Origin of the sequence: Brevundimonas sp. Leaf363 (assembly GCF_001424025.1) — a bacterium.
In the GTDB taxonomy this organism is placed as follows: Bacteria; Pseudomonadota; Alphaproteobacteria; order Caulobacterales; family Caulobacteraceae; genus Brevundimonas.
Genome location: NZ_LMPZ01000002.1, coordinates 668,424 through 723,154 on the forward strand (window position 1 = coordinate 668,424; position 54,731 = coordinate 723,154).

Annotated in this window: 58 protein-coding genes (2 of these 58 cut by a window edge); 31 read left to right on the forward strand and 27 right to left on the reverse strand. The window is 68.8% G+C overall.

The genetic code is table 11. The annotated features are described in order from the left end of the window. Together ASG17_RS06235 and ASG17_RS06240 are read right to left on the reverse strand one after the other, a co-directional pair. Positions 1-240, reverse strand: partial view of a hypothetical protein gene (locus ASG17_RS06235; RefSeq protein WP_056100639.1) — the 5' portion only. Its footprint begins 30 nt before the window's first position; 240 of the gene's 270 nt are visible here — the first part of the coding sequence; the start codon lies at positions 238-240; its stop codon lies off the left edge, out of view. Positions 241-363: 123 nt separating this feature from the next. Further along, positions 364-1,776 (reverse strand): short-chain fatty acyl-CoA regulator family protein, encoded by a 1,413-nt coding sequence (locus tag ASG17_RS06240; protein ID WP_056100642.1) that lies wholly within the window; start codon positions 1,774-1,776, stop codon positions 364-366. Positions 1,777-1,917: 141 nt separating this feature from the next. On the opposite strand from ASG17_RS06240, the gene aceA reads away from it, so the two are divergent. Beyond that, entirely contained in the window at positions 1,918-3,198 is a 1,281-nt protein-coding gene (gene aceA / locus ASG17_RS06245; protein ID WP_056100645.1) for an isocitrate lyase, read from the forward strand. An 11-nt stretch (positions 3,199-3,209) separates the two neighbouring features. Next, positions 3,210-3,419, forward strand: a complete 210-nt coding sequence (locus ASG17_RS06250) for a hypothetical protein (RefSeq protein WP_056100647.1) — start codon at positions 3,210-3,212, stop codon at positions 3,417-3,419. A 298-nt stretch (positions 3,420-3,717) separates the two neighbouring features. Here the strand turns inward: ASG17_RS06250 and rpsU are convergent, their stop codons facing one another. Continuing rightward, positions 3,718-3,975, reverse strand: a complete 258-nt coding sequence (gene rpsU, locus ASG17_RS06255; protein ID WP_156367823.1) for a 30S ribosomal protein S21 — start codon at positions 3,973-3,975, stop codon at positions 3,718-3,720. A gap of 188 nt (positions 3,976-4,163) precedes the next feature. Between rpsU and ASG17_RS06260 the strand changes: the two genes are divergently transcribed. Then, positions 4,164-4,832, forward strand: a complete 669-nt coding sequence (locus tag ASG17_RS06260; protein WP_056100653.1) for a COQ9 family protein — start codon at positions 4,164-4,166, stop codon at positions 4,830-4,832. Between the two features lie 204 nt (positions 4,833-5,036). On the opposite strand, the gene ASG17_RS06265 is transcribed toward ASG17_RS06260, so the two are convergent. The 5 genes from ASG17_RS06265 to ASG17_RS06285 all read right to left on the reverse strand — a co-directional run bounded on the left by ASG17_RS06265 (position 5,037) and on the right by ASG17_RS06285 (position 9,301). Further along, positions 5,037-6,224, reverse strand: a complete 1,188-nt coding sequence (locus ASG17_RS06265; protein WP_056100655.1) for an acetyl-CoA C-acyltransferase — start codon at positions 6,222-6,224, stop codon at positions 5,037-5,039. An 87-nt stretch (positions 6,225-6,311) separates the two neighbouring features. After that, positions 6,312-7,007, reverse strand: a complete 696-nt coding sequence (locus ASG17_RS06270; RefSeq protein WP_056100658.1) for a pirin family protein — start codon at positions 7,005-7,007, stop codon at positions 6,312-6,314. A gap of 81 nt (positions 7,008-7,088) precedes the next feature. After that, complete coding sequence (locus tag ASG17_RS06275) at positions 7,089-7,460, reverse strand: hypothetical protein (RefSeq protein ID WP_056100661.1); 372 nt, start codon at positions 7,458-7,460, stop codon at positions 7,089-7,091. Next, on the reverse strand, positions 7,460-8,545 hold the full coding sequence (gene aroC / locus ASG17_RS06280) for a chorismate synthase (protein WP_056100662.1): 1,086 nt from the start codon (positions 8,543-8,545) through the stop codon (positions 7,460-7,462). Before aroC ends, ASG17_RS06275 begins: the two co-directional genes overlap by 1 nt. A 9-nt stretch (positions 8,546-8,554) precedes the next feature. Continuing rightward, positions 8,555-9,301 (reverse strand): DnaJ C-terminal domain-containing protein, encoded by a 747-nt coding sequence (locus tag ASG17_RS06285; protein WP_235560373.1) that lies wholly within the window; start codon positions 9,299-9,301, stop codon positions 8,555-8,557. A 61-nt stretch (positions 9,302-9,362) separates the two neighbouring features. Between ASG17_RS06285 and pdxH the strand changes: the two genes are divergently transcribed. Beyond that, positions 9,363-10,025 (forward strand): pyridoxamine 5'-phosphate oxidase, encoded by a 663-nt coding sequence (pdxH, locus tag ASG17_RS06290; RefSeq protein WP_056100667.1) that lies wholly within the window; start codon positions 9,363-9,365, stop codon positions 10,023-10,025. Here pdxH and ASG17_RS06295 read toward each other — a convergent pair. After that, positions 10,022-10,645, reverse strand: a complete 624-nt coding sequence (locus ASG17_RS06295; RefSeq protein ID WP_056100669.1) for a TetR/AcrR family transcriptional regulator — start codon at positions 10,643-10,645, stop codon at positions 10,022-10,024. The two genes, pdxH and ASG17_RS06295, sit on opposite strands and share 4 nt — an antisense overlap. Positions 10,646-10,702: 57 nt before the next feature. Further along, a complete protein-coding gene (gene udk, locus ASG17_RS06300; RefSeq protein WP_056100670.1) occupies positions 10,703-11,347 on the reverse strand; it encodes a uridine kinase in 645 nt (214 codons plus the stop codon). A gap of 152 nt (positions 11,348-11,499) precedes the next feature. Between udk and ASG17_RS06305 the strand changes: the two genes are divergently transcribed. Further along, the gene (locus ASG17_RS06305) at positions 11,500-13,146 is read left to right on the forward strand and encodes a long-chain-fatty-acid--CoA ligase (protein WP_056100672.1); all 1,647 of its coding nucleotides are present in this window, start codon (positions 11,500-11,502) and stop codon (positions 13,144-13,146) included. A 50-nt stretch (positions 13,147-13,196) separates the two neighbouring features. Continuing rightward, positions 13,197-13,874 carry a DUF1499 domain-containing protein gene (locus tag ASG17_RS06310; protein ID WP_056100673.1) on the forward strand — a complete coding sequence of 226 codons (678 nt, stop codon included), beginning with the start codon at positions 13,197-13,199 and terminating at the stop codon, positions 13,872-13,874. Here the strand turns inward: ASG17_RS06310 and ASG17_RS06315 are convergent. The 3 genes from ASG17_RS06315 to ASG17_RS06325 all read right to left on the reverse strand — a co-directional run bounded on the left by ASG17_RS06315 (position 13,859) and on the right by ASG17_RS06325 (position 15,894). Beyond that, complete coding sequence (locus ASG17_RS06315) at positions 13,859-14,761, reverse strand: MBL fold metallo-hydrolase (RefSeq protein ID WP_056100676.1); 903 nt, start codon at positions 14,759-14,761, stop codon at positions 13,859-13,861. The two genes, ASG17_RS06310 and ASG17_RS06315, sit on opposite strands and share 16 nt — an antisense overlap. Before the next feature lie 219 nt (positions 14,762-14,980). Further along, entirely contained in the window at positions 14,981-15,388 is a 408-nt protein-coding gene (locus ASG17_RS06320) for a TIGR01244 family sulfur transferase (protein ID WP_056100679.1), read from the reverse strand. Then, positions 15,385-15,894 (reverse strand): hypothetical protein, encoded by a 510-nt coding sequence (locus ASG17_RS06325; protein ID WP_056100682.1) that lies wholly within the window; start codon positions 15,892-15,894, stop codon positions 15,385-15,387. Before ASG17_RS06325 ends, ASG17_RS06320 begins: the two co-directional genes overlap by 4 nt. A 306-nt stretch (positions 15,895-16,200) precedes the next feature. On the opposite strand from ASG17_RS06325, the gene ASG17_RS06330 reads away from it, so the two are divergent. Further along, positions 16,201-19,197: a TonB-dependent siderophore receptor gene (locus ASG17_RS06330; RefSeq protein WP_156367751.1), complete on the forward strand. Its 2,997-nt coding sequence runs from the start codon at positions 16,201-16,203 to the stop codon at positions 19,195-19,197. Between the two features lie 183 nt (positions 19,198-19,380). Then, positions 19,381-19,935, forward strand: a complete 555-nt coding sequence (locus ASG17_RS06335; RefSeq protein ID WP_056100688.1) for a hypothetical protein — start codon at positions 19,381-19,383, stop codon at positions 19,933-19,935. 359 nt (positions 19,936-20,294) lie between these two features. Here the strand turns inward: ASG17_RS06335 and metH are convergent, their stop codons facing one another. The 4 genes from metH to ASG17_RS06355 are packed head-to-tail and all read right to left on the reverse strand — an operon-like array spanning position 20,295 to position 25,951. Next, entirely contained in the window at positions 20,295-22,961 is a 2,667-nt protein-coding gene (gene metH, locus ASG17_RS06340) for a methionine synthase (RefSeq protein WP_056100693.1), read from the reverse strand. Further along, entirely contained in the window at positions 22,961-24,043 is a 1,083-nt protein-coding gene (locus tag ASG17_RS06345) for a homocysteine S-methyltransferase family protein (RefSeq protein ID WP_056100695.1), read from the reverse strand. Before ASG17_RS06345 ends, metH begins: the two co-directional genes overlap by 1 nt. Beyond that, the gene (metF, locus tag ASG17_RS06350) at positions 24,040-24,978 is read right to left on the reverse strand and encodes a methylenetetrahydrofolate reductase [NAD(P)H] (RefSeq protein WP_056100697.1); all 939 of its coding nucleotides are present in this window, start codon (positions 24,976-24,978) and stop codon (positions 24,040-24,042) included. The genes ASG17_RS06345 and metF overlap by 4 nt, the downstream gene beginning before the upstream one ends. A gap of 1 nt (position 24,979) precedes the next feature. After that, on the reverse strand, positions 24,980-25,951 hold the full coding sequence (locus ASG17_RS06355; RefSeq protein ID WP_056100701.1) for a metalloregulator ArsR/SmtB family transcription factor: 972 nt from the start codon (positions 25,949-25,951) through the stop codon (positions 24,980-24,982). Between the two features lie 109 nt (positions 25,952-26,060). On the opposite strand from ASG17_RS06355, the gene ASG17_RS06360 reads away from it, so the two are divergent. After that, entirely contained in the window at positions 26,061-26,519 is a 459-nt protein-coding gene (locus ASG17_RS06360) for a hypothetical protein (protein ID WP_056100703.1), read from the forward strand. On the opposite strand, the gene ASG17_RS06365 is transcribed toward ASG17_RS06360, so the two are convergent. From ASG17_RS06365 to ettA, 3 genes are all read right to left on the reverse strand, one after another. Beyond that, complete coding sequence (locus ASG17_RS06365) at positions 26,516-27,442, reverse strand: 2-hydroxyacid dehydrogenase (protein ID WP_056100706.1); 927 nt, start codon at positions 27,440-27,442, stop codon at positions 26,516-26,518. The genes ASG17_RS06360 and ASG17_RS06365 overlap by 4 nt on opposite strands. A 43-nt stretch (positions 27,443-27,485) precedes the next feature. Then, the gene (locus tag ASG17_RS06370) at positions 27,486-28,970 is read right to left on the reverse strand and encodes a calcium-binding protein (protein WP_056100709.1); all 1,485 of its coding nucleotides are present in this window, start codon (positions 28,968-28,970) and stop codon (positions 27,486-27,488) included. A 121-nt stretch (positions 28,971-29,091) separates the two neighbouring features. Further along, positions 29,092-30,759 carry an energy-dependent translational throttle protein EttA gene (gene ettA / locus ASG17_RS06375; protein WP_056100713.1) on the reverse strand — a complete coding sequence of 556 codons (1,668 nt, stop codon included), beginning with the start codon at positions 30,757-30,759 and terminating at the stop codon, positions 29,092-29,094. A 162-nt stretch (positions 30,760-30,921) separates the two neighbouring features. Between ettA and ASG17_RS06380 the strand changes: the two genes are divergently transcribed. Beyond that, positions 30,922-32,829: a glycoside hydrolase gene (locus ASG17_RS06380; protein ID WP_056100714.1), complete on the forward strand. Its 1,908-nt coding sequence runs from the start codon at positions 30,922-30,924 to the stop codon at positions 32,827-32,829. On the opposite strand, the gene ASG17_RS06385 is transcribed toward ASG17_RS06380, so the two are convergent. From ASG17_RS06385 to ASG17_RS06410, 6 genes are all read right to left on the reverse strand, one after another. Further along, complete coding sequence (locus tag ASG17_RS06385) at positions 32,826-34,007, reverse strand: CCA tRNA nucleotidyltransferase (protein ID WP_056100717.1); 1,182 nt, start codon at positions 34,005-34,007, stop codon at positions 32,826-32,828. The genes ASG17_RS06380 and ASG17_RS06385 overlap by 4 nt on opposite strands. Then, a complete protein-coding gene (locus tag ASG17_RS06390; RefSeq protein ID WP_056100719.1) occupies positions 34,007-34,645 on the reverse strand; it encodes a CoA pyrophosphatase in 639 nt (212 codons plus the stop codon). Before ASG17_RS06390 ends, ASG17_RS06385 begins: the two co-directional genes overlap by 1 nt. Further along, the gene (locus ASG17_RS06395; protein ID WP_056100722.1) at positions 34,642-35,187 is read right to left on the reverse strand and encodes a DUF1285 domain-containing protein; all 546 of its coding nucleotides are present in this window, start codon (positions 35,185-35,187) and stop codon (positions 34,642-34,644) included. The genes ASG17_RS06390 and ASG17_RS06395 overlap by 4 nt, the downstream gene beginning before the upstream one ends. Before the next feature lie 221 nt (positions 35,188-35,408). Beyond that, entirely contained in the window at positions 35,409-35,885 is a 477-nt protein-coding gene (locus ASG17_RS06400) for a GNAT family N-acetyltransferase (protein WP_056100725.1), read from the reverse strand. A gap of 35 nt (positions 35,886-35,920) precedes the next feature. After that, on the reverse strand, positions 35,921-36,694 hold the full coding sequence (locus tag ASG17_RS06405; protein ID WP_056100727.1) for an enoyl-CoA hydratase-related protein: 774 nt from the start codon (positions 36,692-36,694) through the stop codon (positions 35,921-35,923). Then, positions 36,691-37,773 carry an MBL fold metallo-hydrolase gene (locus ASG17_RS06410; RefSeq protein WP_056100730.1) on the reverse strand — a complete coding sequence of 361 codons (1,083 nt, stop codon included), beginning with the start codon at positions 37,771-37,773 and terminating at the stop codon, positions 36,691-36,693. The genes ASG17_RS06405 and ASG17_RS06410 overlap by 4 nt, the downstream gene beginning before the upstream one ends. Positions 37,774-37,911: 138 nt before the next feature. Here ASG17_RS06410 and ASG17_RS06415 point away from each other — a divergent pair, with 138 nt between their 5' ends. The 5 genes from ASG17_RS06415 (at position 37,912) to ASG17_RS06435 (ending at position 41,856) form a co-directional block, all read left to right on the forward strand. Beyond that, complete coding sequence (locus ASG17_RS06415) at positions 37,912-38,853, forward strand: hypothetical protein (RefSeq protein ID WP_056100733.1); 942 nt, start codon at positions 37,912-37,914, stop codon at positions 38,851-38,853. An 86-nt stretch (positions 38,854-38,939) separates the two neighbouring features. Then, on the forward strand, positions 38,940-39,725 hold the full coding sequence (gene xth, locus ASG17_RS06420) for an exodeoxyribonuclease III (protein WP_056100738.1): 786 nt from the start codon (positions 38,940-38,942) through the stop codon (positions 39,723-39,725). A gap of 5 nt (positions 39,726-39,730) precedes the next feature. Beyond that, positions 39,731-40,246, forward strand: a complete 516-nt coding sequence (locus tag ASG17_RS06425) for a hypothetical protein (RefSeq protein WP_056100741.1) — start codon at positions 39,731-39,733, stop codon at positions 40,244-40,246. Positions 40,247-40,339: 93 nt separating this feature from the next. Then, positions 40,340-41,248: a hypothetical protein gene (locus ASG17_RS06430; protein WP_056100744.1), complete on the forward strand. Its 909-nt coding sequence runs from the start codon at positions 40,340-40,342 to the stop codon at positions 41,246-41,248. Continuing rightward, on the forward strand, positions 41,245-41,856 hold the full coding sequence (locus ASG17_RS06435) for a TIGR02466 family protein (RefSeq protein WP_056103189.1): 612 nt from the start codon (positions 41,245-41,247) through the stop codon (positions 41,854-41,856). The genes ASG17_RS06430 and ASG17_RS06435 overlap by 4 nt, the downstream gene beginning before the upstream one ends. A 4-nt stretch (positions 41,857-41,860) precedes the next feature. On the opposite strand, the gene ASG17_RS06440 is transcribed toward ASG17_RS06435, so the two are convergent. After that, positions 41,861-42,808, reverse strand: coding sequence for an endonuclease/exonuclease/phosphatase family protein (locus ASG17_RS06440; protein ID WP_056103192.1), 948 nt, complete (start codon positions 42,806-42,808; stop codon positions 41,861-41,863). A 64-nt stretch (positions 42,809-42,872) separates the two neighbouring features. Here ASG17_RS06440 and ASG17_RS06445 point away from each other — a divergent pair, with 64 nt between their 5' ends. The 16 genes from ASG17_RS06445 to ssb all read left to right on the forward strand — a co-directional run. Further along, entirely contained in the window at positions 42,873-43,331 is a 459-nt protein-coding gene (locus ASG17_RS06445) for a DUF4112 domain-containing protein (protein WP_056100746.1), read from the forward strand. Between the two features lie 41 nt (positions 43,332-43,372). Next, complete coding sequence (locus ASG17_RS06450; RefSeq protein WP_056100749.1) at positions 43,373-43,930, forward strand: sigma-70 family RNA polymerase sigma factor; 558 nt, start codon at positions 43,373-43,375, stop codon at positions 43,928-43,930. Continuing rightward, positions 43,927-44,628: an anti-sigma factor domain-containing protein gene (locus tag ASG17_RS06455; RefSeq protein ID WP_056100751.1), complete on the forward strand. Its 702-nt coding sequence runs from the start codon at positions 43,927-43,929 to the stop codon at positions 44,626-44,628. Before ASG17_RS06450 ends, ASG17_RS06455 begins: the two co-directional genes overlap by 4 nt. A 251-nt stretch (positions 44,629-44,879) precedes the next feature. Beyond that, positions 44,880-46,334, forward strand: coding sequence for a DUF2793 domain-containing protein (locus ASG17_RS15925; RefSeq protein WP_056103195.1), 1,455 nt, complete (start codon positions 44,880-44,882; stop codon positions 46,332-46,334). A 3-nt stretch (positions 46,335-46,337) separates the two neighbouring features. Next, the gene (locus ASG17_RS15425; protein ID WP_156367752.1) at positions 46,338-46,484 is read left to right on the forward strand and encodes a hypothetical protein; all 147 of its coding nucleotides are present in this window, start codon (positions 46,338-46,340) and stop codon (positions 46,482-46,484) included. Next, positions 46,477-46,737, forward strand: coding sequence for a hypothetical protein (locus ASG17_RS06465; RefSeq protein WP_056100756.1), 261 nt, complete (start codon positions 46,477-46,479; stop codon positions 46,735-46,737). The genes ASG17_RS15425 and ASG17_RS06465 overlap by 8 nt, the downstream gene beginning before the upstream one ends. Then, positions 46,734-47,117, forward strand: coding sequence for a M15 family metallopeptidase (locus tag ASG17_RS06470; RefSeq protein WP_056100760.1), 384 nt, complete (start codon positions 46,734-46,736; stop codon positions 47,115-47,117). Before ASG17_RS06465 ends, ASG17_RS06470 begins: the two co-directional genes overlap by 4 nt. Continuing rightward, on the forward strand, positions 47,114-47,539 hold the full coding sequence (locus tag ASG17_RS06475) for a hypothetical protein (protein WP_056100762.1): 426 nt from the start codon (positions 47,114-47,116) through the stop codon (positions 47,537-47,539). The genes ASG17_RS06470 and ASG17_RS06475 overlap by 4 nt, the downstream gene beginning before the upstream one ends. After that, complete coding sequence (locus ASG17_RS06480) at positions 47,475-47,726, forward strand: hypothetical protein (protein WP_082496141.1); 252 nt, start codon at positions 47,475-47,477, stop codon at positions 47,724-47,726. The genes ASG17_RS06475 and ASG17_RS06480 overlap by 65 nt, the downstream gene beginning before the upstream one ends. Before the next feature lie 241 nt (positions 47,727-47,967). Beyond that, positions 47,968-48,798, forward strand: a complete 831-nt coding sequence (locus ASG17_RS06485; protein ID WP_156367753.1) for a flagellin — start codon at positions 47,968-47,970, stop codon at positions 48,796-48,798. A gap of 81 nt (positions 48,799-48,879) precedes the next feature. Further along, positions 48,880-49,158 carry a hypothetical protein gene (locus ASG17_RS06490; protein ID WP_082496142.1) on the forward strand — a complete coding sequence of 93 codons (279 nt, stop codon included), beginning with the start codon at positions 48,880-48,882 and terminating at the stop codon, positions 49,156-49,158. Between the two features lie 148 nt (positions 49,159-49,306). After that, the gene (locus ASG17_RS06495; protein WP_056100764.1) at positions 49,307-50,137 is read left to right on the forward strand and encodes a flagellin; all 831 of its coding nucleotides are present in this window, start codon (positions 49,307-49,309) and stop codon (positions 50,135-50,137) included. 257 nt (positions 50,138-50,394) lie between these two features. Then, positions 50,395-53,103, forward strand: coding sequence for a hypothetical protein (locus ASG17_RS06500; protein ID WP_056100768.1), 2,709 nt, complete (start codon positions 50,395-50,397; stop codon positions 53,101-53,103). Between the two features lie 69 nt (positions 53,104-53,172). Further along, the gene (locus ASG17_RS06505) at positions 53,173-53,856 is read left to right on the forward strand and encodes a hypothetical protein (RefSeq protein ID WP_056100771.1); all 684 of its coding nucleotides are present in this window, start codon (positions 53,173-53,175) and stop codon (positions 53,854-53,856) included. Further along, entirely contained in the window at positions 53,856-54,260 is a 405-nt protein-coding gene (locus ASG17_RS06510; protein WP_056100774.1) for a hypothetical protein, read from the forward strand. The genes ASG17_RS06505 and ASG17_RS06510 overlap by 1 nt, the downstream gene beginning before the upstream one ends. A 73-nt stretch (positions 54,261-54,333) precedes the next feature. Continuing rightward, a protein-coding gene (gene ssb / locus ASG17_RS06515) for a single-stranded DNA-binding protein (RefSeq protein ID WP_056100777.1) crosses the window boundary here: on the forward strand, positions 54,334-54,731 show its 5' portion. The gene runs 79 nt beyond the window's last position; only the first 398 of its 477 coding nucleotides appear in the window; the start codon lies at positions 54,334-54,336; its stop codon lies beyond the right edge, outside the window.

Consider the following 54,731-nt stretch of genomic DNA (forward strand, 5'->3'; position numbering starts at 1 on the left):
GCCGCCGATCAGCGTGTCCTGCGCCAGCAGATGGTTCACGCCCAGCGCGTCGCCGGCGAACAGCTCGTCGACCACGCCGCCCGACCCCACCAGGGCCTCGCCGACCTGGTCCAGGTTCAGGCTGGTCGCACCGCCCAGCGCGCCGCCATCACCCAGCACATCTCTGTAGATGGTGTGCGGATCGGCGTAGGCGTTGCCCAGGCCCGTCTGGGCGAACAGCAGATTGTTCAGCAGTCCCATTTTCAGCTCCTGTATTAACTGCCTGAGGTCGTATCTCCTCGAGCAATCAACCGAAAAAACACGCCAAGGTTGCTGGTTAATCTAAGTTAAGGACGATTCTGCTGGTGGCGCTCAACTTCGCCGTTAGTTTCCGGCGAAGGGGAAGGGGCTGATCGACTTGGCCCAGTCATCGACCGACAGCGGCCGGTCGAACGGCGCGGCGGCGCGCTCGGCGCACGGATGGCGGTGGCACAGCGCGCAGGCCGGACCGATCGGCGTCACCTCTGGATCGTTCAGATCCAGCCCCCGCGCATAGACCAGCTTGCGCGCGTGCTTCAGCTCGCAGCCCAGGCCGATGGCCAGGTCGTCCGGCTCGCCGTAGCCGTCGCGGCCCTGACGCTCGATCGTTCGGGCCAGGGTGAACCAGCGCCCGCCGTCCGGCGTCTCGATGATCTGCGTCAGCACACGGCCGGGCGTGCGGAACGCACTGTGCAGCCGCCACCGCCCGCAGGCGCCGCCGAACCGGGCGAAGGGGAAGCGGGCGGAGGCGAAGCGCTTGGACACATTGCCCGCCTGATCCACCCGCATCAGGAAGAAGGGCACGCCCCGCGCGGTCGGGCGTGAGAGCGTGGTCAGGCGGTGCGCGGCCTGTTCGAAGCTGACGCCGAAGCGAGCCTGGAGCCGCGACAGGTCATAGCCGGACGCCTCGGCCGCAGCCTGGAACGCGCCGTACGGCATCAGGATGGCCGCCGCCAAGGTGTTGCACAGCGCCACCTTCAGCAACCGGCCGGTCGCTCCATCCGGTGGCGCGGCCGCGTCGCGCAGGGCGTTCAGCTCGGCCTCGTGCTCGGCCATGGCCAACTGATAGGCGACGGCGAACGCGCGCGACGCAGGTCCCAGCGTGTCCGACAGCAGCAGCCGGCGACGGTGCGGATCGAACCGCCGCGTCCATTCCACCATGACTTCGGCGGGCAGCGTGCGCACGCTCAAACCGTGTCGCTCCGACAACCGGGCGCGAGCGCGGGTCTCGAACGGTTCGCCGGGCGTGGCGGCCGCCAGCGCCTCGGCCAGGGTTTCACCCAGTGCGTCGAGTTCGGGGAAGTGGTTGGCGCGGGCCTGGATGTAGTCGCGCACCCAGTCGGCCGGGCTGTCGTCCGGCGCCGCGCCCGCCTCGACATTGGCCCGCGCCCGCCGTTCGGCGAAGGCGCGGTACAGTTTCAGCACCGCATCAGCCACCGCCGGTTGGTCCTCGGCCAGCTGCATCACCTCGTGGCGCGGCGGGGCAACGCCCGCGAACAGCGGATCGGCGAACACCTCGGCTAGCGCCGCCTCCGACGCCACGCCGCCCGCCTGGCCGAACGCGCGCAGGTCTACGTCGTAGGTCTCGGCCAGGCGCAGCAGCAGTTGCGCCGACACCGGCCGCTGGTTGCGCTCGATGTGATTCAGATAGCTGGGCGAGACCGTCAGGTCGGCGGCCATCGCCGTCTGGCTCAGCCCCAGCTCGCGCCGGAGCCGCTTCAGCCGCCCGCCCAGAAACAGTTTGCGATCCGCATCCATGGGCAGACAGTGTCACATCATGACGCTTAAGCAAGTGTCACGATGTGACTGTTTTGCTCGATCCTCACCAGCTTGTCCGTATCAATTGTGACGGGCCCGTGTTTCCTGTCCGGATCGAAGATCCTTTCAGGACCCACCGCCATGACGACCTTCGCCGATCTGGTCCCCGCCCCCACCGGCCGCTTTGACGGCATTGAGCGCCCTTACACGCCGGACGACGTCCTGCGCCTGCGCGGCTCGGTCCCGATCACGCATACGCTGGCCGAGCGCGGCGCCAACCGCCTGTGGGCGCTGCTGCACGGCGAGCCGTTCGTGAACGCCCTGGGCGCCGTCACCGGCAACCAGGCGATGCAGATGGTCCGGGCGGGACTGAAGGCCATCTATCTGTCGGGCTGGCAGGTGGCGGCGGACGCCAATACGGCCGGGGCCATGTACCCGGACCAGTCGCTGTACCCGGCCAACGCCGCGCCCGAGCTGTGCCGCCGCATCAACCGCACCCTGCAGCGCGCCGACCAGATCGAGCACGCCGAGGGCGGCGCCAAGCGTGACTGGTTCGTCCCCATCGTCGCCGACGCCGAGGCCGGGTTCGGCGGGCCTCTGAACAGCTTCGAGATCATGAAGGCCTTCATCGAAGCGGGCGCTGCGGGCGTCCACTTCGAGGACCAGCTGGCCAGTGAGAAAAAGTGCGGCCACTTGGGCGGCAAGGTTCTGATCCCGACCCAGGCGCACGAACGCAACCTGATCGCCGCGCGCCTGGCCGCCGACGTCATGGGCGCGCCGACGCTGACGGTGGCCCGGACGGACGCCGAATCGGCCCAGCTGATCACCAGCGACATCGACGAACGGGACCAGCCCTTCATCGAGCGCGAGAACCGCACGCCCGAGGGCTTCTTCCGCCTGAAGGCCGGCACGGGGCTGGATCACTGCATCGCGCGGGGCCTGTCCTACGCCAGCATCGCCGACGTCCTGTGGTGGGAGACCAGCCACCCGGATCTGGACGATGCGCGCCGCTTCGCCGAGGCGATCCAGAAGGAGCACCCCGGCAAGCTGATGGCCTACAACTGCTCGCCCTCCTTCAACTGGAAGGCCAAGCTGGACGACGCGACCATCGCCAAGTTCCAGCGCGAGCTGGGCGCCATGGGCTACAAGTTCCAGTTCGTGACCCTGGCCGGCTTCCACAGCCTGAACAACGCGATGTTCGAGCTGGCGGACGGTTACCGCGACGGGGGCATGGCGGCTTACTCCGAGCTTCAGCAGCGCGAGTTCGCCAATGAGGCCGCCGGCTACACCGCCACGCGCCACCAGCGCGAGGTTGGCACCGGCTACTTCGACCAGGTCGCCACCGTCATCTCGAACGGCCAGTCCTCGACCACCGCCATGGGCGCCTCGACCGAGACCGCCCAGTTCATCGCCGCCGAATAGGGAGACTGACCATGCAACCGATCACATCCACCGACGCCATCATCGACTTCTGCCTGTCGCCCTTGAACTTCGACCGGCAGACGGAGGCCGAACGCGAAGTCCGCCGCCGCATGACCCACGTTATCCGCACCTTCCAGATGAAGGCGGCCCAGCCCGTCGCCATCGACTTCTCCAACATGCCCAGCCAGGTCATCAACGAAGCCGCCCACGGGTATGAATGAACTTTCCCTCTCCCGGACGGAGAGGGCTTGAGCACCTGAGAGCCGGAGGCGATCAGTTTTGTGCGAAAGGGTGAGGGGTGGGCGGCTAACAGGACAGGGCTGTCCCCTCACCCTTTCGGCTTAGCCAATCGCTCCGCTCTTGGAGCCTCAAGCCCTCTCCCTCTGGGAGAGGGTTTTGCGTCGTGGGTGAGAGCAGGGATCCGACCGAGCCGCCTGGCCCCCGCCGCCGCAGCCCAAAGCAAAAGGGCCGCCCCTTTCGGAGCGGCCCTTTCAAATTCTTCAGTCGTACGACCCGGTGTTACCGGTTGCCGCCGCCCCCACCGCCCGGAACCCGGGGCTTCGGAGCCGGCAGCAGGCCTTCGCGCTGGGCGCGCTTGCGGGCCAGCTTGCGGGCGCGGCGCACGGCCTCGGCCTTCTGGCGGGCGCGCTTCTCCGAGGGCTTCTCGTAGTGCACGTGGCGCTTCATTTCACGGAAGCTGCCTTCGCGTTGCATCTTCTTCTTGAGGGCTTTGAGCGCTTGATCGACGTTATTATCGCGAACGAAAATCTGTACCAGGTTCAACTCTCCTTTGGCCGCCCGCCGCGTCCCTCTCAGGGAAGACGGGCAGACAAAACGAATCCGCAGCCCACGAGAAGGCCCGCGAGCGAAGGCGCGCTATTATACGAACGACCCCAGCCTGTCCATACGGCGGCGTGACGGAAAGCCTGCTCGCATGGGCGCCTTGACGGGACTATGTTGCGCCCATGCCGACGACCCAGTCCATTCCCAACGCTGAGCCCGACTGGGCCGACGATATGGAACAGCGCGTGCTGGATCGCGCGCTCGAGCGGGTTGCGGTCCTCGGCTGGAACCGCCGTCTGGTTCGCGCCGCCTGCGCCGCCGAAGGCCTGAGCCTCGGTGACGAGGAGCTGCTGCTGCCCAACGGCGCCCGCGACCTGATCGCCCTCTTGTGGCGGCGTCACGACGCCCGCGCCATGGCCACCCTGGCCGAAATCGATCCCGCGACCCTGAAAATCCGCGAGCGCATCGCCCGCGCCGTCGACGCTCGCCTGGAGGCGACCGACGCGGACCGTGAGGCGACCCGGCGCCTGTCCGGCTTCCTGCACCTGCCGACCAACGCCGATCTGGGCGCGACCCTAACCTGGGCCACCGCCGACCAGCTGTGGCGCTGGGCTGGCGATACGGCCAGCGACTGGAACCACTACACCAAGCGGCTGATCCTCTCGGGCATCATCGGCCCGGCCATGACCCTGCGCCTGTTCGACGGCCCCGAGGCTGCCGACGCCTACGTCGCGGCCCGCATCGACAACGTCATGAGCTTCGAGAAGTGGAAGGCCGGCAAGGACTTCGACGCGCCGGCCCGCAAGGTGGGAGAGTTGCTCAGCCGGTTGCGGTACGGGGCTAAGACGTAGCGTCCCTCTCTCAAAGGGAGAGGGCTTGAGCGCCTGAGAGCTGGAGGCAATCAGTCTTTGCGCGACCCGAAGGGCGGCGCGAAGCGTCAAAGGGTGAGGGGATCGCCCTGTCCTGTCAGCCGCCCACCCCTCACCCTTTCGGCTTGCCAATCGCTACGCCCTTGGAGCCTCAAGCCCTCTCCCTCTGGGAGAGGGTAGGGACAGTCAGGCCAGCTCCACCGCCACGGCCACCGCTTCTCCGCCGCCGATGCACAGGCTGGCCACGCCCTTGGTCCCGCCCCGCGCCTGCAACGCCGCGATCAGCGTTGTCAGCACCCGCGCGCCGGACGCGCCGATGGGATGCCCCAACGCCGTCGCGCCGCCGTTCACGTTCAGCCTGGCGTGATCGATGCCCAGCTCCTGCATGGCGATCATCGGCACCACGGCGAAGGCCTCGTTGACCTCCCACAGGTCCACGTCCTCGACCGCCCAGCCGGCCTTCTTCAGCGCCTTCTGCATCGCCGGCACGGGGGCGGTGGTGAACAGGCCCGGCTCGTGGGCGTGGGCGGCGTGGCTGACGATGCGGGCGACGATGGGCAGGTTCATCGCCTTCGCGACGCTCTCGCGCGTCATGACGAGGGCGGCGGCGCCGTCGCTGATCGACGCGGAGGAGGCGGCGGTGATGGTGCCGTCCTTGGCGAAGGCGGGCTTCAGGCCCGGGATCTTCTCGGGCATGGCCTTGCCGGGCTGTTCGTCCTCGCTGACGGTCACGGCGCCCTTGCGGGTCTGCACCTCGACCGGCGTGATCTCGGCGGCGAAGGCGCCCGAGGCGATGGCCGCATTGGCCCGCGTCAGGCTTTCGATCGCATAGGCGTCCTGGGCCTCGCGCGTGAACTGATAGCTGCGGGCCGTGTCCTCGGCGAAGGATCCCATCGGCTTGCCGGCGTCATAGGCGTCCTCCAGCCCGTCCATCATCATGCTGTCGATGATGACGTCGTGGCCGATGCGGGCGCCGGCTCGGTGCTTGTTCATCAGGAAGGGCGCGCCGGTCATGCTCTCCATGCCGCCGGCCACGATGACGTCGGCCGAACCTGCGGTCAGGGCGTCGGAGGCCATCATGACGGCCTGCAGGCCCGAGCCGCACATCTTGTTAAGGGTCGTCGCCTCGATTGAGCGAGGCAGGCCGGCGCCCAGGGCCGCCTGGCGCGCCGGGGCCTGGCCCAGGCCGGCGGGCAGGACGCAGCCCATGTAGATCTGGTCGATCTTGTCGGGATCGACGCCGGACCGCTCGACCGCCGCCTTGACCGCCGTAGCGCCAAGCTCCGTCGCCTTCACGCCCGAGAATGCGCCCTGGAAGCCGCCCATGGGCGTGCGGGCGAAGGCGACGATGACGACGGGATCGGATACGGACATGGGAGAGCGTTTCCTCTGAAAACGGTCTCTCCAAGATCGGCTCCGGCGGCGGGGAAGGCAAGGCCCCCCGCCGCCGTTTCGACCGGCCTACAGGCTGTCGACCATCACCAGTTCGGCATCGGCCTTGGCCGTCACGGTGACGGTGGCCTCGTCGCGTATGGCCGCGCCGTCGCGGGCGTTCAGCGCGACGCCGTTGACTTCGACCTCGCCCACGGCGGGCACCAGATAGGCCAGCCGGTGTTCACCCAGCGGATAGGTCAGGCTCTCGCCCGCCTTCAGCGTGGCGCCCAGCACCCGCGCATCGGCGTTGATCGTCAGCGCCTCATCCGCCGCGTCGCCCGACGCCAGCACCTGGAACTTGCCGGTCCGGTCCGACTTCGGGAACGGCCGCGCGCCCCAGGACGGCTGGGCCCCGCGCTTGTCGGTCTCGATCCAGATTTGGAACAGGGTCGTGGTCTCGTCCTCGAGATTGTACTCGGCGTGCCGAACCCCCGTGCCCGCGCTCATCACCTGGACGTCGCCGGCCCCGGTGCGGCCCTTGTTGCCCATCGAATCCTGGTGGGTGATGGCCCCGGTGCGGACGTAGGTGATGATCTCCATGTCCGCGTGGGGATGGGGCGGAAAGCCCGACTTGGCGGCGATCTCGTCGTCATTCCAGACCCGCAGCCGGCCCCAGCTCATGCGGCTGGGCTCATAGTAGTTGGCGAAAGAGAAGTGGTGTTTGGCCTTCAGCCAGCCGTGGTCGGCCCCGCCCAGGCTGTCGAAGCGTCGAACGTCGATCATGACGAAAGTCTCCCTCAATCGGTGGCGCGCATCGCGCCGTTCGAGAGCTATATAGGTAACCGTGTCAGTTACGAAAAGGGGTCAGCGGCAGGCCGGCCGCGTCGTGTCGAGGGTGTAGGTATAGCCCCAACGCAGTCCCAACTTCTGCAGGCGTACGGGATCGCCGATGTCGCAGCCATAATGAAGGGGCACGGGGACCACGACGGACGACCCGTCGACGTCGACCTTCGCAGCCGCGATGACGCTCTTGCCCTGTTGAGTGACGGTCAGGCCGGCGACGCGCCCTGTGACGGGCTGGGCGGGGTAGTGCGGATCTAGCGTGATCCAGAGAAGAGCTAGAACGAAAACCGTACCAGACAGCGCGATCGGCAGGCCGAGCGATTCACGCGACGCGCTCAGCCACAGTCGTGTCGTCGCCTTAAGTCCAAGCCGACGGTGCACCGGCTCGCGCATCAACCGACCTGGGCCCGATGCCCCAGCATGGCGTCGGCCAGGACGCAGGCGGCCATGGCCTCGACCACCGGCACGGCGCGCAGAGCGACGCACGGGTCGTGGCGGCCCTTGGTGCGCAGGTCCACTTCCTGGCCGTCGCGGTTGACGGTCTGGCGCAGGGTCAGGATGGAGGAGGTGGGCTTGAAGGCGATGCGGGCCGTAATCGGCTGGCCGGTCGAGATGCCGCCCAGGACGCCGCCCGCGTGGTTCGACAGGAAGACGGGCTGGCCGTTCAGGTCCAGCCGCATCTCGTCGGCGTTGGCTTCGCCCGTCAGTTCTGCGGCGTCGAAGCCCGCGCCGATCTCCACCCCCTTGGCGGCGTTGATCGACATCATGGCGGCGGCCAGATCCGCGTCCAGCTTGCCGTAGAGGGGCGCGCCCCAGCCGACGGGCACGCCCGTGACCTCCAGCGCCACCACGGCGCCGATCGACGACCCGGCCTTGCGCACCCCGTCCATATAGGCCTCCCACGCAGGCACGACCTCGGCGGAGGCGGCGAACAGGGGGTTGTCGTTGACGGCGTCGAAATCGACGGCCTCGGGCGCGATCCGGTGCGGGCCGATCTGGACGATCCCCGCGCGGATGCGCACGCCGTCGCCCAGCACCTTCCTCGCCACGGCGCCGGCGGCCACGCGCATGGCGGTCTCGCGGGCCGAGGACCGACCGCCGCCGCGGTGATCGCGCACGCCATATTTGGCCTGATAGGCGTAGTCGGCGTGGCCGGGCCGGTAGGCGCGGGCGATTTCGCCATAGTCCTTGGAGCGCGCGTCCTCGTTCTGGATCTCGATGGCGATGGGCGTGCCGGTCGTGACCGGGCCGTCTCCGTCATCGAAGACGCCGGACAGGATGCGGGCGGTGTCGCTCTCGTTGCGCTGGGTGACGAAGCGGCTACCGCCGGGCTTGCGCCGGTCCAGCCAGGGCTGGATGTCGGCCTCGGTCAGCGGGATCAGCGACGGACAGCCGTCGACCACGCAACCGATCGCCGGCCCGTGGCTCTCGCCCCAGGTGGTCACGCGAAACAGACGGCCGAAGGTGTTCAGGGACATGGCTTGGCCTTAGGCCGCCATGCGCTCCGGCGTCCAGACCCGTGTGAAGCGGGCCAGCAGGTCTTCGGCCGCCGAGGGGACGTCCTCGGCTTCGACCAGGGTGACGAACAGGTGGCCCTGAGGCCGCGATCCACGCGCGGGCAGGCCCAGGTTCTTGAGGCGCAGGCGGATGGGATCGGTCAGGCCGCGCGCGACCCAGACCGACTGGATCCCGGCGTGGGTATCGATGTCTATGCGGCCGCCGTCCCGCAGGACGCGAGGTGAGGCGGGGCAGGTCATGTAGAGGTCGTCGCCCATGCAGATCAGGCCGTCGGACGCTCGGATCAGCACCGGCAGATAGATGTCCGAACCGTCCGCGCCGCCCCGTTTCAGGCGGATATGCTCGCCGGTGCGCAGGCCCGCCGGAACGGTGAGGCGCAGGGAGCGGTGGTCCAGCCGAACATCGACCATGCCGCCGTTCACGGCGCGCATCGGGTCGATGACGACCACAGGCTTGGGCGCGGGCCGTCGGGGCGGCGCCGCCAGGGCGGGGCGGGGAGCGCCTTGGGCCTGGATCAAGCGGAAGGCGGCGATGACACGGCGGAAACGTGCGGCGTCGCCGCCGGGCGCATCCGGCCGCGCCGCCTTGGCTGCACGGCGGAAAGCGGCGCCTAGCGCTTCTGCGTCCGCCGGGCCGGTCAGCCCCAACAGCGCATAGGCCTCGACGAGGGAGGCGATTTCCGAGCGCGAGCGCACCTGCATGGGCGACAAAGACAATGAAGATGGTCAATCGCCGGTTAATCGACGCCGATGGCCCGCAGGGCCTATAGGGTGAGGCATGAGCCAGTCGCCCATTCCGCCCAGCCCGTCCGCCCAGGACTACGCCGCCCAACTGGCCGCCAACGCCGATGAGACGGAGTTCGAGCGGGACGACCCGATCGCCCTGTTCACCGACTGGCTGGCCGAGGCCCGCAGGACCGAGCCGAACGATTCCAACGCCATGGCCCTGGCCACCGTCGATGCGGATGGGATGCCGGACTGCCGCATGGTGCTGCTGAAGGGCGTCGATGGGCGCGGCTTCACCTTCTACTCGAACCGCGAGAGCGCCAAGGGTCAGGAGCTGGCGGGCCAGCCGCGCGCCTCACTGCTGTTCCACTGGAAGAGCCTGCGTCGGCAGGTGCGGATCCGGGGCGGGGTCGAGCCGGTTTCGGCGGAGGAAGCCGACGCCTATTTCGCCAGCCGCGCGAGAGAGAGCCGCATCGGCGCATGGGCCTCGGACCAGTCACGGCCCATCGACAGCCGTGCCGCGCTGGAGACCCAGGTGGCCGAGGCCGAGGCCCGGTTCGAGGGACAGGAGCCGCCGCGCCCCGAACGCTGGATCGGCTGGCGCGTGATCCCCGAGAGCATCGAGTTCTGGCGCGACCGGGCCTTTCGGCTGCACGACCGGATGCTGTTCACGCGGGACGGCGACGCCTGGGGTCGAACCCGCCTGCAGCCCTAGGCGCCGTAGCGGGCAAGGAAGGTCTCGACCGCATCCTCGGCGATCTGCTCGATCGGACGACGGGCGCGCACTTCGTCGCCGGTCACCAGCGGTACGAAGAAGACCGGGTGCTCGATCATGCCCAGCAACTGACCGGCCGCCCAGGACGGCTTCTCCAGCTTCAGCTCGCCGCGATCGACCATGCGCGCCAAGGCGTCCATCAGCACCATGCCGAAGTCGGTCCGACCCTTCTCGAAGAAGCGCATCGCCACCTCGTGGAAGCGGGGCCGCTCGGCCATGACCAGGCGGAAGATGGCGCGGACCAGGGGGTCACGCATGAAGCCGGCATAGCTTTGAGCAAACACCAGCAGTTGCTCCCGCGGCGTGCCGGACGCCGCGCGCACCTTGGCCATCTGGCGGCCGAAATCCTCGGCGGCGTCGTAGATCACCGCGCTGAACAGCTCGGCCTTGCCCGGGAAGAAGGCGTACAGCGTGGCGGTCGAGACCCCGGCTTCCCGCGACACGCTCTCCATGCGCGTCAAGGCGTAACCGTGGGTCATGAAATGTCGTCGCGCGGTGGCGAGGATCAGGGAATGCCGGTGGTCCGGCTCATTGGTTTCGCTGGAAGAATCGTCAGGCATCGCTGGGAGAATATTGTTCACCCAAAACCGTGTCGCTTTTGCGAGCGAACCGCAAGCTCAGCCGGTGAACAAGGCGGCGATTTTTGGGTGCGCTAACAAAGGGGCCGCCAGGCGGACGACGGTCTGGGGATCGACCAGGCGTACGGCGGGGGAGGTGTCGGCCACGATGAAGTCCGCTGCGACCTTGGACGGCTCGGTGAAACGCTCATGTCCCGGACGGACGGTCTTCAGATACTGGTCGATCACCGACTGGGCGCTGCGACCCCGCTCCACCTGGTCTCGCAGCAGCCGGCGAATGAAGCGGATGTCGGCCGGAGTGTCCACGAAGACGCGGATATCGAACAAGGCCGCCAGCGCGGGCGTGCACAGCAGGTGCGCCCCCTCGACCACCACCGCCTCGGCCGGCTCGACAGGCTCGCCGTCGGTCTCGCGTCCATGGGTGATGAAGGAATAGCGCGGCGCGGTGATCGATCGGCCGGCCCGCAGCATCGTCAGATGTTCGACCAGCAGGTCGTGATCACGCGCCGCCACGTCGTCGAAGTCGAAGGTGGCCGCGTCGAAACCGGGCAGGGCGGCGGCGTCCAGATAGTAGGCGTCCTCGCGCAGCAGCACGGCCTTGTCGCCCAGGGCGGCGACGACGGTTTCGGCCAGGGTGCTCTTTCCAGAGCCCGAGCCGCCGGTGATGGCGATCAGGAAGGTCACGCGCTTCCTTGGCGTTCAATGGTCCATGATGGCAAGCGCTGGCGGACAAAGGGCCGCATCAAGGCTTCCCAAGCGTCACGTTGCTTAACAGCGATCACCCGGATAGCGTCGCCGCAAGCATCGCGAAAAGTCGATGCAATCGAGGGAATGCAATGCTGGGATTGATGCAGGACTGGCCCCTGACGGTCGACAAGATCATCGACCACGCCAAGAATTGGCATGGCGGCCGCGAGGTGGTGACGCGCTCGGTCGAAGGGCCGATCGTCCGCACGACCTATGCGGAGATCCACGGCCGGGCCAAGCGGGTCTCGACGGCGCTGAAGGCCTGGGGCGTCCAGCCCGGCGACCGGGTCGCCACCCTGGCCTGGAACACCGCCCGCCACATCGAGGCCTGGTACGGCATCATGGGCATCGGCGCGGTCTGCCACACCCTGAACCCCCGCCTGTTCCCGGAACAGCTTGTCTACATCATCAACCACGCCGAAGACCGCATCATCTTCGTCGACCTGACCTTCGTGCCGCTGCTGGAGGCCATCCTGGGCCACTGCCCGACGGTCGAGCGCGTCGTGGTGATGACCGACGAATGGACCATGCCGGCGACGAAGCTGCCGCAGGCCGAATGCTATGAGCACGTCCTGTCGGAAAGCCATGAGGACTGCGTCTGGGGCGACTTCGACGAACAGACCGCCTGCGGGCTCTGCTACACCTCGGGCACGACGGGGAACCCCAAGGGGGTGCTCTATTCTCACCGCTCCAACTTCCTGCACACCCTGATGGGCCTGCAGTCGACCGTGCTGGGGGCGACGCCGTCGGAAGTGATCCTGCCGGTGGTGCCCATGTTCCACGCCAACGCCTGGGGCATCGCCTTCGGTGGTCCGGCCGCAGGCTCCAAGCTGGTCATGCCCGGCGCCAAGATGGACGGCGCCTCGATCTATGAGCTGCTGGAGGAGGAGAAGGTCACCTTCTCGGCCGCCGTTCCCACCGTCTGGCAAGGGCTGCTGGGCCATATGAAGGAGAACGGGCTGAAGCTGTCGACCGTGAAGCGCGTGCTGATCGGCGGCTCGGCCGTGCCGGAAAGCCTGATCCGCACCTTCCACGACGACTACGGCATCGACGTGATCCAGGGCTGGGGCATGACCGAGACCTCGCCCATCGGCACCCTGTCCAACCTTCCGCCCGAACTGCTGGCCAAACCCTACGACGAGCAGATGAAATGGCGGATCAAGCAGGGCACGCCGCCGCTGGGCGTCGAGCTGAAGTTGAAGAACTACGCCGGCCAGGACATGCCGCACGACGGGCACACCTACGGCCGCCTGATGGTCAAGGGACCGACCATCGCCGGGAAATACTTCAAGGACGAGGGCGGCGAGATCCTCGACAACGAAGGCTTCTTCGACACCGGCGACGTGGCCACGGTCGACGACTACGGCTTCATGCAGATCACCGACCGCGCCAAGGACGTCATCAAGTCCGGCGGCGAGTGGATCAGCTCGATCGAGATCGAGAACATCGCCGTCGGCCACCCCAAGGTCGATCTGGCCGCCGTCATCGGCGCGGCGCATCCCAAGTGGGATGAACGGCCGGTGCTGATCCTGAAGCTGAAGCCCGACCAGACGCTGGACAAGGCCGAACACCTGGCCTTCCTGCAAGGCAAGATCGCCAAATGGTGGATGCCCGACGACGTCGTGGCGGTCGCCGACATCCCGCTGGGCGCCACCGGCAAGATCGACAAGAAGCTGCTGCGCGAGCAGATGAAGGACTACCGCCTGCCGACCAGCGCTGGCGCCCAGAAGGATTGAACCGCATGGCGACGGGACGTGGAGGCGCGAGCGGCCGGCTAACGACGCTGATGGCGCTGGTCGCTGTCGTGGCCCCGCTGCTGGTCCTCGTCGCGGCCTTCGGGGCCAAGTTCGGCGTCCTGACCCACGATCTGGCTTGGCGGGTGCTGACCTGGCAGGTGGCTTGGGCGATGGCGTTCGTCGGCGCGGCGGCCGCTCTGGCCGCCGTCGTGACGGCCGCGCGTGACTGGAAGCGGCGGGGCCTGACTGCGTTTGCGGCCGTGGTAATCGCCGCGGCGACGCTGGGCGGCTTCCTCTATCAGCAGCAACTGCTGGCCGCGTCGGCGCCCTTCGACGTTTCCAGCGACGTGTCGAACGCACCCGCCTTCTCGGCGGCCGTGAGCCGGCAGCGCCAGGCCGACGGGGCGACCGAAATCTACGTCCACGGCGGCCCCCAGGATTGCCGAGGCTTGCGGACCGTGCGGACTCAGGTCGCACCGGGCGTCGCCGCCTGGGCGCTGCAGGAGGCGGGGTTCACGCCGCTGGGCGCCGCCGCCTTCAGGGCCAACGGACGACGCGAGAGCTTCTGGTACGGTTTCGTCCACGACGCCGAGATCCGCATCCGGCCGGGGCAGACGGATGTACACGTCGCGGCTCGCTACGCGCCGGCGGACGGCGGCGAGGCGTGTCGGCGGGCCATCCGCTTGGTCGAAGCGCTCGACCAGTCGCCGCGTCAGGCCGGACGGTAGGCTGCGTCCAGCGTCGGCGCCGGATCGGCCACCGCGCGGCCTTCGCGGACCAGCTTGATCAGATGCGCCAGCATCGACAGGGACGCCGCCGGCCACAGCCGCTCGTCCACGCCAGCGTAGAGCGCCGGGACCATGGCGCGGATCGTCGTGTCCCCCGCCGTCAGCCGCGCCAGAATCTGACGCTCCCGCTCCAGCCGGTGCTCGCGATAGGCCGACAGAAACGGCGCCGGGTCTTCGATGGGCGCGCCGTGCGTCGGATAGAGCCGGCCGAAATCTCTGGCCGAAACGCGCTCCAGACTGCCCAGATAGGCCGCCATGTCGCCGTCCGGCGGCGCCACGACGCTGGTCGACCAGCCCATGACATGGTCGCCGCTGAACAGGGCGTTCTCCTCGATCAGCGCAAAGGCCAGATGATCGGAGGCGTGGCCGGGCGTGGCGACGGTCTCCAGCGTCCAGCCGTCGCCCATGATCCGCTCTCCGTCCGCCAGCATACGATCCGGCCGAAACGCGCCGTCGCCGGCCTCGAGGTTCTCCGGGTCTGACGCATGGGTCGACGACGCGCCGCCCGCCGCCAGGACGGACGCGCCGGTCATGTCGCTGAGCGGCGCGGCGAGGGGGTAATGGTCGCGGTGCGCGTGGGTCACCAGGATGTGGCTTACCGTCCGGCCCTTCAGCGCGCCCAGCAGCGCCCGCAGATGCCCCTCATCCAGCGGGCCGGGATCGATCACCGCCACGCCGGCGCCCGCCTCGGCCCGACCCACGATGTAGACGCCCGTGCCGGTGAAGGTGAACGGGCCGGGGTTGGGCGCGACGATCCGCTCGACCAGGGGCGACAGCCGGTCAGGCCGGCCATAGGCGAAATCGAACTCTCGGACGAACGGGATCACGCGGGCCTCGCAGCTTTGGGCGCGGTGGCGCGGCCCTTGCGCTTAACGGATCGTAAACGGTCCTCAGGAGCGCGTCTTGGCCCTATCCGCCGCAGTTTTTGTCTCAAATCGGCTCGCGCCGATCGCCGCGGCGTTGATCTGTCTCATGGCGGCGCAGCTGATGGTCGCCTCGTGCACCCCGGAGCCGGCGCCCTACGCCGTCCGCGCGGCCATCCAGCGCTAGAGCGGCAGCCGCGACAGGTCGTAGCCTGCGCCCGCCGCCGTCGCGATCACCTCGTCCGGCCGCGCGCCATCGGCGACCGACGCCATGGCCCAGGCCGCGCTGGACCGCATGCCGGCCGCGCAGAACATCAGCACCTTGCCCTCGCCGGTCTCGGTCAGAACCTGGCGCGTGCCCTCGACCGCCTCGGGGCCGGGCAGGCCTCGGCAGGGCAGGGCGACGAACCGCGCCCCGGCCGCCTCGGCCGCCGCCGACAGCGCGGCGTGCGTCGGCTGATCCGCCGCCTCGCCGTCCGGGCGATGGCTGACGAAGGCGACGAAGCCGGCGTCCACCAGAGCCGCGATCTCGGACGGGTCGATCTGGGGCGACACGGCGACGCGGTCGGTCAGGAAGCGCGGCGTGGTCATGGGTTTTCGCGCCGCACCCGCAGCGGCGCGGCCCCGCCGATGGTCATCAGGTAGCTTCCCAGGGTGGCGCGGCGGATGTGCACGGGCGTGCCGGCGGCCGTGCGGAAATAGGGCGTGGCGTTGTCCAGTTGTTTCCAGGTCGAACCGTCCTGCAGCACGACGGTCCACTTTCCGCCCGCCTGACGCGCTCGCGCCAGCGTTCCATCCAGCGATTCCAGCTCGACGGGACGGTCGTCCCCGTTGAAGGGGTTCAGGACGTTCAGGTCGAAGCCGAACGAGCGGCGCTGGGTCTCCGCGACCTCGCTGCGGCTCAGGACCACCACCTCGCCCTGGGCGCGCGCCGTTTCGAAGGCGGTGACGGCGGCGTCGTAGCAGGCCAGGCGCGCGGCGTCGTCGGCTGTTGCGCGGCACCGCACAAGATCGGCCGTTGCGCCGTCCTGGGCGAAGGCCGGCGCGGCCAGCAGCATTGCGGCGCCGAACGCTGCGATTCGAATGGTCTTGGCCATGATTTATCCCCGATCTGTCCGACCCGCGTGACAGAGGCGCGACGGTCCGTCACGCCCCATACGGGCGAAATCCTACCCTGTGCAGGCCTTTACGGCGTTTCAACCCCGTAGCTGTCGACCGCGAGTGTGGCGCGATTGCGACAGACTGGCGACGACTGTGTTCAAATCGGGCCGAGCGGCTGGACTTCAAGGCCGGGTTCCTATGGTTTGCACTGCAACCCAGAACGTTTTGTTCGGGGTGATCGGCTTCGGGTGGGGATACGTCGGATTTTCGACGGCGCCGCGCCAGTCACGGGAGAACGAGCCTTGAGAAACCCTCAGTACCGCCGGCGCTTGCTGGCCACCACCATGATCAGCGGCGCCCTTATGGCCGTCGCCGCCGCGCCGGCCTTCGCCCAGGATTCGGGCGAAGCTGAAGTCGAAGACGTCGTCGTCACCGGCTCGCGTATCGTCCGTCAGGACTTCGAAGCCATCAGCCCGGTCACGACCGTTTCCTCGGAAACCATCGAACTGACCCAGACGCTGACGGTCGACAGCCTGCTCAACACCCTGCCGTCGGTCGTCGCCGGCAACACGCGCAACTCGAACAACTCGGGCGGCGAAAGCTTCGCCACCGTCGACCTGCGGGGCCTCGGCCCGAGCCGCACCCTGGTGCTGGTTAACGGCGAACGCGTCCCCGCCTCCTCGACCACGGGCGTGGTCGACATCAACACCATCCCGGCCTCGCTGATCGACCGCGTTGAAGTCGTGACCGGCGGCGCCTCGGCCGTTTACGGTTCGGACGCCCTGGCCGGCGTCATCAACTTCGTTCTGAAGGACGACTTCGAAGGCGCCGAAATCTCGTCGACCTACGGCGCTGCTTTCGACGGCTTCTCGCCGGAGTTCGAAATCAACGGCCTGTTCGGCGGTTCGTTCGCCAACGGCCGCGGCAACCTGACCGTCTACAGCAGCTACTATAACCGCGAAGGCACCTTCCAGTCGGAACTGCCCTACTCGCGCACTTCGGGCGCCGTCCTGGTGGCCTCCGACGGTTCGTACGTCGTGGCCGACTCGGCCGCTCAGTGGCTGGACTACGTCAACAACAAGGGCGCCCTAGGCACCCTGGTTTCGGGCGGTTCGGGCACCCCGGCCTGGGGCACCGTCTACAACAGCGGCGCCAACCCGTTCCAGAACCTGTCCGCCACGGTCGGCGCGACGGGCAACGACAACTTCATGGCCGGCGGCTATGACACCACCTGCGACGGCATCGCCAACACGACGCCGTACAACTCGGGCAACCTGTCGTTCAACGAAGCCGGTGAGCTGACGCCGCGCGCCGTCGCCGGCGCCTGCGCCGTGCCGGATCGCTCGGCTGGCTCGAGCCGCTACAACTTCGCGCCGGACAACTACCTGATCATCCCGGCCGAGCGTTTCACGATCACCACGATCGGCACCTACGACATCACCGACGATATCAAGCTGCGCACGCAGGTCAGCTACACCAACAGCTGGCAGCAGGTTCAGCTGGCCCCGACCCCGGCCACCGGCCTGGTCGTGACCCTGACCCCGGCGATGCAGTCGCTGATCTCCAACCGTCACCCCGACCTGTGGGCCGCTCTGCAGTCGCGTCCCAATCCGCTGGCCTCTTTCACGATGGACCGCCGGATGAACGAAGTCGGCACCCGCGTGGGTGAGTCGGAGAACAACGCTCTTGCCATCCTGAACACCCTGACCGGTTCGCTCTGGGGCGACTGGGACTGGAGCCTGACGGGTTCGTACGGCGTCAACAACTACACCGACTCCGGCCAGCACTCGACCAACAAGACCGCCCTGGCCCAAGGCCTGGCGGGCTGCCAGAACCCGGACGGCTCTCCGCTGGCCGGCCAACTGCCGGGCTGCGTGCCGCTCGATATCTTCGGCGCCGGCACCCTGAACTCGACGATGGTCAACTTCCTGGACGTCCCGACGTTCTCGACGACCGAAGTGGAAGAAAAGCGCATCGCCGGCTTCGTGCGCGGTTCGGTCTTCGAGCTGCCTGCCGGTCCGATCTCGACCGTCTTCGGCTTCGAATGGCGTGAATCGTCGGCCGACTACCGCGTCGACAACGAACAGCGCACGGGCAACATCTTCGGCTTCAACGCCGTTCAGAACCAAAAGGGTTCGATCGACGTCAAGGAACTGTACACGGAAATCGCGATCCCGCTGCTGGCGGATCTGCCCTTCGTAAACTACCTGGGCCTGGAAGGCGGCTACCGTTATTCGGACTACTCCACCATCGGTGGCGTCGACACCTACAAGGTGGGTCTGGAATACGAGCCGACCGACTGGCTGAAGATCCGTACCGTCTACAACTCGGCCGTTCGTGCGCCTTCGGTGTTCGAACTGTTCCAGAACGGCGACCAGGGCTTCGAAAATTACATCGATCCCTGCGACGACGCTCAGAACCCGAGCGCTCAACTGCTGGCATTCTGCTCGTCGCAGGCCGGCGGCTATGACTTCACGGGCTTCACGCAGAACAACGGTCAGACGGAAGCCTTCGCTTTCGGCAACCCGAACCTGCAGCCGGAAGACGCCGAAACCTTCACCGTCGGCGTGGTGTTCCAACCGAGCACCTTCCCGATGGGTCAGTTCCGCGCCTCGCTGGACTACTACGACATCGAGATCACCAACCTGATCGCCAGCTTCGGCTCGCAGTACTGGATCTCCCAGTGCTACGACAGCCTGGGCGCCGACACGGCCGCTTGCGCCCGCGTCACGCGTAACACGCTCGACGGCCAAGTTGACTTCGTCAACACCAGCCGCGGCAACGTGGGCTATCAGAAGACCAAGGGCTACGACCTGCAGATCGACTGGTCGATCCCGCTGGAAGACTACACCCCGCTGCCGGGTCGCCTGCGCATCAACGAACTGTTCACGTACGTTGACTCGCTGGAAATCGACGGCGACGAGTACGCTGGCACCGGCTTCGCCGGTATCGGCGGCGTCGTCTTCGATGTGAAGTCGGTCCTGTCGGTCGCCTACGACATCAGCGACTGGACGTTCTTCACCCGCTGGACCTACATCGGTGAGACGGACGATATCGGCTTTGGCCCGAACTACTTCGATGGTTCGCCCGAGTACCTGCCGGAATCTTCGTACGTCGACCTGACGGCCCGTTGGGATGTCACCGACATGCTGCAAGTGACGGCCAACGTCGGCAACGTCTTCGACAAGCTGCCGCCGGTCACCGCCTCGGGCACGCTGTATGGCCAAGGCAACATCGACGGTCAGGTCTACCGCACCTTCGGCCGCACCTTCTCCGTCTCGGCGAAAGCGCGCTTTTAAGGATCGGAAGATCTTACGAAACGACGGGGGGGCGGACCGAAAGGTCCGCCCCTTTTCGTTTGCCCCCATGCCTGCCGGAGCGGCTTCCGTTCGGTCGCCGTTCAGGTTCGAGGCGCTACGCCCTGAAAATGTCATCCCGAACAGCCACGGTTGGCTATTCCCCAAACCGCGTCAGAGACCTTCATGCTGCTTGAGCTCGCCATCGCCGCCGCCCTGTCCCTGCAATCCGCGCAGGATGAAGGCCCCATCGTCACCGGCGCGCGGGGCGAAGCGGCGGACTCCGTGCGGCTGCGCGAGGCGATCGCCTATTCCAACCCGCTGCCGGCTGGTGCGCCGACGCAGGATTACCCGCTGGTGGCCTGGTGCGAGGCGCTGGTGAACGGTCATGTCGCCCTAGGCGAGACGCTGACGGACCACAATGCGGAGGACGCCGAGCTGATCCGGTTGGCCAAGCTGGAGGCGCAGGACTTCCGTGGGGCTCTGGCCGCCGCGACCCCGCGCCAGAGTGCGGCTGCAAAGGCCGCCGCCGACCGCGCAGCGGCAGAGGCCACGGCCAAGTGGACGCAACTGCTGGTCAATCCTGACGAGGTGGTGCGCAGCCAGGCCTTCGGTCTGTTCTTCGGCCTGCCCGGGCGCTGCGAACACGCCGCCCGCCGCATCCGCGCCAACATCACGACCCCGCCGGTGACCCCTGAAGAGGTGGGCCTGACGGTCGAGGCGGACCCGGCCGCCAACTAAGGCGGCTCGCTTCGACAGTCTTTTGCACCCTGAAAAACACGGTGCAAAAGGTGCAAAGAGTCCAATCCGCCCTCGGCCGTCGCCGGAGAGTCGACGTCTTCGTCAAGCGACAGACCCGAGACGACACGCGCGCCAGTCGCCACACGCGATCCAGGATATGACAGCCACCAACCCAGGCGCGCGGGCCGGCACGCCGTCGCGCGCCAGCCGTTTTAAAACAGGCGCTTAGGGGCGTCGTCGACGACGCCACAGAAGGGTCTGCGCGCGGACGGCCGCCCCCGTCGACAAACGTCGTCCAGACTTCCAGCGCTTCGACGCCCAGATCACCGCGTCCCTGCCCCTGAAGAGGTGGGCCTGGGTCAGGCCGCGCTTTCTCTCGCCGCTACGTCAGGGTCGTAGTTGAGGATCGGCGCCAGCCAGCGCTCGGCGGTGGCCAAATCCCAGCTCTTGCGGGTCGCGTAATCCTGGACCTGATCCCGATCGACCTTGCCGACACCGAAGTAGTGGCTGCCGGGATGGCCGAAGTAGAGGCCTGAGACGGACGCCGGAGGGGTCATGGCGTAGCTCTCGGTCAGGGCCATGCCGGCGTTGGCGCCCGCGTCCAGCAGTCGGAACAGCGTCGCCTTTTCCGTGTGATCAGGCTGGGCCGGATAGCCGGGGGCGGGACGGATGCCCTGGTAATGCTCGGCGATCAGCTCATCGACTGTGGTCGCTTCGTCGGCGGCGTAGCCCCATAGCTGGGTGCGCACCTCCTTGTGCAGCCGCTCGGCGAAGGCTTCGGCCAGGCGGTCGGCCAAGGCGGTGGCCAGGATTGCGGAATAGTCGTCGCCGGCGTCCTTGAACCGCTTGGCGATCTCCAGCTCGCCGTGGCCGGCGGTGACGGCGAAGGCGCCGATGTAGTCGGGCGCGGTCTCTGACACGAAGTCCGACAGGGCCAGGTTCGGCTTGCCGTTCGACTTAAGGATTTGCTGGCGCAGGGTGTGGAAGCGGGCGATTTCCTCGCCACGCGTCTCATCGGCATAGACAGCCACGTCGTCGCCGATGGCCTGGGCGGGCCAGAAGCCGACCACGCCCTTGGCCACAAACCACCGCTCGTCGATGATCCGCTTCAGCATGGCCTTGGCGTCCTCGAACAGGTCGCGCGCGGCCTCGCCGACGATCTCGTCCTCCAGGATCAGCGGATAGCGGCCGATCAGCTCCCAGCTGGCGAAGAAGGGCGTCCAGTCGATGTGATCGGCCAGGTCCTGCAGATCCCAGGCGTCATAGGCGCGCACGCCGGTGAAGGACGGGGCGGGCGCGGGCGACTGGTCCGGGTCAGGCTTCCAGCGGTTGGCGCGGGCCTGGGGCAGGCTGGCCCTGGCCTTCACCTCCTGGCCGCGCGCATATTGCTCGCGGATGCGGATGTATTCGTCGCGGGTAGCGGCCTCGTTGCGCGCCTTGTCGGTGGCCGACAGCAGGCCGGAGACCACGCCCACGGCGCGGCTGGCGTCCACGACATAGGTGGTCGATCCGGCGGAATATCCCGGCTCGATCTTGACCGCCGTATGGGTGCGACTGGTCGTGGCGCCACCGATCAGCAGGGGGATGGAGAAGCCGCGCCGCTGCATCTCGCGCGCGACGAAGACCATTTCGTCCAGACTGGGCGTGATCAGGCCCGACAGGCCGATGATGTCGACTTTATGCTCGACGGCGGCGTCCAGGATGCGGTCGGCCGGAACCATGACGCCCAGGTCGATGACTTCGTAATTGTTACATTGCAGGACCACGCCGACGATGTTCTTGCCGATGTCGTGGACGTCGCCCTTGACCGTGGCCATCAGGATCTTGCCGGCCTGTTCGCGCGGCTGGCCGGCCTTTTCGGCCTCCATGAAGGGGTTCAGCCAGGCGACGGCCTGCTTCATCACGCGGGCGGACTTCACCACCTGCGGCAGGAACATCTTGCCCGAACCGAACAGGTCGCCGACCACGTTCATCCCGTCCATCAGCGGACCTTCGATGACGTGCAGCGGCCGGTCGAAGGACAGGCGGGCCTCTTCGGTGTCCGCATCGATGAACTCGGTGACGCCATTGACCAGGGCGTGCTCGATCCGCTTGCCGACCGGCTGTTCGCGCCATTTCAGGTCGACGACGCGGGCCTGGCCCTTCTCGCCCTTGTAGCGGGGCGCCAGGTCGACCAGCCGCTCGGTGTTCGAGACGTTTGTCCGCTGCGGCCGGTTCAGGATCACGTCCTCGACCGCCTCGCGCAGCTCGGCGTCCAGCGTGTCATAGACCGGCAGGTCGCCGGCGTTGACGATGCCCATGTCCATGCCGGCGTTGATGGCGTGGTACAGGAAGACGCTGTGGATCGCCCGGCGCACGGGCTCGTTGCCGCGAAAGCTGAACGACACGTTCGACACGCCGCCGCTGATGCGGGCGTAGGGCAGGGCGGCCTTGATCGCCCGCGTCGCCTCGATGAAATCGACGGCGTAGTTGTCGTGCTCCTCGATCCCCGTCGCCACGGCGAAGATGTTGGGATCGAAGATGATGTCTTCGGGCGGGAAGCCGACCTCGTCCACCAGGATGCGATAGGCGCGGGTGCAGATCTCGATCTTGCGCGCGGCGGTGTCGGCCTGGCCCACCTCGTCAAAGGCCATGACCACGACAGCGGCGCCGTAGCGCAGGCATTTGATCGCCTGCTCGCGGAATTCGGCCTCGCCGGCCTTCATGCTGATCGAGTTGACGATCGGCTTGCCCTGGACGCACTTCAGGCCCGCCTCGATGACCTCCCATTTGGAACTGTCGATCATCACCGGCACACGGGCGATGTCGGGCTCGGCCGCGATCAGGTTTAGGAAGGTGCGCATGGCGACGGCGCCGTCCAGCAGGCCCTCGTCCATATTGACGTCGATGATCTGGGCGCCCGCCTCGACCTGCTGGCGGGCGACATCCAAGGCGGCGGGGTAGTCGCCGTCGACCACCAGTTTGCGGAATTTGGCCGAGCCGGTGACGTTGGTCCGCTCGCCGACGTTGATGAAGACGGGACGCATCAGGCCACCAACTCGAACGGTTCGAGGCCCGACAGGCGCAGGGCGACCGGCCGTTCCGAGATTGCGCGCGGTTTGAGCGGCGCGACCTCTTCGGCCACGTGCTTGATGTGGTCCGGCGTCGTGCCGCAGCAGCCGCCGACGATGTTGACCAGACCCGACGCGGCCCATTCTTCGATGAAGTGGGCGGTCTCGTGCGGCTGCTCGTCGTACTGGCCCATGGCGTTAGGCAGGCCGGCGTTGGGGTAGGCGGCGACCAGGGTGTCGGCCACGCGCGACAGTTCGGCGATGAACGGCCGCATCAGGTCGGCGCCGAGCGCGCAGTTGAAGCCGACGGCGAAGGGCTTGGCGTGGCGCACGCTGTTCCAGAAGGCCTCGGCCGTCTGGCCCGACAGGGTGCGGCCCGACCGGTCGGTGATGGTGCCCGAGATCCAGATGGGCAGGGCGGGCAGGCCCTCGTCCTCCAGGTCCTTGATCGCCTTGATGGCGGCCTTGCAGTTCAGCGTGTCGGTGATGGTTTCGATCAGATAGAGGTCGACGCCGCCTTCGTTCAGCGCCTGCACCTGATGGCGATAGGCCTCATAGACCTGGTCGAAGGTGACGCTGCGCGCGCCGGGGTCGTTCACGTCGGACGACATGGACAGCATCTTGTTCAGCGGGCCGATGGAGCCGGCGGCGAAGCGCGGCTTGTGCGGTTCGCGCTCGGTCCAGCGGTCGGCGGCGGCGCGGGCCAGCTTGGCGCCCTCCAGATTGATGTCCCACACCGCCTGGGCGTCCAGGGCGTAGTCTTCCTGGGCGATCGTGGTGCCCGAGAAGGTGTTGGTCTCCGAGATGTCGGCGCCGGCGGCGAAATACTGGTCGTGCAGGTCGCTGATGATGTCGGGGCGGGTGATGCAGAGGATGTCGTTGTTCCCCTTCATCTGATGCTTTTCGTCGTAGCCGTTGGCGGTGACGAAGCGGTCGGCGCGGAAGTCGGCCTCGTCCAGGCCGCGGCGCTGGATCATCACGCCCCAGGAGCCGTCGAGGACCAGGATGCGCTGTTTGGCGGCGGCGTGCAGGGCGGCGATGCGGTCGGATCGGCTCATTGCGCGGTCTCCCGAACGCCCAGCACGCGGCAGATGGCGTAGACCAGATCGGCGCGGTTCAGGGTGTAGAAGTGGAAGTCGCTGAAGCCTTCTTCCTGCAGGCGCGCGCAGGTCTCGGCGGCGACCGAGGCGGCCAGCAGCTTGCGAGTCTCCGGGTCGTCGTCCAGCCCCTCGAAATGGGCGCGCAGCCAGTCGGGGATGGACGCCCCGCACGATCCGCACATCCGCGCCAGGCCGGTGAAGTTCGACACCGGCATGATCCCGGGGATCAGGGGGATGGTCACCCCCGCCGCTCGCACCCGGTCGCGGAAGCGCAGGAAGGCGTCGATGTCGAAGAAGAACTGGCTGACCGCGCGGGTGGCGCCCGCATCAACCTTGGCCTTCAGCACATCGATGTCGTGGTCGATGGAGGGGCTTTCCGGGTGGCGCTCGGGATAGGCGCCGACCGTGACGTCGAAGCCTCCGACGCGGCCGATGGCGGCGGTCAGTTCGGTGGCGTTGGCGTAGCCGTCGGCGCGGGGCGCATAGACGCCGCCGATGCCGGCCCCGCCGGGTGGGTCGCCGCGCAGGGCCACGATGTGGTCCACGCCGATGGACTTGTAGCCTTCGATCACCTCATCGACCTCGTCGCGGCTGGCCTCGACACAGGTCAGGTGGGCGGCGGGTTTCAGCGTCGTCTCGGTGATGATCCGCTGGACAGTGCGGTGCGTCCGCTCGCGCGTCGAGCCGCCGGCGCCGTAGGTGACCGAGACGAAGGCGGGGCTCAGCGGCTCCAGTCGCCGGATCGCCTTCCACAGATTGGCCTCGGCCTCATCGGTCTTGGGCGGGAAGAACTCGAACGAGACGCGGACCGGGTTGTGGTTCGACCCGGCGCGCGCGACGGGGCCCAGCGGCGACAGCAGCAGGGCGCGGGCCTCTGCAAGATTGGCGGCCATCTCAGGCGCTCCTCAGGGTGGATGCGGCGGCCTCGGCGGGCCGCTCGGACGTCCAGATGATGACGGTCAGCCCCTCGCTGTCGGGCGGCAGGGCGATGGCGGCGGACGGCTTGAGGCCGACTTCGGTCAGCCAGCGACGGATCTCGTCGTCGGCGAAACCCAGGCGGCGGTGCTGGTGCTCGTCCCGCAGATCCTCGTGGTCGTGCGGCGCGAAGTCGACGATCAGCAGCTTGCCGCCCGGCATGACCAGCCGCGCCGCCTCCGCGATGGCGGCGGCCGGATCGGCCAGGTAGTGCAGCACCTGATGGACCAGCACCAGGTCGGCGCTGCGCTCCGGCAGGCGGGTGGCGAAGATGTCGCCGTGGCGCAACTCGACCCGCTCCAGACCCGCGCGGCTGACATTGGCGCGGGCGATGTTCAGCATGTTCTGGCTGAGATCCAGGCCGATCGACACCCGGGCGCGGCGCGCCAGCAGGGTCAGCATCCGGCCGGAGCCGGTGCCCAGATCGACCAGCCGCTCGAACGGGCCGGGGCCGGCGGCGCGCTCGATGGCGGCCTCGACGGCGGTCTCGGAGACATAGCGCGAGCGAATGCGATCCCACTGGGGCGCGACCTGTTCGAAATAGGCGGCCGCCTCGGTGTCGCGCTCGCGGCGCACGGTCTCCAGACCGATCAGGTCCGGGTCGTCTTCGGCGTCCTCGGCCAGGTCCAGCACGGTGTCGATCAGGCGGCGCGCGCGCGGATCGGACGACAGGCGGTAGAAAACCCGCGCGCCGTCGGGGAAGCGTTCGATAAGTCCGGCGTCGGCCAGAAGCTTCAAATGGCGGGACACGCGCGGCTGGCTCTGGTCCAGGATGCGCGACAGCTCCATCACCGACAGCTCCTCGACCGCCAGCAGGCCGAGCACACGCAGGCGCGTCGGCTCGCCGACGGCGCGCAGGGAATCGACAATGGGGTCTGCGGCGAGAACCATGGGGTCATATAAAGATATCCTTATATGATTTAGCAAGCCTGAACCGCGCCCGCCTCGCGAAGGATTTTGGGCGAGGGCGCGTTCAACCTCGAAACGCTTGGAGGTTTGGATGATCCGTCCCCTGTTGATCGCGAGCACGGCGTCGCTGGCCCTGCTCGCCGCGTGCCAGAAATCCGAGCCGGAGCCGGTGGACGCCGCACCGGCGACCGCCGCGTCGCCGCCGAGCGATGCGGCTGAAGCCGACCCCGCGCGGCCGCAGCCCGGCCCGCAGACGCTGGAGCAGATGCAGACCCGCGCCGAAGAGCGCTTCGCGCGCCTCGACGCCGATCAGGACGGCGTGGTCATCGCGGCCGAGCTGGAGGCTTCGGACGGTCGCGGCGGTCGCATGCTGGCCCGCGCGGACGCGGACGGCGACGGACGCATCACGCGTGCGGAGGCGCGCGCCGCGACGGCGGACCGCTTCCGCCGCATGGACGCCAACGCCGATGGCGTGGTCGGCGAGGACGAACGTCCCCAGTGGGGCGGCCGGCGCGGGCAGGGCGGCCCGGACGGCGCGCCCGCGGCCTAGGCGACCGGCGTGACCAGCGGCCGTCCCGCGAAATGGGCGGCCAGGTTCTGTATCAGCAGGCCCAGCATGCCCTGGACGCCGGCGGTCGTGGCGCCGCCGGTGTGCGGGGTCAGGATGACGTTGGGCGTCTCGGCCCAGCGCGCCGGGTCCGTCGGCTCCTCCATGAAGACGTCCAGCGCCGCCGCGCCGAGCCGCCCGTCCCGCAGCGCGGCGATCAGGGCGTCCTCATCCACCAGCTGGCCGCGCGCGACGTTGACCAGCAGGCCGTGCGGACCCAGCGCCTCGATCACCGCGCGCGAGATCAGGCCCCGGTTGCTCTCGTCCGCGCGGCAGGCGACGACCAGGATGTCGCTGGCCTTCGCCAGGTCCAGCAGCGACGCCGCGCGCGGCCAGGCCGCCGCCTTGTCGCGCGGTCCCCACCATGCGGGCGTCATGCGCAGCGCGTCAGCACGCCGTGCGACGGCCTCGCCGATGGCGCCCAGGCCGACGACGCCCACCTTCTGACCGGCCAGCGAGGGAGTGATGGTGCGGGTCTCGACGGTCCAGCCGCCGCTGCGCACCGCCGCGTCGCCGGTCACGATCTGGCGGCGCGAGGCCACGATCAGACCGATGGCGTGATCCGCGACGTCTTCGTGATTGACCCCCGGCGCATGGCTGACCGGCAGCCCCTTCGCCTTACACCAGTCCAGGTCGATGCCGTCATAGCCGGCCGTGAAGCAGGCGATCAGCTCCAGGTTCGGCAAGGCCTCCAGCACGGCTGTGTCCAGCGGGTACTCGCCCGCAACCACGACCGCCCGGACATCCTGCGCCGCCTCGACCGGCGGGCCCTCCCACAGGCGATAGACGTCGTAGGCGCTTTCGAGAAACGCGCTCAGCGGCGCGAGATGCCGCTGCATGATGAGGACGGCGGGGCGCTGGGTCATGGCTATATGCTGACCCCGCGCCCCGCCGCCTGCAACCTTGGCCTTACGACAGGAAGTGGTCGCCGTGGCTGAAGGTGATCGTGATGGTCGGATCTTCTTTCATCGGGTCGAAGTTGGCTTCGAGCAGAGTGTTGGCCTTCACGTTCTGGAGGATGACCACCGTGTCGAAGTCATCGCCGCCGCCGTCCATGTCGACTTCCACGACCGTATTGGCCCCGACCTGACGCACGCGGACGTAGCCGTCCTCAAAGGGATTGCTGGTGTCGCCCTCGGCGCGGTTCAGCAGTTCGTCGATGTCCAGGAAGTCGCCTCCCTTCCCGGTTTGGAAGTCCGTCACCACGACGGGCTTGGCGCTGCCCGGATCGAGCGAGAGGGATATGGTGTCCTGGCCCATACCGGTCCGGATGGTCAGGTCGCCGCCATTGGCCGAGATATAGAAGTCGTCATCGCCACTGCCGCCTTCCAGAACGCCTTTCGAGCCGTTGCGGACGTCGTAGTAGAAGCTGTCGTCATCCGCGCCGCCGTACGCCTTGATGATGGACGACGGCGACGCCGAGGATCGGTTGATATAGAAGGTGTCGTCGCCGCTATCGCCATAGAGCGTGTCGTCGCCCGCATCGGCGGCGGAGCCGAAGCCTTCCTTTTCCTTGAACTTTTCCATGCCGCCCGACCAGAGGGTGTCGTCACCCTCGCCGGCCCGGATGAGGTCGTCGCCCATGCCGCCGTCGATGCTGTCGTCGCCGAGCGCGCCGTAGATGACGTCGTCGCCCGCCGCGCCGCGAAGCCAGTCGCTGCCGCCCTTGCCGTTGATGATGTCATCACCGACGGTGCCTTCGATGCTGTCTTCCTTGACGCCGCCGTTGAGCGTCTGTCCCACCGGCTCGCTGCCGTTGGGCGCGTAGCCGCCGAAGTGCGATGCTTCGAAATTGGAGGCCCGGGTGTTCGCGAAGGTCGCCAGGTTGACGTAGCTGTTGCCGCCGCCGTTGGCGTCGATCTGGAGCACCGTCGACGAACCCGACTGGACCAGTCGAAGATGGCCCGAGCCGAACGGGTTGGCGCCGTCCCAATTGGTCAGCGCGCGTTCCAGATAGGGCAGGATCTCGAGTGAATCCGCCTTGAAGTCGAAATCCTGGACGAGAATGGCGCCGACGAAGCGGGTGTCCAGATTCGAGAAGGAGATGGTGTCCTCGCCCATCCCGGTGTTCAGGGTGACGCTGCCGCCATTGGCCTGGAGGACGAATTCGTCGTCGCCCTCACCACCGTCCAGCAAGCCGGTCGAGGCGTTGTAGACGTCCCATGTCAGGGTGTCGTCGTCCGCGCCGCCCAGCAGGATTATCTTGCCCTTGGACACCGGATCGCCCGAGTAGCGCGACACGTAGAGTTCGTCGTCGCCGGCGTTCCCCCGCAGGATGTCGGCGCCGCCGCTAGTGTCATAGATGGAGTCGTCGCCCCCGCGACCCGAGATGTCGTCGTCGTCCGTCGTGCCGGACAGATAGTCGCCCTGATAGGTGCCGTTGATCACGCCCATGAAAGTCTCCCCCGTTCAAATGGCGGCGGAAACTTGCACGGGTTTAACGGTTTAGCAATGAACGGCGGTATGTGACGTTCGATCAGTTGCGCGCGGGGCGAGGCGGCCGAAGCCGCCTCTATCAGCGGCCGAACTTCTGGAACTTGATCCTATGCGGGATCAGGCTTTCAACGCCCAGGCGACGCTTTTTGTCTTCCTCATAGGCTTCGAAGTTGCCTTCGAACCATTCGACGTGGCTGTCGCCCTCGAAGGCCAGGATGTGGGTGGCCAGGCGGTCCAGGAACCAGCGGTCGTGGGAGATGACCACGGCGCAGCCGGCGAAGTCCTCCAGCGCCTCCTCGAGGTTCTGCAGGGTCTCGATGTCCAGGTCGTTGGTCGGTTCGTCGAGCAGGATCAGGTTGCCGCCGCTGGCCAGGGTCTTGGCCAGGTGGACGCGATTGCGCTCACCGCCCGACAGCTGGCCGACCTTCTTCTGCTGGTCGCCGCCCTTGAAGTTGAAGCTGCCGACGTAGGCGCGGCTGTTAATCTCACGCTTGCCGACCATCATGATGTCGGTGCCGCCCGAGATCGCCTGCCAGATGGTCTCGTCCGCCTTCAGGTCATCGCGCGACTGATCGACATAGGCCAGCTTGACCGTCTCGCCGACGCGGATCGTGCCGCCGTCGGGCGTTTCCTGGCCGGTGATCATGCGGAACAGGGTCGACTTGCCGGCGCCGTTCGGGCCGATCACGCCGACGATGCCGTTGGGCGGCAGCTTGAAGGTCAGGCCGTTGAACAGCAGCTTGTCGCCATAGGATTTCTGCAGCCCTTCGACCTCCAGCACCACGTTGCCCAGGCGCGGGCCGGGCGGGATCTGGATGACGGCGTGTGTCTGGGCGCCGCGCTGGGCGTCCTGTTCGTCGACCATGCGCTCATAGGCGGCCAGACGGGCCTTGGACTTGGCCTGACGGGCCTTGGCGCCCGAGCGGACCCATTCCAGTTCGCGGGTCAGGGCGCGCTGGCGAGCTTCGGATTCCGACTGCTCCTGCACGACGCGCTTCTGCTTGGCCTCCAGCCACGAGGAGTAGTTGCCCTCGTGCGGGTGGCCCTTGCCGCGGTCCAGCTCCAGCGTCCACTTGGTGACCTGGTCCAGGAAGTAGCGATCGTGGGTCACCAGGATGACGCAGCCGGGGAAGGTCTCCAGGTGGTGCTGCAGCCAGGCGACCGACTCGGCGTCCAGGTGGTTGGTCGGTTCGTCCATCAGCAGCATGTCAGGCTTGCTGAGCAGAAGCCGGGCCAGGGCCACGCGGCGCTTCTCACCGCCGGACAGGTTGGTGACTTCCCAGTCGTCGGGCGGGCAGCGCAGGGCGTCCATCGCCATCTCGATGCGGCTGTCGATGTCCCAGACGTCGCCGGCGTCGATCTTCTCCTGCAGGGCCGTCATCTCGGCCATCAGGTCGTCGGAGTAGTCCTCGGCCATCTCCATGGCGATGGCGTTGAACCGGTTGACCCACTGCTTTTCTTCGCACCAGGCCTCGACGTTCTCGCGGACGTTCAGGCTGTCGTCGAGCTGGGGCTCCTGCTCCAGATAGCCGCGCTTGATCCCGTCGGCGGCCTTGGCTTCGCCCGAGAACTCCTTGTCCAGGCCGGCCATGATCTTCAGCAGGGTGGACTTGCCCGAGCCGTTGACGCCGACCACGCCGATCTTGGCGTCGTTGTAGAAGCTCAGCCAGATGTTCTCGAAGATCTTCTTGCCGCCGGGAAAGGCCTTGGTCAGGCCCTGCATCTGAAAGATGTATTGCTGCGCCATGAGGTGCGGTGCGCCCTGTCGTCTGAGGTGTCGGGGAGGTTGGCGCGGGATGTAGCGACTGGCCGGGCCCAGAGCAAATAAGGCGAGCAGGGGGCGGCCGGATGGACGGGCCCCGGCGGCGGGCGCATGGTCGCTCCAACAGGGGGCTTCGGGGGGCGGCGCATGAGGGTCATCGGTCTGGTGATGGCGGCGGCGCTGTCCGCCTGGGCAGGCGCGGCCGGCGCCGAGACGCTGGCGGTTCGGGTCGGCGCGGTGACCTATTCGGTCGACCCGGCGACCCTGCGCATCGACGCCGATGACAACGGCGCGACCGTTCCCATTCTGCCGCCTGTGCATGACGTCCAGGCGGTTCGCGTCCGGGCGGCGGGCGACGGCTGGCGATGGACGGACGGGGACGGGCGAGATGTCGCCGTGTCGCCGGGCGACGGCGTCCTGAACCTGTCGATCACGGGTGCGGCGGGGACGAAGCTGTCGCTGCCCATGCCGGCCGCCCGCGACGGGACGTGGGTGGTCCCGGACGGCGAGGGCATGGCCTACCGCGTGCAGGACGCTTTCTGGCGCGCCCGGTACGCCGAGGAGCACTGCCTGGGCGGCACGACCCTGATGTCCCTGCCGGCCTGGACGCACCTGAGCGAGACGCGCGCGGTGACCTACGCCCTGTCGCAGGGGCTGAAGTCCGAACTGTGCCTTCACGACGACGCCGGGCTCCAGGCCGGGCTGAAGCATGACTTCGCCGAGGGCGCCGAGACGGTGGCGCTGTCGATCGCGGTGGGGCCGCCCGACCCTTTGGCGCCGGCGTTGCTCTATCGGCGGCTGATTCAGGGCAGCGGCGAGTTTCGGTCCTTCGCCGACAAGGCCATGCCCGACCTGCCGCGCCTGTTTGGTGCGCCGCACGCCTATGTCTGGGGCACGGCGCGCGACATCGGCTTCCTGGACGACCTGCAGGCGCTGGGGATCGAGCGGCTGGTCATCAGCTACGATCAGGACCCCCGGGTGGGCGAGCATTTAGTGCGGCCTGGCTACCTGGCCGAGGCTTATCGGCGCGGCTATCTGGCCGGGCCGTATGAGTCGTTCGACAACGGCCAGCCCGCCGATACGGCGGACACGCACATCGCTATCTGGCCCGCCGACCTTTATCCGTCCGGCTGTGTGATCAAGGCCGACGGTGCGCCCGAGACCGGCTTCGGCGGTCGCGGCTGCTACATGTCGACCGAGGCGATCCGGCGCTATCCCGGGCCGTTCATTCCGGGCCAGCGCTTTGCGGCGCACAAGGCGGACGGGGCCAGCCAGGTGTTCCTGGACGTGGACGCCTTCGGCGGTTTCTTCGAGGACCACAGCCCCGACCACCCCCTGACCATGGCGCAGGACCGGGACAACCGGCTGGCGCGCATGGGACTGGCCATCGACCAATACCAGCTTGTCCTGGGCGGCGAGAACGTCACGGCCTGGAGCAGCGGGGTGAACCACTATTCGCACGGCACCAGCCAGGCGAACGCCTCGGCCGTGTGGCCGGTGCTGCGCGATCGCGATCGGTTCGGCGGCTGGTGGCCGAACGACCGGCCGCCGATCTTCATGAAGACCTTCGAGCCGACGCCGGACGAGGCGCGGGCCCTGTTCGGCGCGGCGGACCGGCTGCCGCTGTTCGAGGCGGCCTTTCATGACTCGGTCGTGGCGCTGGATCGGTGGGAGTTCGGCCTGATGAAGGTGGCGGGTCAGGCCCGCGGCCGCTTCGCCCGGTCCCTGCTGTTCGGCACGCCGACCTTGTGGAACCTGACGCGCGAGGAGTTGGCGCGGGTCGGGCCGTGGCTGAAGGCGGCGCACGACGATTTCCGCATCGCCCACGGCTGGGACACGCCCGTGGCCCTGACCGGCTTCGCCTGGCTCAGCGACGACCGGCTGGTGCAGCGGACCACCTTTGCAGACGGCCGCGTCCTGACCGCCAACTTCGGCGCCCAGCCGTGGGAGGGATTGGGCCCGGACTGCGTGCAGGTTCAGCGCCCGGATCAGGCGGCGAGCGACCTGTGTCCACCGGCCGATCCGCCGCCGGCCGCCCGGACGAATCGAAACTAGCGGGTCGCCTCGGCGGCGCGGCGCAGGCGGTCCTCATGCCCATCGGCGGGAAAGTCCGCCGCGATCCAGTCGGCCTCGAACGCCTTGAGGATCAGGCCGGTGCGCGGCCCGGCGGGCAGGCCCAGCCGCGCGACATCCGCGCCGCCGACCGGCAGGCCGGGGGCGGGCCATCGGGTGATCGGCTCAAGCTCGGCGCGCACGGCGTCGTCGGCCACCAGGAGGGCGAGGCGGTCTCGCAGCGCCTGCGCCCCCAACCGATAGACGGTGGCGCGGGCGGCTTTCGCCGTGTCCGGGGCCGTCGCCGCGTCCCTCATGGCGATCAGCCGGTCGCGCTGGGCGTTCGACAGCCGCCAGCGCTTCGCCAGGTCGATCGGCGCCTCGTTGCTCGACAGGGCCGCGAGGCGGACGAGGGGATCGCCCGTGCGGCCCGCGACGGCCACGAAGCGGCCGATGTCCACGCCGTTCGGCAGAACGCGCGCCAGGACGCCGGCGTCCGCCATGGTGCGGATCGCCGTGACGGGATCGGCGGCCTCCAGCAGGCGCAGCATCTCCTTGGACACCCGCTCGGCGGACAGCAGGCCGAGCCCGTCGGCCAGCTCGGCGCAGGCGGCCAGGCCCTCGGCGTCCATCGGCCCGCGGCCGTACCAGGCATGGAAACGGAAGAAGCGCAGGATGCGCAAATAGTCCTCGCGGATGCGGGTGCGGGCGTCGCCTACGAAGACGATGCGGCCATGTCTGGCGTCCTCAATGCCCTCGCCGGTCGGGTCGAACACCTGGCCCGCGCGATCGGCGTAGAGGCTGTTCAGGCGGAAGTCGCGGCGCGCGGCGTCCTCGGCCCAGTCGGTCGTGAAGGCCACGACGGCGCGGCGGCCGTCGGTCGAGACGTCGCGGCGCAGGGTGGTGATCTCGAAGCCCTGCCCCATGGCGACGGCCGTGATGGTGCCGTGCGCCTCGCCCGTCGGCACGGCCTTCAGCCCCGCCGCGACCAGCGCCGCCTTGACCGCTGCGGGCTCCAGTTTTGTGGCGATGTCCACATCCACGACGGGCACATCCATCAAGGCGTTGCGCACGCAGCCGCCGACGAAGCGGGCGCAGTCGGGCCCGCCCGCCGCCTCCAGCGCGGTCATCACCGCCTGGGTGGCCGGTGCGGTCAGCCAGGGTTGTGACCGCAGGACCATCACGCGGCGTCCTCCGCGTCCCCGTGACCCAGGCGACGGCTGAGGGACCTCAGCACGCCGGCCGTCACGCCCCAGATGCGGCGTTCCTCCCAGGTCATGGTCCAGAACCAGCGCCGCGGGCCGCCGGTGGTCGGCTCCAGGAAGTCGCGCCGGTGGTTGGCGACGTCCATCAGAAAGCTCCAGGGCGCCTCGAACACATCGGCCACCTCGTCCGGGCTGGCGACCAGGGGCGGGGGCGCCGCGACCCAGCCGACGGCGGGCGTGATGACGAAGCCCGTGCCGCTCTCGTAGGTATCGCCCAGGCCCAGAAGCTCGACGCTGGCCGGCGGCAGGCCGACTTCCTCCCAGGCTTCGCGAAGGGCCGCATCGGCCGCCCGTTCGCCGGGCTCCAGACGGCCGCCGGGCAGGGCGATCTGACCGGTGTGCCGGGCCAGCGTGTCTGCGCGCCGCGTCAGCACGACGGTCGGCCCCTCGGGTCGATCCATCACGGCCACCAGCACCGCGGCGGGCGTCAGGGTTTCGGCGGTACGCGGCAGGTCGGGATTCAGATCGAAGTCCGACCAGGCGGGCCGGTCGCCGGGCGACCAGGCGGCCTCCGGGATCAGCCGGTCGTGCAGCGCGCGCTTCAACGCGCTCATCCCGCGCGCCCCAGCGAAAAAGCGGCGCCGCCCGACCGCACGATCAACGCGCCGTCCGCATCCTCGGCGCGCTCGACCAGCTCATAGAAGACCGACCGGCTGATCCGGGCCCACAGATTCCGGCGAACGTGAAGGCGCGGGCGCGGCTCGTCGTCCGGTCCGGTCTCGACCTCGATGGGATGCTCGGGGCCGGCCGTGACGCGGTCGCCAACGTCGGTGACGAAGACCAGGTCGTCGCCCTCGACATCCACCGAAACGGCGCGGAAGGGCAGGTCCTCGACCGTCAGGCTCAGCTTCTCCACCGGCGTGACCAGATGATAGCCGTCGGGGTCGTGGCGCAGCACGGTCGAGAACAGCCGCACCAGCTCGGGCCGACCGATGGGCGAGCCTTCGTGCATCCAGACGCCGTCGCGGCGAATGACGATGTCGATGGCGCCGCAGTGATCCGGGCTCCACAGATGCACCGGCGGCAGGCCTTCACCACCGACCGAGGCGAGCACGGCGGCGAGGGACGGAGGCGTCGATGGCGGCGCTGCGGTCATGGGAGTGGTCTAGGCTGGGGATCGATCCAGCGAAAGCACGCATCGGCTTCCCTCTCCCAGAGGGAGAGGGCTTGAGGCTCCAAGAGCGAAGCGATTGGCCAAGCCGAAAGGGTGAGGGGTGGGCGGCCAGCAGGACAGGGCAGTCCCCTCACCCTTTCGCGCAAGTCTGATCGCCTTTGGCTCCCAGGCGCTCAAGCCCTCTCCCTCTAGGAGAGGGACGATCAACGCACGGCGGCCAAGAGGCCCGCCGGCGCGTCCGCAGAAATCGCCCGCCACAGCACCCGCCGCTGATCCACCGGACCCGGCAGCACCACGCCGGGGGCCGCTTCAAACCCGAAGCGTTCGAAATAGGCCAGATCCCCGACCAGCAGCACGCCGGCCGCGCCTTCCGCTTCGGCGCGCGCGACGGCCGCCTCGACCAGGCGCGCGCCCAGTTGCGCCTTGCGCTGGTCGGCCCTCACCGTGATGGGGCCGAGGAACAGGGCCGGGGTCTCGCCCACGACGATCCGCCACAGCCGGACCGAGCCGGTGACGCCGGCGTCGCCTCGCGTCACCAGTCCGAACGCCAGCGCCGCCCGCTCGCGCAGGCGCTCGGCCGTCTTGGCGAACCGGCCCGGTCCGAAGGCGGCGGCGACCAGCGCCTCGACAGCGGGGGCGTCGGCCGGGGTCTCGTCAGTGATGGCGGCGGGCGTGGTCATGGAGCGGCGGCCCGTAAAGGCCTGCGCCGCCCTGATCAACCGACTTTGGAAAAGTCGGGCGCGCGTTTCTGGGTGAACGCCTGGAAGGCCTCCATCGCCTCGGGGCTGCGCATCTGCGATCCGAAGGCTTCGCCCTCGCGCTGCATCAGGGCCCAGAGGCGTTCGGCGTCACGCATCAGGGCCTTGGTCTTGCGCATCGAGTTCGGCGCACGGGCCGCGACCTTGGCCGCCAGGTCCGCAGCCACGGCATCGACTTCGGCGGCCGGCACGGCGCGGTTGGCCAAGCCCCAGGCCACGGCGGTCCTGCCGTCGATGGCTTCGCCCAGGGCGAACAGTTCGAACGCCCGCTGATGGCCGATGGTCAGGGGCAGCAGCAGGCTGGACGCCGCTTCGGGCGCCAGGGCCAGGTTGACGAAGGGTACGGACAACAGGGCGTCCTCGGCCACCACCACAAGGTCGCAGTGCAGCAGCAGCGTCGTGCCGATGCCGACCGCGCGCCCCTTCACCGCCGCCACCGCCGGCTTGTCGAGATCCGCCAGCGCCTTGAGGAAGCGGAAAACCGGCATGTCGTCCGGCCCGGCGCCCTGCGAGCCCAGGGCGATGAAGTCCATGATGTCGTTGCCGGCCGAGAAACTGTCGCCCTCGGCGGCGAAGTTCAGCACCCGCACGGCGTCGTCGGTGCGGGCCCGCTCGGTCGCTTCGGCCAGAACCGAATACATGGCCTGGGTGATGGCGTTCTTCTTGTCGGGCCGGGCGAAGACGACGCGCAGCACGCCGCCCTCCAGATCCACGCGAACGGCGTCGGTCATGTCGTTTCTCCTCCCGTGGTCGACCACCAGTCGACCTTGTCCTTGTCCGTGCGGCGAACCGCGCGCCCTTGCCGGGCCAGGTGGTTCAGATTGGCCATGGCCTCGCCGGTGGCCATGCCCAGGACGCCGTCGTCGACGGGCCGGGCGAACAGCACGCGGAACGTGTCGACCGCCCGCATCGGTTCGGCCAGCCGCCGCGCCAGCCGGTTCAGAGATTTCTCATGGCCGACGATCAAGGCGTCCAGCCGCTTGTGCAGATCATGGAAGGGCTCGCCATGCGCCGGCAGGACCAGCATCCGCGCGGGCAGCACGGCCTTCAGCTTGCGCAGCGACGACAGCCAGTCCTCCAGCGGATCGGCGTCCGGCTCCGTCGGCCAGACGGAGACGTTCGAGGAAATGCGCGGCAGCACCTGATCCCCGGCCAGGAAGACGTCGTCCGCCTCGCGCCACAGACAGACGTGTTCGGGGCTGTGGCCGCTGCCGACGACGACGCGCCAGTCCTGGCCGCCGATCGGGATGCGGTCGCCGTCCGTCAGGCGGTGGTACGTCGGCGGAAAATCCTCGACCGCGCGGCCGAAGCGGCCGTAGCTCTCGCGCCAGCCCTCGATCTGCGCGTCGGTCCAGCCGCAGGCGCGGTAGTAGTCCGCGTGGGCGTCCGGCGCCGGCCGGCCGGTGTCGGCCAGCAGCATCCGGGCCGTCACATACTCCAGACGCGACATCGACAGCGGCGCATCGAACCGGCGACAGAGCCAGCCGACCAGGCCGATGTGGTCGGGATGCATATGGGTGGCGATGACGCGCGTGACCGGCCGGCCGCCCAGCGGCCCGGCCAACGCCGTCTCCCAACCCGCGCGTGACGCCTTACTCGCCAGACCCGCATCAACGATGGCCCAGCCTTCGTCGTCCGCGATCGCATAGACGTTGATGTGATCCAGGGCGAAGGGCAGGGGCAGGCGCATCCACAAGACGCCGGGCGACACCTCGATGGCTTCGCCCGGCGCGGGCGTGACCGGCCGCGCCTTTGGCGGCGGGGCCAGCAGCGGGGTTTCGGCGTCGCTGTCGAGCAGGTTCGTTTCCATTCGCAACGCGCAAACTAGGGCGCGGACCGGCCGTCGTCTACGGCGCAGCTGCGCCATCTCTCGAACACCGGTCGGCCTTGACGCAGCCCGAAGCGCCGGAGCAATTGCCTCAACTTCAGTAAGCAGGAGCCCTGCCCCGTGATCAGATTGAAACTGGCCGCCGTCGCCCTGGCGATGTCGAGCCTCATCGTCGGACCGACGGTCGCCCTGGCCCAGTCCGGCCCGATGTTGACCCGCCCGACGACCTCCTCGCAGTACCAGGACGACACCGCCCAGGAACGTGATCAGCGCAACAGCAACCGCCGCAACCGCAACCAGCCCGCCGCGCCCGATCCCGCGAAAGTGAAGGCTGACGCCCAGGCGGCTCTGACGGCCGCCGGCAGCGACTGCCAGGCCACCGACGCCACGCTGAAGGGTCAGGTCGCCGACGGCGCCTCGATGTATGAAGCCGTCTGCGCCACCGGCCCGGGCTTCATCGTCGTGACCAGCACCCCGGCGCAGCTGTTCGACTGTGCGCTGCTGGCCAGCCAGGCCGAGCTGAACCCCGGTCAGCAACTGCAGGTCTGCGACATGCCGGCCAACCAGAACGCCGACCAGGTGTTCGCCGGTTATGCCCGCGCCGCCGGCATTCCCTGCACCGTCGACGAAGGCGTGGCCATCGGCCGGGCCTCGAACGGCGCCACCGTCTATGAAATCGGCTGCGCCGGCACGGACGGATACTGGATCGAACAAAACGGCGCCGCCTGGACCAAGACGCCGTGCCTGCGCGTCGTCTCGGACGGCAAGGCGTGCCGCTTCACCACCGCCCAAGAGCAGAACGCCACGGTTCAGGCGCTGCTGGTCAACACGCCCGCCTCGGAGTGCGTCGTCGAGCAGTTCCGTCTGATGGGCGGCAACGCCAACGGCGAGTTCTATGAGACCAAGTGCCAGGCCGGCACGGGTCGCGGTTACATCATCCGCGTCAAGGACGGCGTGACCGACGCCAACTATCGCTGCGCCATCGCCCGCCCGATCGGCGGCGGTTGCACCCTGACGCCGGAATCGGAATGGACCGACCCGGACGAGGACGCCGGTCAGTAAGCCGACGCGTCGGCTGAGGCATCTTCTACAGATCGAACGGCCCGGGGGCGTCGCCTCCGGGCCGTTTTTTCATTAGCGTCCGGCCCATGCGTATCGCCACCTGGAATGTGAACTCCGTCAACGCCCGCTTGCCGACCGTGACGGCCTGGCTGGAAGCCGCCCAGCCGGACGTCGTCTGCATGCAGGAGATCAAGTGCGTGGACGAGAAGTTCCCGCGCGAGGCGCTGGAATCGCTGGGTTATAACGTCGAGGTGCACGGCCAGAAGTCGTACAACGGCGTGGCCCTGCTCTCGAAGCATCCGATGTCCGACGTGCGGCGCGGACTGCCGGGCGACGAAACGGACGAACAGGCGCGCTTCATCGAGGCGGTTATCGAGGCGCCCGTGCCGATTCGCGTCTGCGGCCTCTACCTGCCCAACGGCAATCCGATGGGGACCGAGAAGTTCGCCTACAAGCTGGCCTGGTTCGAGCGGTTGAAGCGGCATGCGGCGGAGCTGCTGGCCTACGAGGAGCCGCTGATCCTGTGCGGCGACTACAACGTGATCCCGGAGCCGGAGGACGCCAGGAACCCGGCCGCCTGGACCGGCGACGCCCTGTTCCAGCCCGAGAGCCGCGCCGCCTTCCGCGCCATGAAGTGGCTGGGCCTGTCCGATGCGCACGAGGTCGCGGGCGAGCCGGCCGGAACCTACACCTTCTGGGACTATCAGGCCGGCGCCTGGCAGCGCGACCACGGCATCCGCATCGACTTCCACCTGATGTCGTCCCAGGCGACGGACCGCTTTCGAGGCATCGAGACGCATCGCGACGCGCGCGACATGGACAAGCCGTCGGATCACGTGCCGGTCGTCGTCGACATCGACCTGGAGGCCTGACGCCGATGATGGAGGCGTTCCGCGCCGTGCTGCTGATCGCCCTGGCCGCGGCGGCCCTGACGACGCTGGTCATCGGCCTGGGCTGGTGGGGCGAGCCGGAGCGCCGCCTGCGCCGCACCATGCTGAAGACCCTGGGCGCGCCGCCCGAGACCGAGGCTCTGTCGGCCGCGGAGGGCAAGGCGGCGGGTCTGGATTTCGAGGAGGGTCAGATCGCGGTCCTGTGGAGTCGCGGCGCCCACGGGCTAGTCTACGCCTTCGAGGAGATCGAGGGCGGCGAGATCATCGTCGACGGCTGCGTGGTCGCCCGCGTGCAGCGGGGGGAGCCGCGCAAGGCGCTGGACATCATGGCGCCCGAGGCCGAGCAGGTGGTGCTGCGCCTCATGTTCGACGATGCGCGCAATCCTGAGTTCGAGCTCAGCCTGTGGTCGGCCGCCTCGACCACCTCGGCAGGATCTCCGGCGGAGGCCCTGAGGCTGGGCCGGCGCTGGCTGTCGCACCTCGAGGCGCTATTCAAAGCCTAGGCCGCCCGATCAAAAGGGGTCTTCGGCCTTTCAGCCTCGGGCTGCGGGCGCTAGAAGCGCGCCTTCGTTTCTTCGCCCAACCCGGAGGCCCCCGTGGCCCGCCTGTTCGACGCCATCATCATCGCCGATTGGACGGCCGCCGAGACCAGGAAGCTGGGCGACCAGTCGGTCTGGATCGGCGTGGCCAAACGCGACGTGCGCTTCCGCCTCTATACCGAGACCCACAATGTCGCGACGCGCGCCGAGGGCGAGGCGCTGATCGCCTCCCTGCTGGCCGACCATGGCAAGCGCGGCGACCGCGTGCTGCTGGGCTTCGACTTCAACTTCGGCTACCCAGCCGGCACGGCCGCGCGGTTGAAGCTGGACGGGACGCCGTGGTCCGCGATGTGGAAATTCATCGCCGCCAACATCGTCGACAAGGCCGACAACACGAACAACCGCTATCAGGTCGCGGCCAAGATTAACCGGCTGATGACCGACCAGGCCTGGCCCATGTGGGGCGCGCCGGCCAAGCAGGCGCAGCGCTGGCTGACGACGACCAAGCCGCCCGCCGGGTCCGCCGCCGACATCCCCGAGTTCCGCGCCACCGAGGACGCAGCGCGCAAGGGCCGGCTGCAACCCAAGAGCGTCTGGCAGATGCACGGCGCCGGCGCCGTCGGCGGCCAGACCCTGGTCGGCGTCCCGATGGTGCGCCGCCTGCTGGAACGCCTGGGCGAAAGCGCCGCCGTCTGGCCGTTCGGCACAGGCTGGCGCGTGCTGGACGCCGCCGATGTCGAACCGCTGTCGACCCTGATCGTCGAGGTCTGGCCGTCGCTGTTCGGCGCCGTGCCCAACGCCGGCGAGTTCAAGGACCAGGCGCAGGTGCGCGTCACCGCAGAGGCCCTGGCCCAGATGGACGAGGCCGGCGACCTGGCCAAGGCCTTCGGTCCGCCCAAGTCCGCCTCGCCCGAGCTGATCGCACAGGTCGAGGGCGAAGAGGGCTGGATCCTCGGGGTATCCTGATGCTGCGGCCGCTGTTCGTCACCCAGGTCTATGAGGCGTCGCTGGCGGACGGACGGGGCTTCGCCGCGTTCAACCAAGCGCTGGCCGACGCCTGCCGGATGCTGGCGGTCGAGGACGGCGCCGGGCGCGCCTGGTGCAAGGCGAACAGCTACCGGGGCTACACCTCCTATGGCTCCCTGACCGACCTGCCGCACCGGCTGCCCGAGTTCGCGGAGCTGAAGAAGCATCTGGATCGCCACGCGGCGGCCTATGCGTCGGCCCTGAAGTTCCAGATGGCGCGCAAGCCGCGGCTGGACACCCTGTGGGTCAACATCCTGAAGCCGGGCGGCGGCCACACCGGCCATATCCATCCGCACGCCGTCCTGTCGGGCACCGTCTATGTCGACGTGCCGGACGGCGCCTCCGCCCTGAAGCTGGAAGATCCGCGCCTGCCCATGATGATGGCGCGTCCCTCCGTCGCGGCCGAGGCCGGCGAGGCGGAGAAGCCGTTCGTCTACCTGGCGCCGCGCGCCGGCACGGTTCTGATGTGGGAAAGCTGGCTGCGTCATGAGGTGCCGACCAACGGCGCCAAGAGCGACCGCATCTCGATCAGCTTCAACTACGCCTGAGGCTTCAGGCCGGACGGGCGCGCCGGATTTCGACGATGACCGGCCGGTGGTCCGATCCGGTGGGCGCGCCCAGCGAGCGCCGGACGAAGGCCAGATCGGGCGACCGATAGATCTGGTCGATATTGATGCGCGCCGCGCCGGGCAGGGCGGCGGGCCAGCTGCCGGGCCAGCCGGGGGCGGCGATCAGGCCGTTGTCCCGGCGGATCTGCCGCCCGATACGGGCCGAGGAGACGCTGTTGAAATCACCCGCCACGATCATTGGCCGGGGCAGGGTGGAGGCCCGCTCGGTCAGGGCGATCGTCTGGGTGATCTGACCCCACTGGTACTGATAGGGCCACGGCCGGGTCAGATGCACGGCGATCAGGCTGACGGGACCGATGGGCGTTTCCGCGACGGCCGAGACAGGCGGGTCCTCCCAGCGAACGCCGTAAGTCTTGCCGGTCAGCGGCCAGCGTGAGGCGATCAGGCTGCGGTTCGGGCCCAGCAGACCGTCGACGCGCGGTCCGACCGCCCGGTGCGGATAGGCGCGCAGCAGACTCTCGATCTGCGCGTCCGGCGCGGCGCCGAGTTCCGTTATCATGATAATGTCCGCATTCGCCTTGGTGATCGAACGGTCGATCGCTTCGACGTCGGCGTTGGCGGCATAGAGGTTGGCCCAATAGAGCCGCACGCTCGGGCCGGCCTGTGCGCTGCCGCCGGACGGGACTTGAGCCCAGAAGGCAAGGATCAGGACCAGCAAGGTCAGGCCCGCCGCGCCGGCCGCGATCCACAGGCGCAGCGCCAGCGATCCCGCGACGATCACGGCGGCGACCAGCAGCGCCGGGGCGGTGAACTGCGCCAGGATATCGACCCACCGATGACCGATCCCGCTGAGCGCCGCCAGGCCGATCGCCATCGGCGCGCCGAGCCCCAAGAGAGCCAGGCCGGACATCACAAGGCGAGCGGGCGTCATCATTGCCTTTTACGGTGAACGCGGGTCGTTATGGGGCGTTACGGGTCCGCTCTGGGAGAATGGCATGGCCAAGCGGTCGATCGCAGATATCGAGAAGATCTGGTCGAATGTCGAGGGCGTCAAAAAGCTCTCGGACCGTGCGATCGGCATCGGCCCGTTCGGCGTAGGGCTGGACGGCCTGCTGACGTGGATCCCCATCGCGGGCCTGGTGTATTCGGTCGGCGCGGGAGGCTGGCTGATGGTGCAGGCGTCGCGCGCCAAGGCCTCGCCCATGACGATGGCGCGCATGCTGGCCTACGTCGGGGTCGACGCCGCGACCAGCGAGGTGCCGGTTATCGGCGACGCCGTCGACTTCCTGTTCCCTGGTCACTTGATGGCGGCCAAGGCGTTGCAGAAGGACATCGAGAGCACCCATTGGGTCGAGGCCAACGAGCGCGAGGCCAAGGCGGCCGGCGCCCATGACGGCCACGTCTCGGCCATGCGCGCGGCCGGGCGCAAGCGCCTCGTCTATCTGCATGACTGACGCGGCTTGACCCGAGCCCCCTCCTGTCTCCAGTTGAGCGCATGAGCTTCACGCTGACTCGCGAACAATTGGCCGACGCCCTGGTCCAGACCGGCGCCGGCGACCGCGCTGCGTTCCGCCGCGTCTACGATGCGACGTCAGCGAAACTTATGGGCGTGTGCCTGCGTATCTTGCACGACCGCGCTTTAGCCGAGGACGTTTTGCAAGACGCCTATGTCAGCATCTGGAACCGGGCCTCGACCTTCGATCCCGGCCGCGCCAGCCCCATCACGTGGCTGGCGACGATCGCGCGCAACCGCTCGATCGATCGGCTGCGCAGCGGCGCGCGCATGCGTTCGGACCGCCCTCTGGACGCCGCCGCCGAAGTCGCCGACGGGGGCGAGCTGGCCTCCATCACGCTGGAGAAGACCGACGATGCGCGCCGCCTGAACGGCTGTCTGGACGCGCTGGAGGACAAGACGGCGCGGGTCATCCGCACCGCCTTCTTCGAGGGCCTGACTTACGAGGCCCTGGCCGAGCGCGAGGGCGCGCCGCTGGGAACGATGAAGAGCTGGATCCGGCGCGGTCTGCTGCGCCTTCGGACGTGCCTCGAACAATGACCGATCCCGTGAACGACGACGAAGCCCTGGCCGCCGAGCAGGCGCTGCGCCTGCTGTCGCCTCGGGACGAGGCGGCGGCCCAAGCGCGCATGGCTAGTGATCCCGATTTCGCCAAGTCGGTCGATGCGTGGCGCGAACGTATGGGCGCCCTCTATGACGAAGTGACCGCTGTCGAGCCGTCGCCCGCCGTGTGGCCTCGTGTCCAGGGCCGCATAGAGCCGGCCAACGACAACCGCCTTGTCTTCTGGCGCCGCTGGGCCGTGGGCTCGACCGGACTGCTGGCGGCGGCCTGCGCCGGTCTGGTGCTGCTGCTGGTGCGTGAGGATGCGCCGGTGTCGGCGCCCGCCCCCGCGCCCACAGCCGTCACGCGCGTGGCCATGCTGCAGGTCGACGGCGGCGTGCCGGTCCTCAGCCTGGCCTACGACAGCGCGACGGGGAATCTGATGCTGTCCCCGACCGGCCGGATGCCGGCCAGTCCGATGGTCCCGCACCTGTGGCTCGTCATGCCCGACGGCAAGGTCCAGCTGATCGGCGCCATCACGGCCGAGAACGCGTCGCGGCATAATCTCGGCGCGATGATGGGCATGGCCGGGCACGCCCAGGCCGTCGCCATCTCTATGGAACAGCCCGGCCACACGCCCGCGGGCGACAAGCCCGACGGTCCCGTCGTGGCGTCCGGCGAGTTGCAGCCGCTCTGACGCATCCGCCGCTCTGGCGGCCGCGTAGCTGAAGCCGATGCGACGGACCCTCATGCCCGGCGCGTCCGCGGGGAGGCCACCCAGCCCTTCCAACGGCCTCCCCGCACTCGCCTTGCGCGCGCACGATCTGCGCTGGTGTCTGAGGCTGAGCCGTTAACCCTCTGAAATCGCCACTCTAGCCGCTGCGATCGGGCCGCTTCGCTGCCTGGGGTCGGACCATCGCGACACTGGTCTCCAACATGGAGATCGACATGAGCGACGACGCCAGCGCCCGCCTGGGCCTGACCTATCTGGCCCCCGGCCAGCTTCAGAAGCACGTCACCCTGAACGAGACGCTGACGCGGCTCGACGCCCTGGTTCAGACCTGCGTCGTCAGCCGCTCGGTGCAGGCCCAGCCAGCCTCCCCGCCCGACGGCGCCCTCTATATCCTGCCGCAGGACGCGGCGGGCTCGGCCTGGTCGGATCGGCAGGTCGGCGCGCTGATGCGGTTCGAGGCGGGCGCCTGGACGGTCGTGCCGACGGCGGACGGGCTGATCGTCCTCGTCGCCGACGAGGGCGTGGTGCTGGTTCGCAGCGCGGGCGACTGGGGGCCGCTGGGCGCCCGGCTGGGCGAGACGCAATCGCTGGCTCGCCTCGGCGTCGGCACCGAGGCGGACGCGGCCAACCCCTTCGCGGCCAAGCTCAACAAGGCCCTCTGGACGGCGCTGACCACGGGCGAGGGCGGCGACGGCGATCTGCGCCTGACGCTCAACAAGGCGTCGCAAGCCGACGTTCTGTCCCTGCTGTTCCAGTCCGACTACAGCGGCCGGGCCGAGCTGGGCTTGGTGGGCTCGGACGATCTGACCCTGAAGGTCAGCCCGGACGGCGGCGCCTGGATCGAGGCGCTCAGCGTCGATCGCTCGACCGGCCGCGTCACGGCGCCGATGGGCGCGGGCAGGGTCCAGACGTCACTGATCACGACGGGCGGCCCCTTCACCGTTCCGGCATGGGCGCGCTGGATCCGCGCCGTCTGCGTGGGCGGCGGCGGGGGAGGCGGCGCCGGCGCGGCGGGCGCCACAGGCACGGCGCGGCTGGGCGGGGCGGGCGGTGGAGCGGGCGGCCTCAGCACCGCGCTATGGAACGCCTCCGATATCGGCTCCGTACTGACCCTGAGCATTGGCGCGGGCGGGGCGGCGGGCGCCTCGGGCGGCGCCACCTCCATCAGCGATGCGACCGGGCCGCTGCTCGGCGCCGGCGGCGGCGCGGGCGGTCCGGCGGCGAGCGCGAGCGGCGCGACCGGCGGCGCCGGCTCGATCACCGGTCGCGGCGGCGGCGGCTCCAGCACATCGGCCACGGGCGGCGCCGGCTCAAGCGGCGGCGTGCAAGGGCCGGGCGCGGGCGGTGCGGGCGGCGGCGTCGACACAACCAATACCCAGAGGACCGGCGGCGCCGGCGGTTCGGCCGCCGCCCTGACGGCAATCGTCAGCGGCGGCGCGGGCGGCTCGGGCACGGCCGGCGGTATGGGCTCCGCACCCGGTCGCACAGCCCTCAGCTTGGGCGGCGGCGGCGGAGGAGGGGGCGGCGGCAACGCCTCGGGCGCGGGCCGCAGCGGCGGCGCGGGCGGCCTTCCAGGCGCGGGCGGCGGCGGGGGCGGCGCGGGGACGACCAGCGCCGGGGCCGGAGGCGTGGGCGGCGCGGGCTGCGTCATCCTGATCGTGGGGGGCTGAGCGATGCGCACCCGCGATGAAATCGATCTGCTGGATCCCGACGTCTTCGACAACCCCGACCATCTCGACCGCGAAGAAGGGGAGGCGGCGCTGGGCCTCGACTGGCGTCGCAGTGACGCCCGCCTCGGTCTGGAGGACGCCGATGACTGATCCCATCCCTACGCTGGCGGAGGGACGCTGGCTCTGGCGTCGCCTCTACGTCTTTGCGGGCAGCGCCGCGGCGTGGACCCTGCTGGCGCTCAGCCTGCGCCGCATGGATGCGGTCCAGGCGGCGGCGACGGCGCGGGGCCTGATGGCCCTGCTGGCGCTGACGCTGGTGCTCTATCTGGTGGCGCCCACGGCCCAGCAACTGATCGCCCTGCTGGCCAATCTGCGCCTGCGGCTGGCGGGAGGCGGGCGATGAGTTTCCGCCTGTCCGCCCGCTCTCGCGCCCGGATGACGGGCGTCCATCCCGACCTGATCCGCGTCGTCGAGGCCGCGATCGCCGCCTCGCCGGTGGATTTCATGGTGACCGAAGGTCTGCGCTCGACCGCGCGACAGGCCGCTCTGGTCAAGGCCGGGGCCAGCCGGACGCTGAAGTCGCGCCACCTGACCGGCCACGCCGTCGATGTCGCGGCCCTGGTCGACGGCGCGATCCGCTGGGACTGGCCGCTGTATGGACGCATCGCCCAGGCCTTCAAGGCCGAGGCGGCGCGCCTGGGCGTGCCCATCGTCTGGGGCGGCGACTGGACCTCCCTGCGCGACGGCCCGCATTTCGAACTCGATCGCAGGGCCTATCCATGAGCCCGCGCGAGCTGTTGCGGCTGCTCGCGCCGGCGGGCTGGCTGCTGGTCGTGGCCGTCGCCCTGGCGGCGGGGGTCGTGATCCTTGGATCCCTCGGCTGGCGCTGGGACCCGTTCGAACGGTCGGCCCGGCGCGCGGACAGGGCCGAAGCCCGCGCCGAGGCCGCCGAGAGCCAAGCCGTCGCGCGCGCACTGGAGGTCGAGGGCGAGGTCGCCCTGCGCCGGTCGTCCGCCACGCGCGCCGCCGCCGCCTCGGCCGCCCATGCGGCCACCGCCGTCACCCTGAATGAAGCAAGGATCGCCGATGACGCCTCTACGCCGCTGGACCCTGTGCGGGCTGACCGCCTGCGCCGCCATGATGACGAGCTGTGCCGCCTCGCCCCCGATCTCGAGGGCTGCGCCGCCGCGCCTGACGCTGGATGAGGCCGCGACACGGCCCTGCCGTCTGCCGCGCCTGGCCGAGCCGGCGACCACGGGCGCACTGGAAGCCGCCTATGTCGAACGCGGCGCGGCCATCCTGGCCTGCGACCAGTCCCGCGCCGCCGCCGTCGAGGCGCTGAAGGCCGAGCGGGCGCTGATCGACCGCTGGCTGGCCGGCGCGGCGCCCTGATCCAGCGACCGCCCGGCGCATTCTGCCGACCGCTCGGCAAGAATGGCCGGGCGCCGCCGCCCACCCGGCAACATCTGCCGAGCCAGTCGCATGGTTAAGCGGAAGTACCGTAGCAAAAACAACGGTCGGCCATTGCGGCACGCAATCCCATCAAAGGCGCGCCTCTTGCTCCAGACGGTTCGAGCAAAATGCTCCCGGCAGCCAAAATGGCGTCGGACACCTTGAAACAAGGACTATCGTCATGGCGCTGAACAGCGTTAACACGAACGTGGGCGCAATGGTCGCCCTGCAGAACCTGCAAGTCACCAACAGTGAACTGCAAACGGTTCAATCCCGCATCAACACCGGCAAGAAGGTCGCTTCGGCCAAGGACAATGGCGCCGTTTGGGCCATTGCTCAGGGCCAGCGCTCGGAAATCGGCGCGCTGAACGCGGTCACCGACAGCCTGCAACGCGGCCAATCGGCCACCGACGTGGCTGTCGCCGCCGGTGAATCCGTTTCGGACCTCCTGCTGCAACTGAAGGAAAAGGCCCTGGCGGCCACCGACGAGACCCTGTCGTCGTCGGCCCGTGACGCCCTGAACGAAGACTTCAAGTCCATCCGCGATCAGATCGGCACCGTGATCGAAAACGCGGAGTTCAACGGCGTCAACCTGCTGGACGGCTCGATCACCGGCGGCTTCAAGGCCCTGGCCAACGTCTCGGGCGACACCATCGACGTCGGCGCCGAAGACATGAGCCTGTCGGGTTCGGTCGTGTCCCTGGGCGCGTCTCAGGAAATCGACACCAAGTCGAAGGCGACTTCGGCTCTGTCGGACATCGACGACTCGATCGACCAAGTCTCGGCTTCGCTGGCCCGTCTGGGCACCGGCTCCAAGTCGCTGGCCACCCACATGACCTTCGTGGGCAAGCTGCAAGACACCCTGGAAGCCGGCGTCGGCAACCTGGTGGATGCCGATCTGGCCAAGGAAAGCGCGCGGCTCCAGGCTCTGCAGACGAAGCAGCAGCTGGGTGTTCAGGCGCTGTCCATCGCCAACTCGTCGACCTCGATGCTGTTGGGACTGTTCCGCTAATCGACCGAAAGGGGCGGGACTTCGGTCCCGCCCTGATCCGGTTTTCACCGGGAGGCGCCGGCGTGACGCCGGCGAGGAGATATGGATGCCGCAACGAAACTGACCCCCGCAGCCCCGATCGCCGAGATCGCCGGCGCGCCGCCCTCGGGCGGCGATTACCGTGAGGGAAGCGGTGCTTCCGACCAGGCGCCGGTCTACCGGCTGGTCATCGAGGAAGGGCCGACCAAGGGGTCTTTCATCTACAAGACGCTGGATCGTGTCACGGGCGAAGTCATTCGCCAGCTGCCACGGGAACGGCTGATCGAGATGATCGACAGCGACGCCTACGCCACTGGATCGGTGATCGACACCAACGCGTAGCGAGAGCTGAAAATCCGGGGGCGTTTCGCCCATCCGCACCGTGCAGGGACCGCCCCGCGCGGTTAACGCGCGTGGTGAATCCGCGTTAACCATGTGAATACGACTCAGCCTTAACGTCTTCGGTGAAACTCCCGGGGGCTTGAAGCCGATGACCAACAGCGTTCACACCAATACGTCCGCCGCCATCGCGCTGCAGAACCTGACGACGACGAACGAGCGGCTGAACGTCACGCAAGGCCGGATCTCCACCGGCCTGAAGGTTCAGGGTGCCAAGGACAACGCCGCCATCTGGGCCATCGCCCAGGGCCAGCGGGCCGATCTGGGGGCGCTGGGCGCCGTCAAGCAGAGCCTGGACCGGGCCACCTCGATCGCGGACGTGGCCCTGTCGGCCGGTGAATCGGTTTCGGACCTTCTGAACGAGCTGAAGGAAAAGGTCGTCGCGGCGAAGGACGAGTCGCTCTCCAGCCAGTCGCGCGCCCTGCTGGATGCGGACTTCAAGGCTCTGGTCCGCGCCATCGGTTCGGCCATCGAGAACGCCACCTTCGACGGCGGCAACATCCTGAACGGTTCGCTGAGCTCGGGCATCCAGTTCCTGGCCAATGCCGACGCCTCGTCGTCCATCACCCTGGCGGCCAAGGATCTCAGCTTGGGCGGCTCGGTCATCGCCACCTCGCTGTCGGACTCACTGCTGACCATCTCGGGCGCGGCCGCCGCGCTGGATAATCTGGACGACTCGATCACCAAGCTGAACTCGGCGCTCGGCGAAATCGGCGCGCAGGCCAAGCAGATCTCGGCGCACAACACCTTCGTCTCGAAACTATCGGACACGCTGGAGTCGGGCATCGGCAATCTCGTCGATGCGGATCTGGCCAAGGAAAGTGCGCGTCTGCAGGCCTTGCAGGTCCAGCAGCAGCTCGGCGCTCAGGCGCTGTCGATCGCGAACCAGTCGCCGCAGATCATCCTGTCGCTGTTCCAATAAGCCCCGTCAGGGGCCTGCGCCGCGTCAGACGAAGCGGCGGCCGGAATGTCCGATCTGGATGGCGCCGCGGCGGCGGTGGGTCACCTTCGGTCCAAAGCCGTACAGGGCCAAGACAGTCCGAAGCATCTGGGCAAAAGCACGCATGGCGAATCCTCCCGTCACGGGACGTTAACACATTCGCCATGTTTGCGTTCCCGCGGCAGGCGTTAAGCCGCCGTTACGGTTCGCGCGATAGGCTTGGGCGGTAGGAAATCGCCTTGATCGACAACAGCTACCTTCTTGGCCTGTACTCGGGGACGTCGACGTCGACGGGCTCGTCGACCACGCTCGCCTCGCTGACCGCGGCCTCGCGGAAAAAGCAGCCGACGGCGCCCTGGTCCACCACCAGCAAATCCATGCCACAGGCCAGCGAGCTGGTCCGCGCGGCCTTGGGCGGGCGCAAGATCATCAGCGAGAGCGACCAGACGATCGACGTCTCGGGCGCATCCGCTGACTACAAGAAGCTGTTCGCCCTCTACCAGGGCCTGGAGACCCTGACGCAGCTGGCCAACCGCGCCTCGGTCAAGGGCGTGTCGGCCAGCGAGACGGCCCTGCTGGCCAAGCGGTTCACCGCCGGCCTGGCCGAGGTGGGCGACTACATGGCCTCGACGACGCTGGACGGCGTGCGCCTGGTTCAGGGCATCTCCTCGTCGGTGAGCAAGAGCACCTCCGGCGTCAAGCGCGACCAGCCCAACTACGTCACCGGCCCGATCCACGAGGGCGCGCTGACCAGCGAGGTCGCGGCCTTCCAGGGCAGCGTCGCCTTCTCGATCTCCGCCAAGCGCAGCAATGGCGAAACCTTGTCGGTCGATGTCGACCTGAGCGCCATGGGCGGGACGCCGCGCACGCTCGACAACGTCATCAAGCACATCAACACCCAGCTGGAAGCCGCCGGCATCGAGACCCGCTTCGGCCGCGAGCAGGTCGAGGCCGAGGAAAAGACCCTTACCGTCAACGGCAAGACCGTCACCCTGCCGGCCGGCGCCGATCATTGGGCGCTGGTGGTCAAGGGAACGTCGACCGAGGCCATCACCTTCTCGGCGGCCGACACCTCCGACGCCGTCTATGTGACCCAGAACGTGGGGACCGATGGCGCGGGGCAGCTGCTGAAGTTCCAGAGCGACGGGGGCGCGGCGCCCACCGCCGCTGCCGGCGTGGGCGAAAGCTTCTGGGTCGATGGGCGCGTCGCCCAGACCAGCCTGCCGAACGGCCTCTCCGCCATCCGCGCCAGCGCGGCGGCGCCCGACGGCTCCGTCTGGGTCGTGGCCGATCTGGACGAAGGCCTGTCGGGCCAGGACATCAAGGGCGCCAGCGACGTCGCCCTGATGAAATACGATGCGGCCGGCAACCTGACCTACAGCCGGACCCTGGGCGCCGCGTCCCAGGCCAGCGGCTTCGCGATCGCGGTCAAGGCCGACGGCTCGGTCGCCGTGGCCGGATCGGTCACCGGCGCGCTGGACAAGGGCGCGACCGGCACGGTCGCCACCGTCTCGGACAGCTTCGTCAGCGTCTATGACGCCCAGGGCATCGAACAGTGGACCCAGCGGCGCGGCGCCCGCGCCGAGGACGAAGCCACCGCCGTCAGCTTCGGCGACGACGGCCGGGTCTATGTCGCCGGCCGGGCCAAGTCTGCCATGCCGGGCGCCGCCGCCGTGGGCGGCTGGGACGGCTATCTGGAGGCCTATACCGCCAGCGTGCCCTATCCGACCGCCGCCACGACGGTGAAGGTCAACTCCACCACCCAGTTCGGCACCACTGGCGACGACACCGTTCAGGCCATGACCATCGACGGCTCGAACCTCTACACCGCCGGTGTCGAGAACGGCCGCTTCGTCGTGCGCCAGTTCGCGCTGGACGCCGCCGGCAAGGCGACCCTGCAATCGACCCGCGACCTCGGCTACGGTTCGGGCGAGATCGCGGGCGTGTCGGTCTCAGGGGGCAAGGTCATCGTGTCCGGGACGACGCGCAACACCGCCCTGGACGCCGGGACGATCACCAACGCGCACGCGGGCGGGACCGACGCCTTCGTGGCCAGCCTGTCGACCGATCTCCAGGCCGCGGCGACGGACCGCCTGACCTACTTCGGCGGGGCAGGGGACGACACCGCCGCCGATGTGAAGGTGGCGAACGGCAAGGTCTGGATCACCGGCGTCTCGGATCGCGCCCTGGGCGCCGACGAGGAAGACCCCACGCGGGGCTATCTGGCGCGCATCGACCCGACCTCGGGCGCCGTCGAATGGTCGCGCACCTGGGACGGCAAGGGCCAGCAGGCCGCGCCCGCCACCCTGGCCGTGGTGTCGGGCGGCGCCAGCGTGCTGGATCGTCTGGGCCTGCCGCAGGGCACGATCCAGCAAAAGGATTCCAAGCTGCTGACGTCGGCCACGGCCCTGCGGGTCGGCGACCGCTTCACCGTGTCCCCGGCCAACGGCGGCCGGGCCTCCACCATTACCATCGACGCCAAGGAAACCCTGGCGACCCTGGCGTCCAAGATCGAGCGCGCCTCGGGCCGCAAGCTGAAGGTCACCGTCTCGACCGACAGCACCGTCGATCCGCCGATCCAGCGCCTGTCGATGATGGCGCGCGACGGCAAGACCGGCGCCGTGCTGTCCGCCGGCGAGGCGGGACGCGACGCCCTGGCCGGGCTGGGCCTGACGCCGGGCTACGTCGGCTCGTCCGCGGGGACCGACACCATCAAGACCTTCGGCCTGAACCTGCCGAAGACGCTCAGCCTGTCCGGCGCCGATTCCATCAAGACGGCCGGCGAGGCGCTGCAGGCGGCCATGAAGTCCATCCGCGACGCCTACCGCGCCCTCAACCCCACGACGGCCAGCAGTACGTCCGGCGGCAAGTCCGGCGGAACGGCGCCGGCCTACTATACGGCTCAGCTGGCCAATTATCAGGCCGCCCTCAGTCGCCTCACAGGTTAAGCCGCGCCGCCTGTTGACGTGGCGGCGGTCGCCGGGGTTATTGAACGCCCTTCGACGCGCGAGCCCCCAATGGCGTTTCCGAACGACAACCGCACCATCCTGATCGTCGGCATCGGCGCCGCCGTGCTGGTGGCCGTGATCGCGGGCCTGGTTTTTTCCGCCGGCGGCGACAAGACGCCCGAGGCGCCGCCCGCCTCGCGGGGCGGCCTGACCGTCGATCTGGCGGAAGCGCCCACCCTGGAGCCGACGCGCGAACTGCGCTGCTTCGTCGACGGCCAGTACGTCGGCATGGCCACCCTGGCTGACTGCGCGCGCCGCAACGGCGTGGCGACCGAGGCCCTGGACGTGGGTCTGGACGCGACCGGCGCCCTGGCCGCCGCGCCGACGGCCGCCTTCTCGCCGCCTCCGGAATTGCCGGCCATGGACATGACCCCGATCGAGCCGCAGCCGCTGCCGTCGCCCAGCCAGCCGGTCACCACGGTCAACACGCCGCCGCCCGCCGCCACCGGTTCCGCGTGCCTGCGCCACACCGGTTCGGACTGGCGTCAGCTGTCGTCGGGCATGAGCCTGGCCGCCTGTGTGCAGGCGCTGTATTCCGGCACGTGCGTTCGCCCGGGCGAGGCCCAGTACGGCCGCTGGGGCGACACGACGCTGCGCCTGGTGCCGCGCCGCGTCGAACAGTCCAGCGAAAACAACCGGTTCCGCACCCTGGCCGAGCAGGACCGCAACTGCCAGTTCCCGAGCCTCCGCTGATGCGCGCCACGACCCTCGCCCTGATCGCCGCCGCCTCCTTCGCCGGCCTCGCCGCCTGTCAGAACGGGCCAAAGGCCCCGCGGCAGCCGGGCGTCTGCTACTACCTTGTGCCGTCCGATCAGGAAGGCGGCGAGATGAAGACCAATGTCGTCGCCCGCGACCAGCCGCAGATCGAATACTGCGCCGCCCGTCTGGAAGAGATGCGCGTGCGCTTCCTGCGCCTGGGCGGCTCGAACCGCGATATCATCGGCGCCTATCAGGGCCAGTACATCTTCATCGACCGGGGCGGCGTTTATTTCGGCAAGACCCTGACCGGCAACCGGTTCTTCGCCCTGGCGCGGACCGGCGACGGCCGTCTGGCGGTGCCGGGCGCCATCCAGCGCGCCCCGGCCGCCCCCAACTAAGACCAGAACAAATCTGGAACATCCCGACGCAGTCCGTTAGGCTGCGGTTTTCGACGAGCGAAGGAACGAGCCCATGGCTGGCAGCGTCAACAAGGTCATTCTGATCGGCAATCTGGGCAAGGATCCCGAGATCCGCACGCTGAACTCGGGCGACCGCGTCGCCAACCTGCGCATCGCCACCTCCGAGACCTGGCGCGACAAGTCCTCGGGCGAGCGCAAGGAGAAGACCGAGTGGCACCAGGTGGTCATCTTCAACGAGAACATCGTCAAGGTGGCCGAGAACTACCTGAAGAAGGGTTCGACCGTTTACATTGAGGGCTCGCTGCAGACCCGCAAGTACGAGCAGAACGGCGTCGAGAAATATTCCACCGAGATCGTGCTGCAGCGTTTCAACGGCCAGCTGACCATGCTGGGCGGTCGTGACGGCGGCGGCGGCGGCGGCTCGCGTTCGGACGACGACGGCTACTCGTC

What these genes read in the sequence shown, in the direction of transcription:
- ASG17_RS06240 (WP_056100642.1), bottom strand. Translation starts at nt 1,776, where the DNA reads ATGGATGCGGATCGCAAACTGTTTCTGGGCGGGCGGCTGAAGCGGCTC.
- aceA (WP_056100645.1), top strand. Translation starts at nt 1,918, where the DNA reads ATGACGACCTTCGCCGATCTGGTCCCCGCCCCCACCGGCCGCTTTGAC.
- ASG17_RS06250 (WP_056100647.1), top strand. Translation starts at nt 3,210, where the DNA reads ATGCAACCGATCACATCCACCGACGCCATCATCGACTTCTGCCTGTCG.
- ASG17_RS06260 (WP_056100653.1), top strand. Translation starts at nt 4,164, where the DNA reads ATGCCGACGACCCAGTCCATTCCCAACGCTGAGCCCGACTGGGCCGAC.
- ASG17_RS06265 (WP_056100655.1), bottom strand. Translation starts at nt 6,224, where the DNA reads ATGTCCGTATCCGATCCCGTCGTCATCGTCGCCTTCGCCCGCACGCCC.
- ASG17_RS06270 (WP_056100658.1), bottom strand. Translation starts at nt 7,007, where the DNA reads ATGATCGACGTTCGACGCTTCGACAGCCTGGGCGGGGCCGACCACGGC.
- ASG17_RS06275 (WP_056100661.1), bottom strand. Translation starts at nt 7,460, where the DNA reads ATGCGCGAGCCGGTGCACCGTCGGCTTGGACTTAAGGCGACGACACGA.
- aroC (WP_056100662.1), bottom strand. Translation starts at nt 8,545, where the DNA reads ATGTCCCTGAACACCTTCGGCCGTCTGTTTCGCGTGACCACCTGGGGC.
- pdxH (WP_056100667.1), top strand. Translation starts at nt 9,363, where the DNA reads ATGAGCCAGTCGCCCATTCCGCCCAGCCCGTCCGCCCAGGACTACGCC.
- ASG17_RS06295 (WP_056100669.1), bottom strand. Translation starts at nt 10,645, where the DNA reads ATGCCTGACGATTCTTCCAGCGAAACCAATGAGCCGGACCACCGGCAT.
- ASG17_RS06305 (WP_056100672.1), top strand. Translation starts at nt 11,500, where the DNA reads ATGCTGGGATTGATGCAGGACTGGCCCCTGACGGTCGACAAGATCATC.
- ASG17_RS06310 (WP_056100673.1), top strand. Translation starts at nt 13,197, where the DNA reads ATGGCGCTGGTCGCTGTCGTGGCCCCGCTGCTGGTCCTCGTCGCGGCC.
- ASG17_RS06320 (WP_056100679.1), bottom strand. Translation starts at nt 15,388, where the DNA reads ATGACCACGCCGCGCTTCCTGACCGACCGCGTCGCCGTGTCGCCCCAG.
- ASG17_RS06325 (WP_056100682.1), bottom strand. Translation starts at nt 15,894, where the DNA reads ATGGCCAAGACCATTCGAATCGCAGCGTTCGGCGCCGCAATGCTGCTG.
- ASG17_RS06335 (WP_056100688.1), top strand. Translation starts at nt 19,381, where the DNA reads ATGCTGCTTGAGCTCGCCATCGCCGCCGCCCTGTCCCTGCAATCCGCG.
- metH (WP_056100693.1), bottom strand. Translation starts at nt 22,961, where the DNA reads ATGCGTCCCGTCTTCATCAACGTCGGCGAGCGGACCAACGTCACCGGC.
- ASG17_RS06345 (WP_056100695.1), bottom strand. Translation starts at nt 24,043, where the DNA reads ATGAGCCGATCCGACCGCATCGCCGCCCTGCACGCCGCCGCCAAACAG.
- metF (WP_056100697.1), bottom strand. Translation starts at nt 24,978, where the DNA reads ATGGCCGCCAATCTTGCAGAGGCCCGCGCCCTGCTGCTGTCGCCGCTG.
- ASG17_RS06355 (WP_056100701.1), bottom strand. Translation starts at nt 25,951, where the DNA reads ATGGTTCTCGCCGCAGACCCCATTGTCGATTCCCTGCGCGCCGTCGGC.
- ASG17_RS06360 (WP_056100703.1), top strand. Translation starts at nt 26,061, where the DNA reads ATGATCCGTCCCCTGTTGATCGCGAGCACGGCGTCGCTGGCCCTGCTC.
- ASG17_RS06365 (WP_056100706.1), bottom strand. Translation starts at nt 27,442, where the DNA reads ATGACCCAGCGCCCCGCCGTCCTCATCATGCAGCGGCATCTCGCGCCG.
- ASG17_RS06370 (WP_056100709.1), bottom strand. Translation starts at nt 28,970, where the DNA reads ATGGGCGTGATCAACGGCACCTATCAGGGCGACTATCTGTCCGGCACG.
- ettA (WP_056100713.1), bottom strand. Translation starts at nt 30,759, where the DNA reads ATGGCGCAGCAATACATCTTTCAGATGCAGGGCCTGACCAAGGCCTTT.
- ASG17_RS06380 (WP_056100714.1), top strand. Translation starts at nt 30,922, where the DNA reads ATGAGGGTCATCGGTCTGGTGATGGCGGCGGCGCTGTCCGCCTGGGCA.
- ASG17_RS06385 (WP_056100717.1), bottom strand. Translation starts at nt 34,007, where the DNA reads ATGGTCCTGCGGTCACAACCCTGGCTGACCGCACCGGCCACCCAGGCG.
- ASG17_RS06390 (WP_056100719.1), bottom strand. Translation starts at nt 34,645, where the DNA reads ATGAGCGCGTTGAAGCGCGCGCTGCACGACCGGCTGATCCCGGAGGCC.
- ASG17_RS06395 (WP_056100722.1), bottom strand. Translation starts at nt 35,187, where the DNA reads ATGACCGCAGCGCCGCCATCGACGCCTCCGTCCCTCGCCGCCGTGCTC.
- ASG17_RS06400 (WP_056100725.1), bottom strand. Translation starts at nt 35,885, where the DNA reads ATGACCACGCCCGCCGCCATCACTGACGAGACCCCGGCCGACGCCCCC.
- ASG17_RS06405 (WP_056100727.1), bottom strand. Translation starts at nt 36,694, where the DNA reads ATGACCGACGCCGTTCGCGTGGATCTGGAGGGCGGCGTGCTGCGCGTC.
- ASG17_RS06410 (WP_056100730.1), bottom strand. Translation starts at nt 37,773, where the DNA reads ATGGAAACGAACCTGCTCGACAGCGACGCCGAAACCCCGCTGCTGGCC.
- xth (WP_056100738.1), top strand. Translation starts at nt 38,940, where the DNA reads ATGCGTATCGCCACCTGGAATGTGAACTCCGTCAACGCCCGCTTGCCG.
- ASG17_RS06425 (WP_056100741.1), top strand. Translation starts at nt 39,731, where the DNA reads ATGATGGAGGCGTTCCGCGCCGTGCTGCTGATCGCCCTGGCCGCGGCG.
- ASG17_RS06440 (WP_056103192.1), bottom strand. Translation starts at nt 42,808, where the DNA reads ATGACGCCCGCTCGCCTTGTGATGTCCGGCCTGGCTCTCTTGGGGCTC.
- ASG17_RS06445 (WP_056100746.1), top strand. Translation starts at nt 42,873, where the DNA reads ATGGCCAAGCGGTCGATCGCAGATATCGAGAAGATCTGGTCGAATGTC.
- ASG17_RS06450 (WP_056100749.1), top strand. Translation starts at nt 43,373, where the DNA reads ATGAGCTTCACGCTGACTCGCGAACAATTGGCCGACGCCCTGGTCCAG.
- ASG17_RS06455 (WP_056100751.1), top strand. Translation starts at nt 43,927, where the DNA reads ATGACCGATCCCGTGAACGACGACGAAGCCCTGGCCGCCGAGCAGGCG.
- ASG17_RS15925 (WP_056103195.1), top strand. Translation starts at nt 44,880, where the DNA reads ATGAGCGACGACGCCAGCGCCCGCCTGGGCCTGACCTATCTGGCCCCC.
- ASG17_RS15425 (WP_156367752.1), top strand. Translation starts at nt 46,338, where the DNA reads ATGCGCACCCGCGATGAAATCGATCTGCTGGATCCCGACGTCTTCGAC.
- ASG17_RS06465 (WP_056100756.1), top strand. Translation starts at nt 46,477, where the DNA reads ATGACTGATCCCATCCCTACGCTGGCGGAGGGACGCTGGCTCTGGCGT.
- ASG17_RS06470 (WP_056100760.1), top strand. Translation starts at nt 46,734, where the DNA reads ATGAGTTTCCGCCTGTCCGCCCGCTCTCGCGCCCGGATGACGGGCGTC.
- ASG17_RS06475 (WP_056100762.1), top strand. Translation starts at nt 47,114, where the DNA reads ATGAGCCCGCGCGAGCTGTTGCGGCTGCTCGCGCCGGCGGGCTGGCTG.
- ASG17_RS06480 (WP_082496141.1), top strand. Translation starts at nt 47,475, where the DNA reads ATGACGAGCTGTGCCGCCTCGCCCCCGATCTCGAGGGCTGCGCCGCCG.
- ASG17_RS06485 (WP_156367753.1), top strand. Translation starts at nt 47,968, where the DNA reads ATGGCGCTGAACAGCGTTAACACGAACGTGGGCGCAATGGTCGCCCTG.
- ASG17_RS06490 (WP_082496142.1), top strand. Translation starts at nt 48,880, where the DNA reads ATGGATGCCGCAACGAAACTGACCCCCGCAGCCCCGATCGCCGAGATC.
- ASG17_RS06495 (WP_056100764.1), top strand. Translation starts at nt 49,307, where the DNA reads ATGACCAACAGCGTTCACACCAATACGTCCGCCGCCATCGCGCTGCAG.
- ASG17_RS06505 (WP_056100771.1), top strand. Translation starts at nt 53,173, where the DNA reads ATGGCGTTTCCGAACGACAACCGCACCATCCTGATCGTCGGCATCGGC.
- ASG17_RS06510 (WP_056100774.1), top strand. Translation starts at nt 53,856, where the DNA reads ATGCGCGCCACGACCCTCGCCCTGATCGCCGCCGCCTCCTTCGCCGGC.